The 57671-nt window shown below is 59.8% G+C and carries 47 protein-coding genes and 1 pseudogene (2 of these 48 cut by a window edge); 13 read left to right on the forward strand and 35 right to left on the reverse strand.

Features of this window, described 5'->3' with window-relative positions:
• The 11 genes in view from KIK84_RS10230 to KIK84_RS10280 are tightly spaced (at most 44 nt apart) and all read right to left on the reverse strand, a layout consistent with a single transcriptional unit that may run on beyond the window.
• Window positions 1-74: the beginning of a serine/threonine-protein kinase gene (locus tag KIK84_RS10230; protein ID WP_214122995.1), read on the reverse strand. It extends 736 nt beyond the left edge of the window; 74 of the gene's 810 nt are visible here — the first part of the coding sequence; the start codon lies at window positions 72-74; its stop codon lies off the left edge, out of view.
• 2 nt (window positions 75-76) lie between these two features.
• Window positions 77-1276 carry an electron transfer flavoprotein subunit alpha/FixB family protein gene (locus tag KIK84_RS10235; protein ID WP_214122996.1) on the reverse strand — a complete coding sequence of 400 codons (1200 nt, stop codon included), beginning with the start codon at window positions 1274-1276 and terminating at the stop codon, window positions 77-79.
• A complete protein-coding gene (locus KIK84_RS10240) occupies window positions 1273-3198 on the reverse strand; it encodes a (Fe-S)-binding protein (protein ID WP_214122997.1) in 1926 nt (641 codons plus the stop codon). Before KIK84_RS10240 ends, KIK84_RS10235 begins: the two co-directional genes overlap by 4 nt.
• A 2-nt stretch (window positions 3199-3200) precedes the next feature.
• A complete protein-coding gene (locus KIK84_RS10245) occupies window positions 3201-5261 on the reverse strand; it encodes an NADH:flavin oxidoreductase (protein ID WP_214122998.1) in 2061 nt (686 codons plus the stop codon).
• 8 nt (window positions 5262-5269) lie between these two features.
• Entirely contained in the window at window positions 5270-5827 is a 558-nt protein-coding gene (locus KIK84_RS10250; protein WP_214122999.1) for a DUF5943 domain-containing protein, read from the reverse strand.
• Window positions 5828-5831: 4 nt separating this feature from the next.
• A complete protein-coding gene (locus KIK84_RS10255; RefSeq protein ID WP_214123000.1) occupies window positions 5832-6815 on the reverse strand; it encodes a dipeptidase in 984 nt (327 codons plus the stop codon).
• A gap of 15 nt (window positions 6816-6830) precedes the next feature.
• Complete coding sequence (gene glyA, locus KIK84_RS10260) at window positions 6831-8105, reverse strand: serine hydroxymethyltransferase (protein WP_214123001.1); 1275 nt, start codon at window positions 8103-8105, stop codon at window positions 6831-6833.
• A 21-nt stretch (window positions 8106-8126) separates the two neighbouring features.
• The gene (locus KIK84_RS10265) at window positions 8127-8780 is read right to left on the reverse strand and encodes a sarcosine oxidase subunit gamma (protein ID WP_214123002.1); all 654 of its coding nucleotides are present in this window, start codon (window positions 8778-8780) and stop codon (window positions 8127-8129) included.
• Window positions 8773-11778: a sarcosine oxidase subunit alpha family protein gene (locus KIK84_RS10270; RefSeq protein WP_214123003.1), complete on the reverse strand. Its 3006-nt coding sequence runs from the start codon at window positions 11776-11778 to the stop codon at window positions 8773-8775. Before KIK84_RS10270 ends, KIK84_RS10265 begins: the two co-directional genes overlap by 8 nt.
• Window positions 11775-12122, reverse strand: coding sequence for a sarcosine oxidase subunit delta (locus KIK84_RS10275; protein WP_214123004.1), 348 nt, complete (start codon window positions 12120-12122; stop codon window positions 11775-11777). Before KIK84_RS10275 ends, KIK84_RS10270 begins: the two co-directional genes overlap by 4 nt.
• 44 nt (window positions 12123-12166) lie before the next feature.
• Complete coding sequence (locus KIK84_RS10280) at window positions 12167-13423, reverse strand: sarcosine oxidase subunit beta family protein (RefSeq protein ID WP_214123005.1); 1257 nt, start codon at window positions 13421-13423, stop codon at window positions 12167-12169.
• Between the two features lie 289 nt (window positions 13424-13712).
• Between KIK84_RS10280 and KIK84_RS10285 the strand changes: the two genes are divergently transcribed.
• Window positions 13713-14381, forward strand: coding sequence for a response regulator transcription factor (locus tag KIK84_RS10285; protein ID WP_214123006.1), 669 nt, complete (start codon window positions 13713-13715; stop codon window positions 14379-14381).
• Complete coding sequence (locus tag KIK84_RS10290) at window positions 14368-15789, forward strand: sensor histidine kinase (protein WP_214123007.1); 1422 nt, start codon at window positions 14368-14370, stop codon at window positions 15787-15789. Before KIK84_RS10285 ends, KIK84_RS10290 begins: the two co-directional genes overlap by 14 nt.
• A 43-nt stretch (window positions 15790-15832) precedes the next feature.
• Here KIK84_RS10290 and KIK84_RS10295 read toward each other — a convergent pair whose 3' ends face one another.
• From KIK84_RS10295 to KIK84_RS10390, 20 genes are all read right to left on the reverse strand, one after another.
• Entirely contained in the window at window positions 15833-16264 is a 432-nt protein-coding gene (locus KIK84_RS10295; protein ID WP_214123008.1) for a YbaN family protein, read from the reverse strand.
• Window positions 16265-16284: 20 nt separating this feature from the next.
• Window positions 16285-16875 (reverse strand): biliverdin-producing heme oxygenase, encoded by a 591-nt coding sequence (locus KIK84_RS10300; protein WP_214123009.1) that lies wholly within the window; start codon window positions 16873-16875, stop codon window positions 16285-16287.
• 157 nt (window positions 16876-17032) lie between these two features.
• A complete protein-coding gene (locus tag KIK84_RS10305; RefSeq protein WP_214123010.1) occupies window positions 17033-19243 on the reverse strand; it encodes an HlyD family efflux transporter periplasmic adaptor subunit in 2211 nt (736 codons plus the stop codon).
• A gap of 3 nt (window positions 19244-19246) precedes the next feature.
• A complete protein-coding gene (locus tag KIK84_RS10310) occupies window positions 19247-20602 on the reverse strand; it encodes an efflux RND transporter periplasmic adaptor subunit (RefSeq protein WP_214123011.1) in 1356 nt (451 codons plus the stop codon).
• A 17-nt stretch (window positions 20603-20619) separates the two neighbouring features.
• Complete coding sequence (locus KIK84_RS10315) at window positions 20620-21468, reverse strand: efflux RND transporter periplasmic adaptor subunit (protein WP_214123012.1); 849 nt, start codon at window positions 21466-21468, stop codon at window positions 20620-20622.
• A 28-nt stretch (window positions 21469-21496) separates the two neighbouring features.
• Window positions 21497-23302, reverse strand: coding sequence for a TolC family protein (locus KIK84_RS10320; RefSeq protein ID WP_214123013.1), 1806 nt, complete (start codon window positions 23300-23302; stop codon window positions 21497-21499).
• The gene (locus tag KIK84_RS10325) at window positions 23299-28281 is read right to left on the reverse strand and encodes a beta strand repeat-containing protein (RefSeq protein ID WP_214123014.1); all 4983 of its coding nucleotides are present in this window, start codon (window positions 28279-28281) and stop codon (window positions 23299-23301) included. The genes KIK84_RS10320 and KIK84_RS10325 overlap by 4 nt, the downstream gene beginning before the upstream one ends.
• Window positions 28282-28333: 52 nt before the next feature.
• Complete coding sequence (locus KIK84_RS10330) at window positions 28334-29911, reverse strand: hypothetical protein (RefSeq protein ID WP_214123015.1); 1578 nt, start codon at window positions 29909-29911, stop codon at window positions 28334-28336.
• Window positions 29908-30498 (reverse strand): pilus assembly protein TadG-related protein, encoded by a 591-nt coding sequence (locus KIK84_RS10335; RefSeq protein ID WP_214123016.1) that lies wholly within the window; start codon window positions 30496-30498, stop codon window positions 29908-29910. The genes KIK84_RS10330 and KIK84_RS10335 overlap by 4 nt, the downstream gene beginning before the upstream one ends.
• On the reverse strand, window positions 30495-31034 hold the full coding sequence (locus KIK84_RS10340) for a hypothetical protein (RefSeq protein ID WP_214123017.1): 540 nt from the start codon (window positions 31032-31034) through the stop codon (window positions 30495-30497). Before KIK84_RS10340 ends, KIK84_RS10335 begins: the two co-directional genes overlap by 4 nt.
• A complete protein-coding gene (locus KIK84_RS10345) occupies window positions 31031-32020 on the reverse strand; it encodes a tetratricopeptide repeat protein (protein ID WP_214123018.1) in 990 nt (329 codons plus the stop codon). The genes KIK84_RS10340 and KIK84_RS10345 overlap by 4 nt, the downstream gene beginning before the upstream one ends.
• Window positions 32017-32958 carry a type II secretion system F family protein gene (locus KIK84_RS10350; RefSeq protein ID WP_250207912.1) on the reverse strand — a complete coding sequence of 314 codons (942 nt, stop codon included), beginning with the start codon at window positions 32956-32958 and terminating at the stop codon, window positions 32017-32019. Before KIK84_RS10350 ends, KIK84_RS10345 begins: the two co-directional genes overlap by 4 nt.
• Before the next feature lie 10 nt (window positions 32959-32968).
• Entirely contained in the window at window positions 32969-33970 is a 1002-nt protein-coding gene (locus tag KIK84_RS10355) for a type II secretion system F family protein (protein ID WP_214123019.1), read from the reverse strand.
• On the reverse strand, window positions 33970-35475 hold the full coding sequence (locus KIK84_RS10360; RefSeq protein WP_250207913.1) for a TadA family conjugal transfer-associated ATPase: 1506 nt from the start codon (window positions 35473-35475) through the stop codon (window positions 33970-33972). The genes KIK84_RS10355 and KIK84_RS10360 overlap by 1 nt, the downstream gene beginning before the upstream one ends.
• The gene (locus KIK84_RS10365; RefSeq protein ID WP_214123020.1) at window positions 35476-36741 is read right to left on the reverse strand and encodes a CpaE/TadZ family protein; all 1266 of its coding nucleotides are present in this window, start codon (window positions 36739-36741) and stop codon (window positions 35476-35478) included.
• A gap of 1 nt (window position 36742) precedes the next feature.
• On the reverse strand, window positions 36743-37417 hold the full coding sequence (locus KIK84_RS10370) for a CpaD family pilus assembly lipoprotein (protein ID WP_214123021.1): 675 nt from the start codon (window positions 37415-37417) through the stop codon (window positions 36743-36745).
• A 16-nt stretch (window positions 37418-37433) separates the two neighbouring features.
• A complete protein-coding gene (locus KIK84_RS10375; protein WP_214123022.1) occupies window positions 37434-38912 on the reverse strand; it encodes a type II and III secretion system protein family protein in 1479 nt (492 codons plus the stop codon).
• A 36-nt stretch (window positions 38913-38948) separates the two neighbouring features.
• Window positions 38949-39890, reverse strand: a complete 942-nt coding sequence (cpaB, locus tag KIK84_RS10380) for a Flp pilus assembly protein CpaB (protein WP_214123023.1) — start codon at window positions 39888-39890, stop codon at window positions 38949-38951.
• 60 nt (window positions 39891-39950) lie between these two features.
• Window positions 39951-40493: an A24 family peptidase gene (locus tag KIK84_RS10385; protein ID WP_214123024.1), complete on the reverse strand. Its 543-nt coding sequence runs from the start codon at window positions 40491-40493 to the stop codon at window positions 39951-39953.
• A gap of 27 nt (window positions 40494-40520) precedes the next feature.
• The gene (locus KIK84_RS10390) at window positions 40521-40736 is read right to left on the reverse strand and encodes a Flp family type IVb pilin (RefSeq protein ID WP_214123025.1); all 216 of its coding nucleotides are present in this window, start codon (window positions 40734-40736) and stop codon (window positions 40521-40523) included.
• Between the two features lie 127 nt (window positions 40737-40863).
• Here KIK84_RS10390 and KIK84_RS16605 point away from each other — a divergent pair, with 127 nt between their 5' ends.
• A complete protein-coding gene (locus KIK84_RS16605) occupies window positions 40864-41115 on the forward strand; it encodes a hypothetical protein (RefSeq protein ID WP_502757555.1) in 252 nt (83 codons plus the stop codon).
• Window positions 41116-41135: 20 nt separating this feature from the next.
• Here the strand turns inward: KIK84_RS16605 and KIK84_RS10405 are convergent, their stop codons facing one another.
• A complete protein-coding gene (locus tag KIK84_RS10405; protein WP_214123026.1) occupies window positions 41136-42557 on the reverse strand; it encodes an aminotransferase-like domain-containing protein in 1422 nt (473 codons plus the stop codon).
• A gap of 149 nt (window positions 42558-42706) precedes the next feature.
• On the opposite strand from KIK84_RS10405, the gene gabT reads away from it, so the two are divergent.
• From gabT to KIK84_RS10450, 10 genes and pseudogenes are all read left to right on the forward strand, one after another.
• The gene (gene gabT / locus KIK84_RS10410; RefSeq protein WP_214123027.1) at window positions 42707-43999 is read left to right on the forward strand and encodes a 4-aminobutyrate--2-oxoglutarate transaminase; all 1293 of its coding nucleotides are present in this window, start codon (window positions 42707-42709) and stop codon (window positions 43997-43999) included.
• A 15-nt stretch (window positions 44000-44014) separates the two neighbouring features.
• The gene (locus KIK84_RS10415) at window positions 44015-45136 is read left to right on the forward strand and encodes an ABC transporter ATP-binding protein (protein WP_250207914.1); all 1122 of its coding nucleotides are present in this window, start codon (window positions 44015-44017) and stop codon (window positions 45134-45136) included.
• Between the two features lie 60 nt (window positions 45137-45196).
• Window positions 45197-46228: an ABC transporter substrate-binding protein gene (locus KIK84_RS10420; RefSeq protein ID WP_214123028.1), complete on the forward strand. Its 1032-nt coding sequence runs from the start codon at window positions 45197-45199 to the stop codon at window positions 46226-46228.
• A gap of 31 nt (window positions 46229-46259) precedes the next feature.
• Window positions 46260-47522 carry an ABC transporter permease gene (locus KIK84_RS10425; RefSeq protein WP_250207915.1) on the forward strand — a complete coding sequence of 421 codons (1263 nt, stop codon included), beginning with the start codon at window positions 46260-46262 and terminating at the stop codon, window positions 47520-47522.
• A gap of 13 nt (window positions 47523-47535) precedes the next feature.
• Window positions 47536-48354 carry an ABC transporter permease gene (locus tag KIK84_RS10430; RefSeq protein ID WP_214123029.1) on the forward strand — a complete coding sequence of 273 codons (819 nt, stop codon included), beginning with the start codon at window positions 47536-47538 and terminating at the stop codon, window positions 48352-48354.
• A gap of 28 nt (window positions 48355-48382) precedes the next feature.
• Entirely contained in the window at window positions 48383-49243 is an 861-nt protein-coding gene (locus KIK84_RS10435; RefSeq protein ID WP_214123030.1) for an isocitrate lyase/PEP mutase family protein, read from the forward strand.
• Between the two features lie 13 nt (window positions 49244-49256).
• Complete coding sequence (locus KIK84_RS10440) at window positions 49257-49541, forward strand: cupin domain-containing protein (RefSeq protein ID WP_214123031.1); 285 nt, start codon at window positions 49257-49259, stop codon at window positions 49539-49541.
• Between the two features lie 27 nt (window positions 49542-49568).
• A pseudogene (locus KIK84_RS16990) lies at window positions 49569-50165 on the forward strand (MCP four helix bundle domain-containing protein); the annotation flags it as partial.
• A 390-nt stretch (window positions 50166-50555) separates the two neighbouring features.
• Complete coding sequence (locus KIK84_RS16995) at window positions 50556-51218, forward strand: methyl-accepting chemotaxis protein (RefSeq protein WP_502757556.1); 663 nt, start codon at window positions 50556-50558, stop codon at window positions 51216-51218.
• 36 nt (window positions 51219-51254) lie between these two features.
• On the forward strand, window positions 51255-52739 hold the full coding sequence (locus KIK84_RS10450; protein WP_502757552.1) for an NAD-dependent succinate-semialdehyde dehydrogenase: 1485 nt from the start codon (window positions 51255-51257) through the stop codon (window positions 52737-52739).
• A 7-nt stretch (window positions 52740-52746) separates the two neighbouring features.
• Here the strand turns inward: KIK84_RS10450 and KIK84_RS10455 are convergent, their stop codons facing one another.
• The 3 genes in view from KIK84_RS10455 to KIK84_RS10465 are tightly spaced (at most 38 nt apart) and all read right to left on the reverse strand, a layout consistent with a single transcriptional unit that may run on beyond the window.
• A complete protein-coding gene (locus KIK84_RS10455) occupies window positions 52747-54141 on the reverse strand; it encodes a patatin-like phospholipase family protein (RefSeq protein ID WP_214123034.1) in 1395 nt (464 codons plus the stop codon).
• 38 nt (window positions 54142-54179) lie between these two features.
• Window positions 54180-56771: a DNA internalization-related competence protein ComEC/Rec2 gene (locus KIK84_RS10460; RefSeq protein ID WP_214123035.1), complete on the reverse strand. Its 2592-nt coding sequence runs from the start codon at window positions 56769-56771 to the stop codon at window positions 54180-54182.
• Between the two features lie 8 nt (window positions 56772-56779).
• Window positions 56780-57671: the 3' portion of an alkaline phosphatase D family protein gene (locus KIK84_RS10465; protein WP_214123036.1), read on the reverse strand. 809 nt of this gene lie beyond the right edge of the window; only the last 892 of its 1701 coding nucleotides appear in the window; the start codon falls outside the window, past its right edge; its stop codon occupies window positions 56780-56782.

Here is a 57671-nt window from a genome sequence, read left to right on the forward strand (position 1 = left end):
TCGGCTGGGTCGCGCACCCATTTGCCACTGACGGGGTGCAGCAGTTGCCGCACCAAGACAAAGATTTGCACCATGCTCACCCCTTCTGCTGCGCGTTAGCACCAGCACGCAGACCGCGCTTGGCTTGCACCAAGGCCAGCAAAGCGCGCATGAATTCAGACGACTCGGCCACGGCCAGCACGTTGGCGCGCTTGCCAATGGGCGCGGCGCTGTCGGTGTTAACCGCAATCACGTGGCGGCAGTCTTTGATGCCTTGCAAGTGCTGCACCGCACCCGAGATGCCAATGGCCACATAGGCACTGGCTTGCACCGTCTTGCCCGTTGCGCCGATTTGCTTGGCGCGGGGAAAGCGCCCATCGTCCACCGCCACGCGCGATGCGCCTGTGGCTGCGCCCAGGGCGTCGGCCAGCTCGTGGAACAAGGCCAAGTCCTGCACACCATTGCCTGCCGAAAGGATGAAGTCCGCCTCCTCCAGCGCCAGGGTTTGGGCTTGGCCTGCTTGCACGCCCATGTCTTGCAGACCGGGCATGCGGGCCAGTTCGGTGGGCCAGTTAGGCCACGCCGAGCTATCGCCTTGGCCCGCCACACTCACCACACCCAGACCCACAAAGGGCAACTCGGTCACGGCCACACCGCCAGCGAGCATGAGCACGCGAGCGCCTGTGCACAGCGCGTCGTGGCCTGCGCTGGCGCGCACACGGCAGCGCACATCGGCGGGGGTGCCTGCAGGCTGTATTTCCACCACCGGGCCTGCCAACGGCAGGCCTTGCTCCACGGCCAAGCGGCGACCTAGGTCGGCATCGGCATCGCGGTCGGGCAGCAGCACGTACAGGGGTTGTAGCTGCTGGTACAGCGCACCCAGCCAAACGCTGGCTTGGGTGGGCACGTGGGCATCGCGCAGGCCTTGGGGCACCAGCACGCAGCGGTCTGCGCCCAGCGCTGCCCAGTCTTCTTGGCAGGGGCCCAGCACGACCAGCACCACCTCGGTGTCGCTGCTGGCCAGTATGGCGGCAGCAGCCAGCGCTTGGCGAGCGCGTTCGTCCAGCACGCCTTTGTCGCTGTGGCTGACTACCAAGATGCAACGGGCAAAGGGACCACTGGCGCGCAGTGGTTTGCTGGCGCTGTGTTCGATGCCACGTGCGACACCATGTGCAGCGCCGGGTACACCAGCCTGTGCCGCACCAGCCACCGCGCCCAGCACGATGCGGCGCATGCCCGCTGGGGTGATGTAGGCCGGGCGGCGCGGATTGACGCGTTTCATAGTGCCTGTACTCATACTGCCTCCACCGCACGGGCGACCAGTTCGGCCACGTCCAGCACTTCGGGCTTGCTGCCCACCACGCCTTCGAGCATGGCGGTGCACTGCGGGCAGGCCACGGCCACCACGCGGGCACCGGCGTCTTGGGCGTCTTGCATGCGGATGTCGGGGATACGGCGCTCGCCCGCAATATCGGTCCACGGCGCACCGCCACCACCGCCACAGCAGCGGGCTTGGGCACCGTGGCGCTCCATCTCCACCACGCGGATGCCAATGGCCTGCAGGCTGCGGCGCGGGGCACTCACCTCGCGGTTGTAGCGGCCCAGGTAGCAAGGGTCGTGGTAGGTCACGGGTTCTTGGGTGGATGGCAAGGGCTTGGCCGTCGCTTGCAGGATGCCTTGCTGCAGCAAATCGTCCAGCAGTTGGGTGTGGTGCCACACCTCAAACGCGCCGCCCAGCGCGGGGTATTCGTTCTTGACCGTGTGCAGCACGTGCGGATCGGCAGTGACGATGCGCTGGAACTGGCGGTCTTGCAAGGTGCCAATGAGCTGCTTGGCCAAGCGCTCAAAGCCCAGCTCGTCGCCCAAGCGGCGCGCTAGGTCGCCGCAGTCGGTCTCGGCATCGCCCAGCAGGGCCACCTTGAGCCCGGCTTTGTGCAGGGTTTTGACCAAGGCGCGCAAGGTGCGTTGGTAGCGGGTGTCAAAACCGCCCTCACCCACCAGCAGCAGCCAGTCGGTTTGCTCACCCGTGGCGCGTGGCCCCAGCACAGGCAGGTTCAAATCCACCGCCCAGTGGTTGCGCGCTGCCAGCGGAAAGCCGCCAATGGTGTCGGTCTCGCGCAGGTTGTGCAGGGCATCGGCCCCTTTGTTGGGCACCACGCCTTGGTTGAGCGTGAGGCCACGGCGGATGTCCACCACCGCATCCACGTGCTCGATGAGCATGGGGCAGGCCTGCACACAAGCGCGGCAGGTGGTGCAGGACCACAGCGTGTCGGCCAGAAGCAAACCGGGCACCAAGGCAGACTGGGCACCGCCCTGCTGCTGGCCCACGGTTTGGCCGGGGTGGGGAGTGCCCGCGTAAGCCGCATCGCTGCCACCAGCCATGCCCACCACGAGGTCTTGCACCAGCTTTTTGGGGTTGAGTGGCTGGCCTGCGGCTTTGGCAGGGCAAGCGGCTTCGCATTTGCCGCACTGCACGCAGGCATCGAAGGAGAGCAAGCGGTTCCACTCAAAGTCAGTCGGTTGGGTCACGCCCCACTGGCCTGCTGCGGTGTTGAGGGGCTTGAGCGCGGTGGCGGGCACGGCGTCAGTGGTTTTGGTGCGGGCCACAAAGCGCTCTGGCCGGGGGTGCCAACCCAGGTGCAGCATGCCAGCGACGGCGTGCTTCATGGGGCCGCCTAGGCCAATGCCCAGCGCCAGCTCGGCAGCGCCCAGCGCAAAGCCTGCGCACACCAGCACCGCCAGCCAAGGGGCGGCTTGCGCCCCTGCCAACACCAAGACCAGCACCGAGGCGGCCAGCGCCAGCAAGCTGTAGGGCATGCGCTGCCATGGCCCGCGTGACAAGCGTTCAGGCGCTTGCAGGCGGCGGTAAGCGGCCATGCCCGAGCCCACCAGCATGAGCAAGGCGGTCGCCAGCAGCGCCCAATCGAGCGCGGTGCTGAAGAGACCCAAGCCATAGTTGATGCCCACCAGCACCAGCGTGGCCAAGCCACCGCCAGCAGCGGCCACGTGGGCGCGGGCGATGAAAGGCTCGCGCGCCACCACTTCGTGCAAGTCCACAAAGTAGCGCTTGGGGATGTGCAGCAGCCCCAGCAGCAACCGGGCGGTGCCCCAGTGCGCTGCTTGGCCTTGCCGCCACAGGGCTGCACGGCGCACCAAGCCCACCAGCAAAGCCAGTACCGCCAGCCAAAACAGGACGCGGATGAAGTGCGGCAAGCCCATGGTCAGAAGTCCTTGCACAGACGCAGCGCGTCAAAAATGGCGGCGTGGATGTTGTGCATCGAGATGCAGTCGCCCACGCGGTAGAGCAAAAACTGGCCGCTCTGCAGCGTTTGCTGCAAGGCCGGTTGCGGTTGGAAGGCGTACAGCGCATCGATGTCGATCTGCCCCTTGTTAACCGACTGGGGCTTGAGCGCCCAGTACAGGCTGTCGTTGGGCAGGGTGCCGTTTTCGACGATGACCTGATCGACCTCGCGCTCCTCTTGCGCTTCGGTGTACTCGTTGCGCAGCACGGCAATCAGCTTGTCGCCCTCGCGGTACACCTTGTCGAGCCAGAAGTTGGGCGTTTGGATCACGCCTTGGGCGTACATCTGGCGGTAAAAAATCGGGAAGGTGGTGCCGCCCACATCGTCGGACACCTTCACGTCGGGCGTGACGATCTCCACCAGCTTGCCGCGCTCGGCGGCGTAGTGCGCTACACCCGCCCCGGCATGGGTGCTGATGCTGTCGTACACCAGCACGTTGTCTTTGAGCGGCACTGCGCCGCTGAGCACGTCCCAGCTGCTGTGGACCAAGCCACTGGCTGCGCCCCAATCGGGCACTTGCTGCAGGTGGGGTGAACCGCCCGTGGCCAGCACCACGATGTCGGGCTGCTCGGCCAGGATCATGGCCTCATCCGCGGCCACACCCAAGCGGCGGTCTACGCCCAAGCGCTGGGTTTCCAGGTCAAACCAGCGCACGATGCCCGCCATCTGCTCGCGCTTGGGGGCTTTGGCAGCCAAGTTGATCTGCCCGCCCACAGCGGTGTTTTTCTCAAACAGCACCACGTCATGGCCGCGCTCGCGGGCGACGCGGGCCGCTTCCAGCCCGGCAGGGCCTGCGCCCACCACCACCACTTTGCGTTGGGGGCCGGTGCTGGGGCGGATGGTGTGCGAGAGCACGGTTTCGCGGCTGGTAGCGGCGTTTTGGATGCAGAGCACGTCCAAGCCGTTGTACTGGCGGTCGATGCAGTAGTTGGCCCCCACGCACTGCTTGATCTGGTCTTCGCGGCCATCGCGGATTTTGATGACCATGTGCGGATCGGCAATCTGCGCCCGTGTCATGCCCACCATGTCCACCATGCCCGTGGACAAAATGCGCTCGGCCTGCGAGGCATCGCGGATGCTTTGGGCGTGCATCACCGGCACTTTGCTGACCGATTTGATGCCCGCTGCCAAGTGCACAAAGGGCTCGGGCGGCAAGGCCATGGGCGGCATGCAGTTGGCCAGAGTGTTGTGCGTATCAGCGCCTGACCCCACCACGCTGATGTAGTCCACCAAGCCCGTTTCGCTCATGGCCTGGGCGATTTCTTTGGCGTGCTCGTGCGAAATGCCGTCCTCATGGAACTCGTCACCGCACATGCGCAGGCCGACGCAAAAGTCGCTGCCCACTTCGGCGCGGATGGCTTTGAGCACCTCGATGCCAAAGCGCAGGCGGTTTTCCAAGCTGCCGCCCCACTCGTCGGTGCGGTGGTTGACGCGCGGGCTCCAGAACTGGTCGATGAGCTGCTGGTGCGCCGCCGACACTTCCATGCCGTCCAGCCCGCCGTCTTTGACGCGGCGCGCAGCCTTGGCAAAGTCGCGGATGATGCGGTCAATCTCTTCCACCTCGATGGTCTTGGCGTTGCCACGGTGCACCGGCTCGCGGATGCCCGAGGGGCTGACCAAATGCGGCCAGTTCTCGCCATGCCAAGCATTGCGCCGCCCCATGTGGGTGGCTTGGATCATGATCTTCGCGCCATGCTGGTGCATGGCAGCCGCCAAGCGGGACAAGGGTTCCACCACCGCGTCGATGGACAGGTTGACCGAGTTCCACCACGACCAAGGGCTGTCCCGCGACACGGGACTGGAGCCACCGCAAATGGCCAAACCCACCCCGCCCTTGGCCTTTTCCTCGTAGTAGCGGATGTAGCGCTCGCCGGGCAAGCCGTTTTCGGCGTACACCTCGGCGTGGGCGGTGCTGACGATGCGGTTGCGGATCGTCAGCTTGTTGAGCTGGATGGGTTCAAACAGGTGCGGGTAGCGCATGGCGGTGCTCAGGCAGAGGGTGGCAGAGGCGTGACGGTGAAGATGCAGTAGTCGTGGTGGTGGTCCGCGTGCTCTGCAGCGCACTGGGTTTCGCGGCTCTCGGTGCGGTACTTGGCCCCCGTGTCGTCAGCCACCCAGTCCATGGCCCCAGCAAACCAACCTGCAAACAGGTAGCACAGCTTGTCTTTGTTCACAGGCACCCCGGCAATGCCTTGGGCCAGCACAAAGACCGAGTGGTCCAAGCGGATGCGGGCGTGGCCAGTGGCTGCGTCCACCGACTCAAAAGCGAACTGGCCCCAACCGCGCTGGGACAGGCGCTTGAGGTAATGCTCGTAGCAGGCCAAGCCTTGGAGGCCGTGCGTCTTGCTCTCCTGGCTGCACCAGAAGTAGGCCGAGCGGTAGCCGCCCTTGTACAACCCGGTGGCATAGGCTTCTTTGCCAATAGCGGCTTCGGCCTCGACGTGGTTGTTCACGAAGAAGTGCCGTGGCACATAGATCATGGGCAGACCGTCGGTGGTCCAAATACCCGTTTGCGGATCAACGTCGATTGGTAGTTGCGGTTGCATGCGTTTACTCTCCCCACACTTGGCGGAAAAATCCCATCCAGTTTTTGCCCAGTACTTTTTCGATGCGGCTGGCGCTCCAGCCTTGCTTTTGCATGGCTTGTGCCAGGTTGGGGAAGTCGCCAATGGTGCTGATGCCTTCGGGGTTGACCACCTTGCCAAAGTTGGTCAGACGACGCCAGCGGCCTTTGTCGTGCGTGAGCCATTCAAAGAACTCGTGGCCGTGGCCTTGGGTGAAGTCCGAGCCCAAACCCACGCAGTCTTCGCCTGCGACGTTGATCACGTAGTCGATGGCTTCCACGTAGTCGTAAATGGTCGATTCGGGGCCGCGCTTGAGGAAGGGCGAGAACATGGTCACGCCGATAAAGCCACCGTGGTCGGCGATGAATTTCAGCTCCGCATCGCTCTTGTTGCGGGGGTGGTCTTTCAGGCCCAGCGGCAAGCAGTGGGTGTAGGCCACGGGTTTTTTGGATTCCAAAATGGCCTCTTCCGAGGTCTTGCCGCCCACGTGGGACAAGTCCACCATGATGCCCACGCGGTTCATCTCGGCAATCACTTCGCGGCCGTAGCCGGACAAGCCACCGTCGCGCTCGTAGCAGCCTGTGCCGATGAGGTTTTGCGTGTTGTAGCAGAGCTGCACCACGCGCACGCCCATGTCGTGGAAGGCTTCGATGTAGCCCAGGTTGTCCTCAAAGGCGTAGCCGTTTTGGAAGCCCAAGATGATGCCGGTCTTGCCCTCGCGCTTGGCGCGTTCGATGTCGGCCACGTTTTTGGCCAGCATCACCAGGTCGCTGTTGTCGCGGATCAGGCGCTTGAGGTTGGCGATGTTGTCCACCGTCTTGGCAAAAGACTCCCACACCGAGACGGTGCAGTTGGCGGCGGTGAGCCCACCCTTGCGCATGTCTTCAAAGACGCTGCGGTCCAGGTTGGCGATGATGAGTCCATCGATGACGATGGACTGTTGGTGCAGTTGGGCGGCGTCAAAGCTCATGGTTGGCTCCTGCTGTCAGCGGTAAATGGGGTACTGGTGGGTCAGGGTTTTGACCTGCTCGCGCACGATGGCCTCCACCTCGGCGGTGTTCTCGGGGTCTTTGCGCAAGGCTTGCAACACATCCAGAATCAAGCGCCCGACTTCGCGGCAGGCTTCTTCGTCCAGCCCACGGCTGGTGATGGCCGCCGTACCCAAGCGCACGCCCGAGGTGATGGTGGGCTTTTCATCGTCAAACGGGATGCCGTTTTTGTTGCAGGTAATGCCTGCGCGCTCCAGCGCTTGCTCGGTCTGGTTGCCTTTGAGTCCCAGCGGGCGCAAGTCCACCAGCAGCAGGTGGTTGTCGGTGCCGCCCGTCACCAAATCGAGGCCTCCGGCCTTGAGCACTTCGCCCAAGGCTTGGGCGTTTTTCACCACCTGCTGGGCATAGGCTTTGAAGCTGGGCTGCAGCGCCTCGCCAAAGGCCACGGCCTTGGCAGCGATGACGTGCATGAGCGGCCCCCCTTGCGCGCCGGGAAAAACGGCGGAGTTGATCTTTTTGGCCAGCTCTTCGTCATGGGTCAATATGACGCCACCACGGGGGCCACGCAGCGTTTTGTGGGTGGTGCTGGTGGTCACATGGGCGTGTGGCACCGGACTGGGGTAGACGCCTACAGCCACCAAGCCGGCCACATGGGCCATGTCCACCATGAGGAAAGCGCCCACTTTGTCGGCGATGGCGCGAAAACGCGCCCAGTCCATCACCCGTGGATAGGCCGAGAAACCCGCGATGATGAGCTTGGGCTTGTGCTCCAAGGCCAAGCGCTCTACTTCGTCGTAGTCGATCAGACAGTCGCTTTGGCGCACGCCGTACTGCACGGCCTTGAACCACTTGCCCGACAGGGCAGGCTTGGCACCGTGCGTCAGGTGACCGCCAGCGGACAAGGCCATGCCCAGCACGGTGTCACCGGGTTGCAGCAGGGCCAGCATGACGGCCGTGTTGGCCTGTGCGCCCGAGTGGGGTTGCACATTGGCAAAGCGGGCACCAAAAAGCTGGCACAGGCGGTCTATGGCCAGTTGCTCCACCGCGTCGGCATGCTCGCAGCCACCGTAGTAGCGCTTGCCGGGATAGCCTTCCGCGTACTTGTTGGTAAAGACACTGCCTTGGGCATCGAGCACCGCTTGGGAGACGATGTTTTCCGAGGCAATGAGTTCAAGCTGGTCACTTTGGCGGCCCAACTCGTGCGCCAGCGCAGCAGCCACAGCAGGGTCGGCTTGCGCTACAGGGGTGTGAAAAAAGTCGTGCAATGACATGGTTTTCTGTGGCGTGAGGGTTCAGGGGTGCAGTGGGCTGACCACGGGGTCGGTGTTGGAGGCCAGCGGGCTGATGCACAGGCCGTAGGGCTTGCCCGTGCGGCTGAGCAAGCGCCACAGGTAGTCGGCAAAGCTGCGGCGAAACAGCAGCACCACGCCTTGGGAGTCAGTACGCAGCACGGTGACGTTGGCCTTGGCCATAACCGTGCCAATGGCTTGGCCCACTTGCAGGGTCTCAAAGTCGTACACCCCCATGTGGCGCAGCAGCAGCAGGTGCTTGGCACCGCTGATGCGCAGCGCGGTATGGCCGCCGCTGTTGTCCACCACCTGAGCAAACACGCCTTGCAGGGCCTGCGTGAGCTGGGCTACCAGCGCGTCTTTGCCAGCGCGGGGGGTGATCAGCCACCACTCATCGGGCGAGACCCAGTACACCACCCCGGCGGGGCACTGCACATAGCTGCTGGGCAGCGTGGGCAAGGCCGCGCCCAGCACTTGGCTGGTGGCTTGGGCAAACGCGCTGTCGCTGCTGTGGCCGCGCAGGATGATGTAGCCCAAGTTGGGGATTTCGCTCATGCACAAGCCGTCTTGGGCAGTGGCAGCACGCGTTTGGCTGGGGCGTGTGAAAGCCGCCAAGGGCGAGCGCAGGTTCATGGAAAGAGTCGAGGCGTTAGCCATGTTGGCGTTCTCCCTTGGGATCGACGAATACAGAGGACGACGCCACCTTGACCGGCATGACCTTGCCACGGGCGTAGGCGTACAGGGTTTGGTCGGTGCGCTGGCTGCCTGAGCGCACCACCGCCATGGCGATGGAGCGGCCCAAGAAAGCGCTGTAGTAGCTGGAGGTCACGTGGCCCAGCATGGTCGCGGGGGCCGTCCACTCGGGGCTTTCCTGCAACTGGGCCCCTTCGGGCAGCACCTGCTGCGGGTCTATCGGCAGCAAACCAACTAGCTGCTTGCGGTCGGCACGGGCCGTGTCGCTGCGCGACAGGGAGCGCTTGCCCAAGAAGCTGAAACTCTTTTTCATGGACACCGCCCAGGACATACCCAAGTCCAGTGGGGTCACCGAGCCGTCGGTGTCTTGGCCGACGATGATGAAGCCCTTCTCGGCGCGCAGCACGTGCATGGTTTCGGTGCCGTAGGGGGTGATATCAAACTCGGCCCCGGCAGCCATGACGGCTTCCCACAGGTCGTAGCCGTAGCCGCTTTCGACGTTGATTTCGTAGCTCACCTCACCCGAAAAGCTGACGCGGAACACGCGGCAGGGCACGCCCTGCACGGTGCTCTCGCGCCAATCCATGAACTTGAAGTTTTCGGGCGACAGGTCGAGGTCGGGGCACAGCTTGGCCAGCACCGCGCGGGCTTTGGGGCCGACCAAGGCCACCGTGCTCCAGTGGTCGGTGACGGTGCTCATCCACACCTTGAGCTCGGGCCACTCGGTCTGGTGCCAGCGCTCCAGCCACGTCAGCACCCGGGCTGCGCCACCGGTGGTGGTGGTCATGTAGAACTGGGTGTCGTGGATGCAGGCGGTCACGCCGTCGTCCATGACCATGCCGTTCTCGTCCAGCATCAGGCCGTAGCGGCACTTGCCGGGGGCCAGTTGGCTCCAGGCGTTGCTGTACACGCGGTTGAGGAACTCGCGGGCATCGGGGCCGTCGATCTGGATCTTGCCCAGCGTGGAGGCGTCCATCACGGCCACGCCATTGCGGGCGGCCAAGCATTCGCGGTTGACGGCGGCGTGGATGTCTTCACCGGGTTTGGGGAAGTACCAAGGACGCATCCACTGGCCCACAGGTTCCAACTCAGCGTGGCGGGCGACGTGGGAGGCGTGGCAGGCTGTGTAGCGGCTGGGCTCCAGCGTGTCGCCCTCCATGGTGCCTGCCAGCACGCCCAGGCTGACCGGGGTGTAGGCGGGGCGGTAGGTGGTGGTGCTGACCTCGGCCACAGGGCGACCCAAGGCCTTGGCGGCGATCACAAAACCGTTCACGTTGGAGAGCTTGCCTTGGTCGGTGCCAAAGCCCAGTGCGGTAAAGCGCTTGACGTGCTCGATGTGCTGCCAGTTCTCTCGGATGGACAGTTCGATGTCGGCTGCGGTGACGTCGTTTTGGTAGTCCACAAAGGCTTTGGCACCCTCGCCTTCTGGCAGCAAGTCGGGCAGGCGGTACATGGGGCGGGCAACGGCACGGCCGGGGGCTTTCACAGCCGGGGTGTGCAGTGCGCCGGGGCGGCCCAGCTCCGCCAACACGGCTTGCATGGCTTGGGTGGTCTGGGCCAAGCAGTCGACCCACTCAAAAGCGCCCGTGACTGCGCCCACGCAGGCCACGCCGGGGCGGCCTTCCCGTGGCACATGGAAAGCGGCCAGCGTTTCACTCCAAATGGGGCGGCGGCCATCGTGGCAGAACAAATGCACCGTGGGTGACAAGCCACCCGAGGTGAGCACCACGTCCGCGTCCACGGTTTTGCCTTCGCCAATGGCTTTGTCTTCGGTTTCGTGCAAACGGGTCAGCTGCACGCCTGTCACGGCGCGGCCACCCAGCACTTTGGCAATGCCATGGCCGGGCAGCACCTCGATGCCTGCGGGCAAGTCTGCTGGGCGGGCGTGGGCACGCACATCGGCCACCACCACCTTGGCCCCCGCTTGGTGCAAGGCCCGGGCGGCGTCATAAATCAGGTCGCTGGTACCGCACAGCAGCGCTTTTTGGCCCACCAGCACGCCATAGCGCTGCAGGTAGGTTTGGGCGGCAGACACGGTCATGACGCCGGGCACGTCGTTGTTGCCAAACACCAGGGGGCGCTCCAGCGCACCAGTGGCCAGCACCACGTGGTGGGCGCGGATTTTGTGCAGGCGCTGGCGGGGTTGGTCGGCATTGCGCTTGGCAATCGGCAGGTGGTCTTGCAGCAGCTCCACGGCCAAGGTCAGGTTTTGGTCGTACAGGCCAAAAGCGGTGGTGCGGGGCAGCAGCGTGACATGGGGCATGGCCTTGAGGGCTGCCACGGTTTGCTGCACAAAGGCAGCACCATCGCGCCCTTCGATTTGCACCCACGGGTCGGACAGGAGCCAGCCGCCCATTTCGGCTTGCTCATCCACCAGCACGGTTTTGAGGCCCGCCATGCCCGCTTGCAATGCGGCCAGCAAACCGGCTGCGCCCCCACCCACTACCAGCACGTCCACATGGTGGTGCAGGTGGTCGTAGCGCTCGGGGTCTTCCACCTCGGGGGCGCTGCCAAAGCCTGCGAACTTGCGGATTACCGCCTCGTATGTGGGCCACAGGGCTTGTGGCCACTTGAAGGTTTTGCTGTAAAAGCCTGCGGGCATGAAGCGCGAGGCTTGGCCTAAGATGCTCTTGATGTCAAAGCCCAAGCTGGGCCAGCCCGATGTGGAGCGGGCTTTCAGGCCTGCATACACCTCGGCCTGTGTAGCCTTGATGTTGGGCACGGTGTAGGCACCTGTTTCCATTTGCACCAGCGCGTTGGGCTCTTCAGCCCCCACACCCATGATGCCGCGTGGCCTGCCGTACTTGAAGCTGCGCGCCACCCACTGCTGGCCGTTGGCCAACAGGGCCGATGCCAAGGTGTCGCCGGGGTGGGCGGTGTAGCTGGTGCCGTTGTATTCGAACTGGATGGTTTTGCTGGTGTCGATGCGCGCACCGGCTACGGGAACACGGACTGCAGTCATGCGCTCACTCCCGTGTTGTGCAGGGCCAGTTGGGCCAAGCGCTGGGCTTGGGCATCGGGGTCGGCTTCGTACACGGCTTTGCCGTCGGCCAGCGTCCAGGTGCCTGCGATGGCGTAGCTGGCGGTGTTGCGCTTGACCACCAACACCTTGCGGCAGCCCGCACTGTGCTGCCACTGCTCCCAGTACCAGCCCTTGGTGTTGGCGCGTTTGAACAAATAGTCGCCCCAGACCTCGTCGTTCACCCCTTCTGGGTTGACGGGGCGCACCAAATAGGCGGGGCCTGCGTAGCTGAATTCCTCTTCATCGCGCAGCGCGGCGCAGTGAGGGCAGTGGAGTTGCAACATGGTTTTTGGTTTCCAAATAGCGGTATGGGGGGGCGATGTGGTGGTCAGTGCGCCACAGCGGCAGCGCCGTGCTCGTCGATCAGGTGGCCGCTGGCAAAGCGGTCCAGGCTGAAAGGCGCGGCCAACGGGTGCGGGTCGTCGTGGGCGATGGTGTGGGCGAACACATGGCCCGAACCGGGCGTGGCCTTGAAGCCGCCCGTGCCCCAGCCGCAGTTGAAGTACAGCCCTTCCACCGGGGTTTTGCTGATGATGGGACAGGCATCGGGCGACACATCCACAATGCCGCCCCACTGGCGGTTCATGCGCACGCGGGAGAACTGGGGGAATAGCTCGATGATGGCCGCTGCCGTGTGCTCGATGATGTGCGGGCTGCCGCGCTGGCCGTAGCCCAGGTAACTGTCGATGCCTGCGCCAATAACCAACTCGCCCTTGTCGGACTGGCTCAGGTAACCGTGCACGGCGTTGGACATGATGACCGTGTCGATCACGCGCTGCATGGACTCGGACACAAAGGCCTGCAGCGGGTGGCTCTCCAGCGGCAAACGCACGCCCGCCTTGGCCGCCAGCACCGAGGAGTGCCCCGCTGCCACACAGCCCACGCGGGATGTTTTCACATAGCCTTGGCTGGTTTGCAAACCTTTGACGCGACCGCCTTCGATGTCAAAGCCTGTCACTTCGCAGTTCTCAATCAACTCCACCCCCAAGCGGCTGGCAGCACGGGCAAAGCCACGCGCCACGGCATCGTGGTGGGCAATGCCTGCGCGGGGCTGCCAGCTGGCGCCCAGCACCGGCAAACGGCGGCTGCGGCTCACGTCCAGCTGGGGGATTCTTTCTTTCACCTCGGCAGCGTTGAGCACATGGGCGTCTATGCCTTGCAGGTGGTTGGCCGCCACGCGGCGCTCGATGTCGCGCATGTCCTGCAGCGTGTGGCCCAGGTTGAACACGCCGCGCTGGCTGAACAGCACGTTGAAGTTCAGGTCTTCGGTCAGTCCTTCCCACAGCTTCATGCCGTGTTCGTACAAAAGCGCGGCTTCATCCCACAGGTAGTTGGAGCGAACAATGGTCGTATTGCGACAGGTGTTGCCGCTGCCCAAGTGGCCCTTTTCCAGTACGGCAATGCGCCCTACCTTGTGGTTTTTGGCCAGGTAGTAAGCCGTGGCCAAACCATGGCCACCCCCACCGACGATGACCACGTCGTACTCAGACTGGAGGCTGGCGCGTGTCCACGCAGGCTCCCATGTTTTGTGGTGGTTCAGCCCGTGTTTGAACAGGCTCCAAACGGAATATTTCTGCTGCGGCATACCAATCCCAAACGCATTACCTTGATGAATGCATTGTGGAAACGGGGCCTGCTTTGACCTTGCTCTAGCAAGACACGCACTTGTCTAAAAACGACAAGGTGGAAAAAGACAAGTGGCGCTGGTGTGCTCCGAATAACCCCTCCGCCACGCACTGCCTTGACTCTGTGGGGATATTCTATTTGCGTATAATTCTCATTTGCAAAATCTTAAATTTGCGAACTGGTTTCATTTTTTAACACTGCCCACGGCAGTTTCCGTCCATTGGTGCGGCCTGTTCATCGGGGGATTTATGCGCGTACTCATTGTTGAAGACGATACCCAAGTTAGCCACTGGCTCAGCACCAAGCTACAACACAGCGGGCACAACTGTCGCCTGGTGGAGGATGGGGAAGGCGCGCTAGAGTTGATCAGCCATGAAGCATTCGACGCCATCGTGCTCGATCGCATGCTGCCCGGCATGAGTGGCATTGATGTCCTCCACGCGCTGCAGCACCGCCCTCACCCCCCCGCCATGATGCTGTCAGCAGTAGACCAACCCAGCGATCGCATTGAAGGACTGCGCGCTGGTGCCATTGACTATCTAGGAAAGCCCTTTAACTTCACAGAATTACTGCTGCGCCTAGAAGGCTTGGTCAAGCGCAATCCCCCCAACCGTAGTTCCACAGATGTACTGCAAATCGACGATTTGCGCATTGATCGCCAACTGCGCAAAGTGCAGCGCGGGGGAAAAGATATCGACTTGACGGAGAAGGAGTACGCGCTGTTGGATGTGCTGGCAGAACACCATGGCCGCACTGTCACCCGAGCCATGCTGCTAGAAAAAGTCTGGGGCTACCAATTCGACCCACAGACCAACTTGATTGACGTGCATGTATCCAAGCTGCGCGGCAAGATAGACCAAAAACCGAACCGGGCCATGTTGCGAACCATCCGTACAGTGGGCTATGTCTTGGGCTGAAAGATTGCTGCGACTGAGCGAAACCAGCACTTTTCGCCACGCATCGCTCACCGCTTTTGTCTTTTTGTTGATGGCCTTTGGCTCCATCTTGTTGAGCAACAGACAAATTGAAAACTTCCTCGTGGAGCACGTCCGCGACATGGTGCTGGCAGACCTGCATGGGCACGAACGCAAAGCAGCGCTGCAGAATTCCAGCACCATTTCGCAAGCACTCACGCTGTCAGCACCTCGCCAACAAGACGAGAGCATTGCTTTGGTTCTCTCCCCTAGGGGTGAACTGCTCTTTGGCGATAGCCACTTCATGAAAGCATTGCACATTGCCCCGCTACAACCTACACGCTGGCACGATGTTGTCATCCAAGACAACACGGGGCGGCCAGTGCGGATCTACGGCATGCAACTGCGTCTGCGTGATGGAGGCATTTTCTTCAGCGCTTTCAACATTTTGCCGATGCTCGAACGCGTGCGCGTCATTCCGATGGTGGCAGGTGCAGGCTTATTGGCCGTTTTGCTCAGCAGTTTGGCCATAGGCCTGTATTCCAGTGTGCGCAGCATGCGCCGGGTTGACCGCATTCGCTCAGCATTGCGCAGCTACATTGGCGGTGAGCGTGAAGCATCGGTTCCAGCGTCGTCCAATGGCGATGAATTGGACCTGCTGGGCATGGATATCAACAACGTACTGTCCCGCATCAATGGGCTCATGGATGAAGTCAAAAGTGTGAGTAGCCACTTAGCCCATGAGCTGCGCACACCGCTAACACGGCTGCACAATCGACTCGACTTGGTGGCAGAACGCTTGGATGGATCGCTGCGCCATGACGTTCTAGAAGCCGTCCAAGAGGCCGAGCGTATTCAACGCATGTTCAAAGCCGTACTGCGCATTGGAGAGATAGAGGCTGGTCGGTGCAACCACTCGTTTGAGTGGTTTGATGTGCGCGCACTGTTAGCCGATGTGATGGACTACTACCAGCCGCTGGCTGAAGCCCAATCCATCACTTTGCAGCTAGACAAAAGCACAGCAGGCAACCTGTTGGCAGACCGCGCCCTAGTCTTTCAAGCCCTCTCCAACATGCTGGAAAACGCTCTCAAATACGCTGGGGCCGGTGCTTCTATCACTTTGTTGGTACGTCTGCACACGGGTTATGTGGACATTGCCATCGCTGACGACGGGCCAGGCATTGCACCCGAACTGCGCGCCGAAGCCATGAAACGGTTTCGCCGCTTGCACGGCAGCGAGCACAGTGGCAGTGGCCTTGGGCTCGCACTGGTCAGCGCCATCGCCAAATTGCACTCTGGCGAACTGGTGCTACAAGACAACGAACCACGGGGGCTCATCGTGGCATTGCGTTTAGCGGCTAACCATTGGGCGACCGAGCGCACCACACTGAGCCATGCCTTGCGCAGCTGAAAGCCCTACACAAGGGATGGCAGCTAGCAACTGCTAGCTGCACTCAGTCAGACACAGCGCTAGTAGGCTCGGGGCGTCGCCACATCCACACTGCGCCAGCTGTCATGCACAGACCTGCCAGCACCACCAACCAACGGTGAGGCACCCACACAGCCATCAGCACAAAGCAGGCACTCATCATCAACGATGCGCTGAGCTTTGTTGTGCGTGCGATCAATTTGCCACTGTGCCAGTTGCGAATCATGGGGCCAAACACGCGATGCTGGCACAGCCATGCATGAAACCGCGGTGAGCTCTTGCTGGCTGCATAAGCAGACAAGAGCACAAACTCCGTTGTTGGCAATCCGGGAATCAGAATGGCGACCAATCCAATGGCCAAGCTCACCCACGCCAAAATCATCCACGCAATGCGCCAGCGTGTGGCCAGCACTGGCGCGGCCTCCATGTTCGGATTCAACGATGCCTTAGCGTCCATACAAAGTCCCGTGCCAGTCTTCAGCCCAAGTGAAAGTGCCGTTGCAGCAAATCACCAAAGCGGTCATAAGCGGCATTGGCCCCGGCAACAACGGCGTCATGCATATCCGGGGTGATAGTGTCACTGTCGAGATACGCCACAAAACGACGCCACACCACTGCGCGCCCCTCTGGATATGCAGCCAGATTGCGGGCACCGAAATCAGCAGAAAGCCCCAACTTGGCCTGCGCTTCTTTGAACAAGAAAGCGGCACCCAATGTAGAACCTTCGGACACATACAGCCAGCCCAATGCGGCCGGCATACTGACTTGCGCACTGGCAATAGCCTCTTGTGGCACAGGGGCGGCCAAATCGGTCAAATCATCGCGGGATGCTTGCTGACGACCGCGGCTATCCAAATCGGGCACCGCAGCGCGCACTGCAGGATCGGCAAAGAGGTGCTCAATATCGCGCTGAAAAACATACTGTGCAGCCACAAAGCTCGCGTAGGCTGCACGGCTGGAGAAGGGTTGCCCACGCTCCATCAAGCGGTGCATACGCTCGTGCTGCGCATGGGTCTCTTCTTTCAGGCGGGAAGACAAGCTGGCAATCGCCGTTGCAACATCGGTCATAGATGGTTTTCTTTCTCGTAAAAAATCACACAAAACACACACCCCCGACAGGAGGCCCAGCTGGGTTTTTATAGGAGCCGCCTCGGCCTGTCACGTTAAGTTCACTTCATATTCCAAGCATGCCGCTATGCTTTGGCACACCCGCAAAGGCAAGGGATCAAAACCCGCTTTCTCGCACCAGCACTGCAGCAGCGCGAGACCACAGCCGTACCAAGAAACTGCTGGCTGAACCATCGATAACGACCGTTCCGCGCAACACCTGTAGCCGTGGCAAAGCATGGTCCGCATCGGGCACTAAATGCACGCGATAAATGGCTTGCTCTGGCAGCCATGCCCGCCCATCCAAAGTCATTTCACCGGGCAATACAGGCGTTTGTGTGGCGGCAATCGCACCGCCATTGGGCGAAGCCAGTTCAGGGCTACTGGTGAGGCGTCGCGTGGCCGTGGCTGCAATCTCATGCACGCGCACAGGCATAGCCCCTACGCCGGTATCCTCAGCAAGAAAAATAGCCTTAGCCCCAAGGCTTAAACGCCCCAACTCCGCTTCCGCCACATACCCTTCCACCAGTACGGTCTGGGGCGCTGCCAGTGTGCCCAACCACTCGCCTGCAGGAACCCACTCACCGACGCTCAAAGGCTCCACCATGTCGGCCACCACGCCATCAAAAGGCGCTTGAATATGGAGTTGCTCCTTTTGTCGCTGCAATACAGCGTAGCGGGCTTGCGCCGCTTGCAACTCACTTTGCGCCACAGTCGCACTGGCTGCAGTGTGTGCCCGCAGGATAGAAAACGCACTTTTCCATTGCAACAATCGGATGTTTTGCTCCAAAGCCAGCAACTCATAGTCCAACGCAGGGGCCTCCAGAACCAGCAGACTGTCGCCTGCGCGAACGGCTTGGCCGGGCTGGATGGCAATGCGCGCAATGCGTGCACCCGCTGGGGCCATTAACTGCACTTGCTGCGCAGAGCGCATGAGCGCTGGCGCATCAATCCGTGTAGGCCACGGAATCAGCGCCAACACCACCCCACCGAATAACAAGCCCAACACCCAGCGGCTGCGCACAGTCCACGCTGCCGATCCCGTCTGTTTCAAATGGACAAACCAGACGCGCAACTCGGTATAGATGGGGCGGAGAACGAAAACCACGATCTCAACAGCGAAAAGCACAATGCCCAATACCTTGAATGCGACGTGGTAGACCAGCACGGCGATCCCCAGAAAAAGGAAGAAGCGATAAATCCACACGCACAAGGCATAGGCAATCAACGCACGCTCTCGCCACGGGGCGAAGTGCTCGGGCTTTGGCTTGCCAAAATCGAACAGCCATTCCCGCAAGCGCCACCGCCCCAGTGCGAATGCGCGTTGCTGCAAATTGGGAACATTGAGCGCATCAGAGAGCAAAAAATAGCCATCAAAACGCATGAAGGGATTCAGGTTTACTGCCAATGTGAGGAGCACCGTCGTCGTAGCCAACATGAAGGCTGCGCTGCGCAACATGCCATCGGGCAAAAAGCTCCATGCCAACACGGCCCACGCTGCGATACAGATCTCGGTCAACATGCCTGCAGCACCAATAGATAGTCGCGCGCGACGCCGCTGCAAACGCCATGCTCCAGAGGTATCGGTATACAAAACGGGCCACATCACCATGAAAGCCACCCCCATGGTGGCAACGCGGCATCCATGGTGACGCGCCGCGTAAGCGTGCCCCAACTCATGCAAAACCTTGGTGGCGCCCAAGGTCAACCCAGCCAGCATGGCCCCCTCTAGCGTGAAGAAATGCAAGAAGGTATGCCAAAAAGCATCCCACTGCCGGGCCACCAACCACAGACCCAGCCCCCCGACTCCCGCTGTGAGCCAAGCGAACTGGCGGTTAATGACAATACGCCTCACCCATGGCAAGGTAGCGCGCAAAAACGCATCGGGACGCACCAACGGAATGCGAAAAAACAAGTAGTGGTGCAAGACCCACTTCAGCCAATGCGTGCTGCGCTGGGCGCGGGCTATTTGTGCATACTGCTGCTGAACCTGTGGCCCACGCTCTTGGGTCAAATGGTTGGCCTGCAAAAAGCGAGCAAACTCCGTGACCTCCTGTGCCGACACATCCAAGGTGGTTTCTTGGCTGATAGCCTGCGCGATGCGCTGTGCGTCGCCCCAATCCCAGCGGGCCAGCATTTCTGCCTCTACCCATCCGATTTGAAAGAACAGGTTTCTACCCGGGTCTTCCAGCGTCCAGCCCGGAGCCCCATCGTGCTGGCGAGGCGCTTCGTGCAACAACAATTCTTCACGCAAAGCAGGCCATGCTGGCGCTTTGGTATCCGATGCAGGCTGCACACTGCCCTGCCCCATGATGCTCAGTCCATCCATGCACTAAAACCCCAACCACACACGTGCATGGGCCAAGGGGCGACGCAGCAAATAGGCCAGCAGCACAGTGCGATGACCATACAACTTGGCAGTCCCTTTGAGACCCAAACGCGCTGTGTCTCCAGCAGCAAAACGTGCACGCACGCGGTAGGCCAGCGTCCCATCGGATGTGGGGCTTGCGCGATAGCCTACGCGCAGCAAAGTAGCCGCCAATGGCGTTGCTGGCGCCGTATTCAAAAACATGCGCAAGGAGGCATCCTGCGGCAAGTCAATAGCGTCGGCCACCGGGAGCAACACTTCCAGCTCTATCTCCTGGGGGTCAGCAATTTGCATGATGCGCTCCCCCAAGGCTACGGGGCGACCAATCCAATCGCCCGCTTCATCCAGAACCACCGTCCCCGCTCGCTCAGCGCGCACTTGCGAGCGCTCCAACGACTGACTCAAATGATCCACCTCCATAAACGCTTGGTCGCGCCGACCTTGCAGCAAGGCCACGGAGGCTTTGCTGCGCTCATCGAACAAGGCCTGTTGCTGCCCTTGGCGCAACTCCGCCTCGGCCACTGCCAGCCCCTGGCGTGCGGTTTCAAGCCGCCCCTCAAGCTCACGCGCATCGAGCACGACCAGCAAGTCCCCCGCTTTGACAACTTGATTGGGAGTGACGGCAATGCGGTCTACCACGCCCGGCAAGGGTGCTCGAACCGCCACGGGATTGCGTGCCACCACCTCGGCTGGTGCTAGCACCGACTGACGCACCGGCAGGCATAAAAGCAGCAAAACCACCACCGCAGCGATGCACTGAAAGCGGCGTGTACGGCCATAGTGACGCACATAGGCCACAGCGCCAGCAAATGACCAAGGCGCACGGGGCTTGCGCAGTGCGCCCCAAGCATGGGCGCACGCATCGGCAAACAACTCCAACAGGTGCAGCTGTCCCCGAAGTCCTGCTGAACCCTCCCCTTGCTGCCACGGCTCCTCACGCAATAGCAACAGACCTGCCCCCACCGAAGGCAGTGGCACCCACCACGCATGGGCTGGTAAATGCTCGGCCCACATACCTGCGTCATCAGCCTCGGCAGGAATAGGAAATTCGCCTGCAATGCTGGTACTGGCAGCATGCTGGGCCAGCAAATTTGCCAGCCACACATTGAAGGGGGCATGGGCGTCGGGCACCGCCAAACCAGACAGTGCCACGATGCGCCCCCCCCCAGACTGGGCCTGCCACAAGACGGCCTGACGGTAAGGCACCAAGGCATACGCATCGTTGACCAGAAAAAAGGTCAATTCATCCTCACTGGCGCACGCGCGCGCACGCTGCTCCAGTTGCAGCAAAACCGCTAGCAACGCTTGCGGCGAAGACACAGGTACAGCCCCCCCTGTCATGGTTTGCTAGCAGATCGGGGGGAGACGGCGGCAGGCGGGCTAATGCGCACCACGCCACTCATGCCAGGCAGCAAAGCACCGTTATCGCGGCTGCCACGCTCATTTACCAAGCGTCCAATCACCTTGACCGACTGGCTCACAGGGTCCACCGTGCCTGCGATGCGAATCACTGTGGCGGTGTAGGTCTGACCTGTTTCTTCTACACCAACCTGCATGGGGTAACCTGGCTTGAGCCATTGCAACCAACGCGATGGCACGATGGTCTGCACCTCAAACGCGCTGTCGTCGTAGATGCTCATCAGCTCCTTGCCCTCTGCCACATGCTCGGCAGCACGGACATAGGTTTCCCCCACTCGCCCGGAAAACGGTGCGGACACCACACAGCGTCGTGACATGGCTCGCTCCACGCCACTTTCTGCTTGGGCTACGGCAACGGCCGCACGCGCCTGCTCTACATCGGCTTTGCTGATGGAGGCCAACTTGTCCAATTGCTCAGCCACTTCCATTTTTTTGCGTGCAGCCAACTCGGCTTGGGTGGCTCGGTCTTGCCGTGCCTTGTGCAGCGTGCAGTCAAACGACACCAAGGTATCCCCTTGGCGAAAGCGCTGCCCCTCGCGCAATGGCAAAGCACTGACCTTGCCAGCCAGCTCACTGGCAACTACTGCTTGTCGAATGGCGACCAACTGGGCTCGCACCCCCTCAGAAGCCGGAGCTGCCAGGGCGGCGGAAGGCGTGGTCTGCACCGTGGCCGATGCGGATGCTGCCGCAAAGGCCTGTGTACCCGCTACGCCCACAAGCGCCAGGCTACCCACCATGCCTACCAGCATCCGGCAGAGCACTACCATGCCGTTATGCATCGGCTTGCACACTGGCTTACTGCACATGAGCATCACTCCCGGCCAGCGACCCCAACGAGTCCCATGCACTGCCACTCACAGTACGCCATACAGGTGCGGTTGAACCACTCGATACCGTTGGGGCTACGGGTTGTGCAGATGCCGCAGGAAGAGACGCAGCAGGCAGCGCAGATGGCGCGGCGATCGCACCGGTCTTGACAGCTGTTGTAACGGGCACCACTTCGCTCTTGGCGGCGGGTAGCGACTGGGCAGCCAATGCCAGCGCCACCGGTTGCAACTGCGGCACACTGAGCTCGCCGCGCTCAATCTGCCGATTGGTTTGGGCAATTTCCTTGGCCAGCCCTGCCACGCTTTGGTCAGCTACTTGGTCAGGCAATGCATCGATACCCGCCGCTTGGTAGACCGTGCTTTGAGCATTGAGCAGATCGGCATACGCCATGTCTCGTGCGCGGGTGGAGAGCAAAGTTTCTACGCGGGCCCGCACCAGTTCCAGTGGTGTTTCCGACTGGCTTTTGGCTGCGTTTTCCACTTGCTCACGGATGCCGTCTTGCAGGTGACTCAACTCATTTGACCGAACAAACAGCGCCAGCGCACGCTCGCGCTCCAGCCAAGCCACATTCACCTGTGTCAGTACCGTCATGCGCAGCGCTTGGCGGCGCAGATCGGCCACTTGTTCACGCGTCTTGCCGCTCTTTTCAATGCCAGACCAAGAAAGCACATTGAGCAAATTCCAGCTCACTTGCATGCCTGCATCGGCCCAGTTTTGGTTACTCAGGTATTTGTTGCTGTCATAGTTCAATCCACCGAACAATGAAGCATTGGGCAGCAAGCGCAGTAAAGACATGCGTGTTTCCAGCGCGGCATTGCGCCCCATATAGCCTTCCTCCCGCAGCTCGGCACGGCGCACCATGGCCAACGCTTCCAAGTCAGTACGGGCATAGGCCAGCGTAGGCACCACCAGCGCATCGTCAGGCATACTGGCCAGCTCAAACTCGGTATTGGGGGCCACGTTCATCAAACTGGCTAAACGCGAGCGTGCCAAAGCCAAATCGGCATCCAAAGTTTCCAACTGACGTACCATGCCCAACAAGTCACGCTGGTAGCGCAATGCAGTCAAGGGCGGGACGAGGCGGCGCTGCGCTGTTTGGCGTGCAAAATCCAAACTCTGGCGCGTGTCTGTCAGTGTTTTTTCAACCTGCCCTTTCAAGCGCTGCGCAGTCACAGCGCTCCAGTACGCAATGCGGGTTTGCCGAACGATATCGGCTACCACGCGGCGGCGGCGCTCCTCTGCTGCCAAAGCCTTGTTACCCTGCGCTTTGGCGCCGAAATAGCTCAAGCCAAAATCCAGCACATTCCACGACATCTGCAAATCAGCATTGTGTCCAGAGCGCTCTTGGCTAGTTGTGGGGTCTTGCGACACCCGGCCAGTGCTCAATGTTTCGCTGACGGATGCATTGTCATTGCTGCGGGTACGCAGTCCAGCGCGCGCCGCCAGCTTGGGCAACATGCCTTGGTTCTGCACATTCACCAAGTTGTCTTCCAGCGCGCTCTCCATCAAGGCCAAGCGCTGCTGCAAGTTGTATTTGATGGCGCGGGCAATGGCCTCATCCAGGGTCACAGGTGCGGTAATAGGCTCTTGCGCACCAAACATCGCTTGGCGATCGGTTTGGTCTTGCTGGAGCAAGTCTTGCGCTGTGAATGCGGTTGGCGGCGTCACAGAACACCCAGTCAAAACCGCCGCAGCAACAAAGCTCAATGTCAAGCGTGACGGGATACGCGCAACGGTGCGCGAAGAGAAAAAGAACGATGGCATGCTATTCATTCGCTGTCTGTAGTAACGGTCTCTTTGGCTTCGACCTTGGTCTCGGTTGTCAACTGGGCCAGCAATGCTTGCGCTTTGGCAAAGAGATCACGCGAGGTTTTCTCACGCAGCGCAGCACTGAGGTCGGGTTTGGATGTAGGAGCCACTTCGCCACTTGGCTCCTGCGTCGAAGCATTGGTCTGCTCGCCTAATTCGATGGCACTGCTCTCTGTGCTCAGTTCTTGGGCACGGGCATTCATGGCATCCAACATGCTCCAAATCCCTTGCGCGGTATTGGGGGGGAAGTCAGATCTCGCATCCACATGCTGCGGTGTTAGCTGATTTTGTAGAGCACGATCCGCCATCAGCTCTACCGTAGTAGTAGTCGCTTTGCTAGTGCTCGGCTTTATGACCTCTACGGCTGCGTTGCCCCCAGCTTGTTCATTGATAGCAACGAACCACACAGGGGCTGACGGTATGGGATTGACCGTTGAATTCCCCTCCTGCAAAGTCTTACTCCCATCTCCAGGCGTAGTGGCTACAGGTGATGGAGTGGGCGTGGGGCTAGGGTCAGCACTGCTGGCCGTTCGCACACTCAAAGTCAGGCTGCGCTCTACGCTGGCACCCGAAGGATCGGTCACCGTAATCGTCAGCTGAATATCCCCGGCCTCCGAAGGCGTTCCCGAGATGGTGTGTGTCGTCGCATCAAAGCTCATCCCTGCAGGCAAGCCCTCCACACGCCAGGTCAACTTATCGCCGTTGCTATCGCTAAATAGTGTTTCTGGCAATTCAGCGCTGTAGCCTTGTCCGACCGTAGCAGCAGCCAAAGAATGGTCACCATCCCCAACTGTTGGCGCATGGTTGGCAACCACAGCCACCTTGGCTATAGCTACAGTGCTGCTGGCTACACCGTCATTGAGCGTCACACTGATGAATCGCACCCCCAACGTGCTGGATGTTGTGGAATAAGTGATTTGACTCAATATGGCATTGGCCTGCGCCTTGGTCACAGCGCCAGTGAAACTCAGGGTGGCCACGCCATTACTCTGCTCCAAGGTCGCTATCGTCTGGCCATTGGACTGAATGGCATTGCCATCCAAGGTATATCCATTGGCTGCAACAAAACCGAATACATCTTCTGCTGCCCCAGCAAAACGCACTGTCGCACCGGTGTAGTTGTTGGCAGCATCCAACTCCGCATCGCTCAGTGAGAAAGTCGATGCCAACTTCACGGCTTCACCACCCGACACATAGCTGGGATCAGCCACCTGAGGGGCAGTCAATACCTCTAAACCGTTACCCACGACGACGACACCACCATCTGCAGAAACGGCAATTTGCCCCGCTCCAGTCAAGCCACTTTGCGTCGAAATCAGCTCCAAAGTTGCTGTGGAGTAATAAGCCAAGGAGCCATCGGTCAATGTGACAAAAAGAGCCTTGCCATCGGTTGATAGCGCGATATCTTGAACCGTTTTGGTGCCAGCGATAGTGCCCACATGCTTCAAAGCCTTGGTACTTGCATCGAACTGGAAAGACACTACTTGTTGTGCATGGTTGGTAACGACCGTATTGCCAAACCAATCCGTCGTACTGCTGCTTCCATTGCCGATGAAAATAGTGTTTCCATCAGCACTGACTGCGATGTGCTTCACGTTGCTAAAGCTGACCGTTTTCCCCGTTGCGTCGGTACTTCCTGAACGCACGAATGTCAGCAAAGTCAGCGAGCCATCCGAACCACGCTGGTACACGATGACAGCGGCCCCATTGGTCGCATTGGTGGCAATAAAAACGTAGTCGCCCCGCACCACGATTTCTTGGGCTGCCCATAAGTAGGGCGCACTGGTCATGGAGCCGTTCAAAGTGCTGACATACGTCAGTGCACCAGTCTCGGTATTGCGGCTTACCGTGACCAAGGCTGTGCCGGTTGCTGCATAAAGATTTTTTCCATCTTCCGAGACAGAAATAGCACTGATGCCAGACAAGGCTCCCTTATCGGTGTTGTAGACACTCACGACGAGAGCAACATATGCAAGGCTGCCATCGGTGTTGACGCTGTACTGGCCAATGGCATTGCCATTGCTACGCAAGGCATAGAGACTTTTCCCATCCGATGACAGCACCATTTGCTTGATGCCAGTGAGGCCACTCACCGCCTTCTGTGTGCTGACATAAGTCAACTTGCCCGTGCTGGTATCGCGGCTAAACACAGCAATGGCACCATTGGTGTCTGCCAGGTAAACATGCGATCCATCACTCGAAAAGGTGCTGGAAGACAAGGTACCCAACCCTGCAATGTTTTTGAACTGCTCCAAGTAAGTCAAGTCCCCTAAGGACAATGTCGGATCCACAGCGACACTGGGGGTGTCGTTGACTGCCGTAATCACTATCGCGCTATCGAGCGCAGTCGAAGCCACGCCCAATTGATCGGCCAAAACGATGCTCACGGCTACGCTGCTTGAAGGCGCATCACTGCTGTTGGCATAGGTGATTTGTCGCAACGCATTTTGTACGTCTGCCGTGGTGGGAATGGTTCCGTTGGCGTCCGTAAAACGGATGGTCATTACCCCGCCAGAATTGCTGACCGTAGCAATCGTCACGCCATTTTTTTGCAATACGCCGTTCGTCAGTGTCAGGCCGTTACCACTGGTGAAGCCTAGGGTGTCAGAAGCGCTTTTTCCACTGCCTAAGGTAACCGTGAGAACTGCGCCGTCATAGTTTCCTTGTCCGCCATTGAAAGTGTCCATCTGCGCATCAGATACCGTGGCACTGGGTACTATCGACACAGGACTGCCTTGCTCTGTGTAAGAAGTATTCGTTCCCCCCCCTACGCTAGGTGCGGTATTGCTCACAGTGGCCGCCGCCAACGTCACGGATGTGGACAGCGCCACCACGGCATTGCCTGTGGAACTGTCGTCTGTCAACTCGGTAACACTCACACTGATAGTGCGCGATCCACTCAAGCTTTTAGACGTATTGCCATACGTCAAACTATCAATGACCTTGGCAGCATCACTGGCACTGGAGTTGAGGTAGAGCGTGACAATGGTTTTGCCATTCTTCACATCGACCCTGTACACCACCCCCGTTCCCGTTTCTTGGGTACCACTGGTGGCTTTGTCCAATACGATTTTTCCGCTGCCCACGCCGAGCACATCACCTGCATTTGCAGCATCCAAGGTAATAACGACTTGCCACACCGTTTGCCCTGACTCCACGGTGTCGATAACCGTGTTTTCAAACAGCTTGACGCGCTCACCACCGACCGAGTAAGTGGGCGATTGACCATCGGCCGTGATGGTGGGCGCATCGTTCACGTCCACCAAAGTGATGCTGGTTTCCTTTTGGGAGCTATTGCCCTGCCCGTCATCCAACTGCAGCGTAAAGGTCGCCGTACTGCCATTCTTGGTCGGGTCATCACTGGTGTTGGTGAAAGCAATCCGCTGCAACACCTTTTGGGCAACCGCTTTGCTGACCGAGCCGGTAAAAGTTACCGTGTAAGAAGACCCAGACTGGCTCACCGTGGCGATGTCTTGGCCATTGAGTTGGATCACCCCATTGGCGATCGTCAAGCCATCGCCTGCGGTAAAGCTAAAAACGTCGTGCGTGCTGTCTTTGCCAGTATCCGTGCGAGAAACCGTAATACTGGCACCCTTGTAGTCACCCGCTCCGCCATTGAGGGCATCCAAAACAGAGTCGCTAATCGTGCCATCGGGCAATACGGGCACAGCGTCGCCACCTTCGGTGTAAGTCGATGTGGCCGACTTCAAATTCAATACCAACAAGCCTTCTGTGAACATAAAGCTTCCCGATACGTACAACTGCGTTCCATCTGCGCTGAGCGTGGCTCCACGCAAGGCGGTGAAGGTCTTGCCATCAGCACTCTCCACTGTTGTGCTCAGGGTGAGCGTCCCATCGTCTGCACTCTTGTAGATGGTGATAGCTTTTTCGCTGATCACAAACACAGCAGCCCCATCATCCGAGACAATGACCTGCTTGGCAGCTGCCGTTAACTGCGTGCTCGACAAGGCGCTGAGCACCCCATCCGTCCCCACCGAGAAGGTATACAGGCGGTTGCTGGAGCCATCATTTTCTGCGACGTACAGCGTCTTACCATCGGCAGAGACCGTCAAGGCCGAGGCGTAATAAGCATCTGCTGTGACGGAGCCTTTCACATCTGCGAGGTGTGTCAGACCACCATCGCTGCCTACTTTGTAGGCACTGACCAAGGTACTTCCGCCGGAGGTTCCCACGTACAAATACTGCCCATCGGAGGAAAGTGACATCGCATTGAACTGGGCATCTGCCCCCGTTGCCGTGAATACACTTTTCTGTGTCCACGTATCCCCGCTGCGTTCAAAAATTAGCAAACTGGAACCCGATGTCACATACGCGAAATTACCCTGGGTTACTACATCGGCAATAGAGCCACCGTTGCTAAGCAAATCCGCCCCCAGCACCCCCAGCGATGTCAGCTCGCCACTGTCTGTGGCCACTTTGAAGAGCGCTACCCCTTTGCTGCCTGTGACATAGACCGTGCTTCCATCACTGGACACACTGACCTGCGCAGCATCCGCCAAGGAATCTGCACTGGCCGTGCTTATGCTCGTGAGCAACTCCAGCGAACCATCGCTGTTGCGCTCGAAAACATAGAGCGTGCTGACTGACTCATCTTTGGATGTTTCTGAGTTCCACTCAGTGGTTGTCCGCACTGCAAATACACGATTGCCAACGCTGGCAACATCGGTAATTCCCTCGTACGGACTGGGCCAATCATCAGAAGAGATAAGGCTTGCAAAATCCAACGCACCCGTTTTAGAGCCGATCTCCGCTGTCTTGTCTGCCGAGGTGCTTGCAACTTTGCTATCCAGCTGGTCTTGTGTATCGGTATCCACTTGCGACGCAATGTCCGTTGCCGTAAGGAGTGCAGCAGCATCCAAAAGAATGCGAGGCTCCAGAGCCAATACACGCTGAGAACGCAGTACGAAGGGGCTTTTTTTCATAGCAGTCTTTCAATACAAGGGGCCATTTACACGGAAGGTGATGCACACTGGTTCATTCAATGAGACGAATGAAATTGCTTGTTTGGCGGAGCTTTTCAACGATCTTGTCCATCTGGTTTTGGATGCGATCCTCAGAGGCGACAAAGTCAAAGGCGGTCATATACGTGTGATCCGAATCCTCTTGGGCACACGCTTGCAGTGCCGATCCGGCTATGCGCCTAAAGGCAGACGCCGCATTGATAGTTCCGCTGGAATTGAGGTCATCGTTTTCGATTTCATCTTTCCCCACCACCACCATGAACAGTCGAACCTTGTGCTTTTTGAAACTGTCGCAAAGACTGGAGAAGCGTTGCGACACGGTGCTGTTTTGGTTGCTGGAAGCGGGAAAGTCTTCCCCCCACGCGTTGTAGATATCGGTATCAAACCAGCGCTGCCCGGTTGAATTGACCAGCATCACAATGGCTTTGACGGTTTCACCATCCTCGTTGTCGAAGTCATGCGGCAACTCGGTACTCCCCCACCCCGAACTACCCCGGAAGGCGGGAGCCAATGCCATCGCACTCCACCCCAAGGCGATGGCGTAGTTCGCGTTAAAACGCGTGGACATTTGACTCAAACGCTCTTGCACTTTGTCCAAGTCGTTGGTCAAAGGTAACAAGGGTGCAGCAGGGCAGCCTCGGTCAGCCACCAGAAAACGCGTGTCAAGTGCGCCAGAGATCGATCCGAACGTTGGATCGGGTCCTATCCACGAAATAGGATCAGCACCAAGACTGCCGTTTTCCGGTAAATCATGTCGGTAGTAAACCCCAAATTGCGCACCAGGGGCTGAGTCCCAAAAATAGTTTTCCCCTTGGTGCAAGCCACGGAATAAGCACAGCAAGTTGGCACGCCTATCGGGCATCCGTGCATCACTCAAACCGCTGAAACCCGTGCGAAACAAGGCCTGCAGCCTCTGGGGTCGCAATGCATTGGCTGTTGTCCAGCTGCGCAAGCGCGCCAAATGGGCGGCACTGGGCCCACGGGGGGTGCGCGTGGTCGGATCGGTGAAATCTGGGGATACATTGACCGATTGGCTATATGGCACCAGCGCTATCCATGCATTGTTCCGATCGGCTACCAACTGATCGGCAAAGCGCATACCGAGACGGCGCAAGACCGCCAAATTGCTACTGGTTTCCGAAGTGGTATTGGGCAATGCCAAGGAAACTTCCACAGCCTTGTACAAGCCCACCGCGGCAGAAGAAACAGTCACATCGGCACTGCGCTCTAAGGCTGTAGCCTCGGTATGAAAAGTGGCACTGACACGAAAGCCCTGAGCATCATCTCGGGTCACGCGCTCTACAGACACCGACAGTTGGTTTTGCAGTTGCTGCGCATCCATGCCCAGATTGGTTCGCACATACTTTTCTGCCAAAGTCTGTACATCGGTCTTCTTGTCACTGGCGTAGGCTTGCGTCACAGCCATCGCAGCGGCGTCTGTCGCACGCTTGAGTTGGGCCGCATCCGTCTTCAGGCGTGTACCAGCTGTGGCATACACCAGCAAGGTCAACGTGGCCCCGGTCAGCAACAACAGCAGTGGCGCAATGCCCCCTTGCTGATAGCTAGTACGCGCTAATGGTGTGTGCGTCATGAGGATGACTTCATGGAAGAAAGACCGTTGGCTTGGCTTTCGCTTGTCAGCGCCTCATCCAACTCAATCGATTGCGCCACGGCACGGTGAATCACCCGAGCGCCCAGCACGCCTGGAAGCACCAGCCCGCCTGACAAGGTGATGTCCTCACTGCTGCGACACACCAGCACCACCACCATGGAAAGCGTACTATCCCCATCGTCCTCTGGTGGTTTTTCGGGCAGATCGCCTTGGTAGTCACGGCCATCGCTCAAGGGGGCGCACAACTGGCCTGCTTGCCCCCGCTGAAAACCCCAATTCACTTGGCCAGTCTGCAAAACGTTCAACACCACCACTTGGTAGTCCTGCGGACGCCCCATGGTGAGCACATCCACCACACCACTCAGGCCCGCCTTGGTGAGTTTGCTCTGGGCGGCCACCGTGATAGCTGCACTGCCAGCGGCTTGCTCAATCTGCGTGCGTTCAAGCCCGATGCGGTGCATATCCGTACCGACCAAACCAATGGCCAACAACAGCGGCAAGCCCAGTGCTGCTTCCACTGCAATAGCCCCAGTTTGGCGACAGCGCTGCACCAGTGTGGGCATCATTGATCGCTCTCCGCTGGCAAATAACCCAATAGCTGCTGATAGCGGTAATAAAACGTGGCGTTGTCCATGACCAGCAAGCGGGGAATTGGCGTGATGAAGTCCTTGCGCACATCCACCGTGATGCGCCATACCGGGACACTGCTTGAGCTACTTTGGCTGGAGGAGCTAGAAGAGCCAGATGAACTGGACGAATCTTCGTCCTCCTCATCGGCTTGGCCACCACCCATGGCATCCAAAGAGTTGAAACGCTCCACGCTGACGCTGGCAATATTGGCTTGCGACAGATAGCCGTGGGAAGCAGCCGCCATGTTCTGGCGAATCTGCTTTTCCATGCTATCGATATCACTGGTTTTGCTGCTGGAAGTGCGAAAGTCTTGAATGGCACGCTCAAGGGCTGTGTTGCCCATATCAATAGTCAGACCGATGTTGGCCAACTCCATGAACATCATCGCCCCTGCGATCACTACCGGCAGCACAAATGCCGCCTCCACTGCCAATGCGCCTTTTTGCCGATACGAAGGCATGTACTTGTTCATAAGGAGCCGCCTTCGCGCAAGGTCAACACCTCTTGGCTGGCGGCCAAGAATTCATCCCCCATAGAGGCCCCTGCTGCAATGCGCAGGCGCCGCTCATGCAGACCTTTCAAAGCTGCCGCAGCAAAGGTATCGGGCATCAGTTCCTGCAAGGTTTTTTGGGCTTGCTCGTCTTGGGCATCGAGCAAATAGGCCAATGCCAAGTTGAGCTTGATGGCAGGATTGCCGCCGACCACCGCCTGCTTTAACAAACGCACCGCATCGGCTTTATGGCCCAAGGCCAACTGCGACAAGGCCATGTTGTTGAGCACCTGAAAATTGGCTGGATCCAACTCCAAAGCACGGGTGAACTGCACTTTGGCTTGGGCATGCTGGCCCAAAGCATCCAAGGCCACGCCTTTGCTATTGAGGGCTGCAATATTGTCAGCATCCTGTCCCAGCACGCAGTCAAAATCGGCCAATGCTTCTTGGGCCTGTTTCAACGCCAAACGCGCACGCCCCATACCCGTGCACAGTGCCACTTGTGCTGCGCCATCCAAACTCCCCCCTTCACGCCGCAGCTCGCGACGAGCGCGACCAAACAAGGAAAGACTCTCTTGCGGCGTCGATACCACCGCCGCCGCATTGGCATACTCCAGCAGCTCCAAGGGCGTCAGTAGCTGGGCTTTGTCCAGCTGCGAATAGACCTCCAGCGCTGAAGTAAAACGGCCTTGATCTCGCAACAAACGGGCTAAGCGCAGACCTTCCTCATGGCGCTTTGCTTTAGCGCGATCTGTCTCTGGCGTGGCCGCAGCAGCTACCCGGGTGGAACTGGGAATACTGGAGGTACTTGCAGCGGTGCTCGTTGGAGTGGGCATCGTGCGGGTGCTCACATCCGGTGCATTGCGCACCGTGATCGTGCCGCAAGCCGTCAGAGCGAATACACACAGGGACAACAAAATGCCCGTACGGGCGAATCGCCCACCATGCAATGTTGCGAAGTTTTTCATGCAATCAACGATCGGATAACGCGCATCAGCGCGGGTGTAGCAACCAGTGCCACGACAGGCGGCAAGATCAAGGTCATCAGCGGCAGTGACAGCTGCGCGGGGAGTTTTCCCGCCTTCTCTTCCAAACTCAAAATCAAGGTAGTGCGGCTCTCTTCAGCAATAGTGCGCAACGCCTGCGCCAGAGGGGTGCCAAAGCGCTCGGCCTGCACCAAGGAGGCGACCATGCTTTCCACCGCCGCGACACGTGTACGTTCTGCCAAGTGGTGCAAGGCCACTGCACGGTCAGGCAGCATTTGCAGTTCGGCACTGGTGTAAGCCAACTCCTGGGCCATGGCAGGGGCACTCAAAGCCAGTTCCCGCGAGACAATCTTCAAAATGCGGGGAAAAGGAAGTCCTGCCTCAGCGCAAATGACCATCAAATCCAGCGCATCGGGCATGCTGCGGGACAAGCTTTCATGGCGCTGCGCTGCGCGCTTTTTCACCAGCAGTTCGGGCAGGGTCGTGCCTGCAAACAAGGCCAGCAGGCCCACCATCAAACCCGTGAGTCCAAAGCGGCTAGCAGGACTCACCCCACCCCACAGAGCCAACACCACCAACAACAAGCCCACCCCACACTTAGCAGCCATGAGTAAACCAATGGCCTCCTCCCGATGCCAACCGGCTGTAGCCAGCAGCTGCTGCAATGCCAAGCGATCTTTCTCAGCGCTGACCAAGGCCTTGCCCCACTGGGCCAGTTGTTGCTGCCATGCAGGCAAAGGCGCTTGCTCTTGGGCAATGGCATCGGCTGTTGGAGATGCGGGTTTGGCCAAAACAATGGGTGTCTTCAGGCGCTCATGCAGGGGGTTTTTGCTTTTTTCACGCCGCCACAGCATGGCCAGAACCAATACACCGGCCACACAGACACCAAACAAGGCAGGGAGTAGGACTTCGTTCATCATGGGAAATTCCTCATCCCACACGGCGTACCATGAGGTGCGTTATGAGCAAGCCAAAAGCCACGCTCACCAGCGCGTAGATCGTCACTTTTATGCCCGCCGGATCGCTGAACATAAAGCGAAAATCTGCAGGCGCATTGAGGTACATATACCCCAGCACGCCCGGAACCAGCAAAGCCACAATCTTGGTGGATGCACGTGCTTCCGATGTCTTGGCCATGACCTTCATCTTCAACTCTGCACGGGTGCGCAAAGTGGCAGAAAGCCGCTCCAACGTATCGCCCAAACGGCCACCAGACTCTTGGCTGATGATCAATATCACCGCAAAAAAGCGGTATTCGGCCAGTGGTACGCGCTGCGCTGATGCCTGCATCACTTGGCGCAACGACAAGCCCAAACGCAGCCACTGATCCACTTGGCGCAGTTCGTCGGTCAAGGGGCCTTGCATATTGTCCGCCGCGATGGCAAAGGCGCTGTGCAGTGGCACCCCGGCTCGGCAAATGCGGGTAATCGCATCAATACACTCAGGCAAATGGCGGGCGAGTGCTTGCAAATACTGATTCATGGCGGCCTGATACCCCAGCCACACAATAGCCACAAAGCACACCACGCCCGCGATACAACCTGTCAGCACAGGCGCTGCGGTCATACGGCCAAACAGCGCCCCCCCAAAACTAGCCACGGCAACCGTTAGCAGCAGGCGGCTGCGCAAACTAGGCAACCAACCTATGCGCTGCAAGCCCATGTGCAAGGCATCCACTTGCGCTGCAATGCTTGCATTGCGCTCTGCCCAGCGCTGCAAACGTGCAGGCAACCATGAGCGATCGGGCTGCAAGCCAATCGAATCATCGATGGGTTCAATCGCTGCTGGGCTGTCACGCAACAGTTCAGCCTTGATCTGCTCCAGCCGCTGGCTGATGGCCTCGTCGTGTCGTTGGCGGCCAAAGATTGCGCGCGCAGCAAAAAAACCGACCAATACCAGCAAGAAAACCAGCAGGGTGAACAAATCCAACATCACGCACCACCCTGCTCAAAAAGATGGGCTTTTTCGGTGTAGAAATTGGGCCGCAAACCGCTGCCTAGGTGCTCCCCAACCACATTGCCACTGGCGCTGATGCTGCGGGTGCGGAAGGCAAACAGCTCTTGCGTCTGGATCACCTCTTCCTCCATGCCGCACACTTCCACGATGGACACCAAACGACGCCCCCCATCGCGCATGCGCTCGATCTGCACAATCAAATCCACAGCGCTGGCAATCTGACGGCGAATAGCCGCCAACGGCAACTGCATATTGGCCATCATCACCATGTTCTCCAAGCGGGCCAAGGCATCGCGCGGGGTGTTGGCGTGCACGGTGCACAGCGATCCATCGTGCCCCGTATTCATGGCTTGGAGCATGTCAAAACACTCTCCACCACGCACTTCTCCCAAGATGATGCGATCTGGTCGCATGCGCAATGCGTTTCGGAGCAAATCTCGCTGATTCACCAAGCCTGTGCCTTCTGCACTCTCGGGCCTGGTTTCTAGACGTACCACGTGTACTTGCTGCAATTGCAATTCCGCAGCGTCTTCAATCGTGACGATGCGCTCTTGTGGGCTGATTCTTTGCGACATGGCATTGAGCAAGGTGGTCTTACCAGCCCCCGTCCCACCAGACACCACCACATTCAACCGCGCTTCCATGGCGCGGCGCAGCAGCAAGGCCATGTCCATCGACATGGCGCCGCGCTCGGCCAAGGACTCCAAGGAGAGGTCACGACGCATGAATTTGCGTATAGACATGGTCGTGCCATTGAGTGCCAGCGGATGGGTGATGACGTTGACACGACTGCCATCGGGCAATCGCGCATCGACCATGGGATTGGCCTCATCAATGCGACGCCCGATGCGCGCTGCAATCCGTTGGGCGGTGTTGAAAACGTGCTCTTCGTCAATGAAGCTGATCGAAGTCAACTCCAACTTCCCTGCCCGCTCAACAAAAACTTGGTGTGCACCATTGACCAAAATATCGTTCACGGTGTCGTCATGCAACAGCGGTTCGATAGGTCCGATTCCCACCATTTCATCGAGCATCTGCTGGCTAATGAGACGCTCCTCCTGCGCAGGCAATTGCAAACGCTGCTCATCGCAAATGCGGCGAATCAGCGCATCGACCTGCCCCTGCAGCTTGTCTCGCGGTGTAGTGGCTGCTTTCAGGGGATCAATTTGCTCAAACAAAGCCGTGCGAATCTGCTTGCGCTGCGCTTGGTATTCCGCGCTCACTGCAGTGCGCGCGGTTTGCTCGGTGCGATTGGCTACTGACTCGACCACTGGATCGCGCGGTGCTCCACCCACAGGAAGCGCCATAGCTGACGCCGCATTGCCCAACCTGCCAGCCGCCGCCATGGGGGCCATGGTCATCGGGGCTGCTGTGCTGGCTTGGCTTGCATGGACACTGGGCACCAGCTGCTGTGAGGCAGGACTGGGATTGGCATGAACACGTCCAGTGCTGTGCGGATGGGCCGATTTGCGAGGCAGCATTTATTTACCCCCTTGAAGCCAGACTGGCACCGCAGTGCCCAACAATTTCTGCAACCAATGCGCCGGAGCAGGGGCGCTCACCTGTGCTTTACGCCCCAGTATGCGGTCTGCCAACACCAACAAAGCTTGGGTAAAAGCGGGGTCCGCAGAGGGGTTAATGGCACCAGCCAGCACACTATTGGCCAGTCGCGCGCCTGCATAGGGCAAATTCACATCGATAGGTCGGCCCACGAACTCTTCAAATTGGGTTCGCGTGATGTGCCCGTGGCCTTGGCCAGTCGGGCGTGTGGGGTTGTGCACCAGCACCAAACTTTGCCCTGTGCGCTCATCGCCATAGCGCTGCACCAGACGATGTGCGTGGCGAGCGCTAGTCACATTCATTTCGCACAGCAAAACACGCACATCGGCGTGATCCAACACCTCGGCAACCCCCTCCGTATGGCAAGAAGGCATATCCCATAGAGCCACCGAAAACAGCTGGCTCAGTGCCCCGCCTAGCTCTAACACGCGCTCAGCATGCACCGCCACGTGGGCGCTGGGTTGCTGTGATAGCAGGTGCAAACGCTGGGGCACACCGCCGCTTTGCGCCGCAGGCAAAGTACGCAGGCTGCGGGCTAGCATGCGCGGATCAATGTCACTGGCCTCTAGCAGTGCGGCCAATCCCGCATCCGCATCGGTTCCCAACAGCAAAGGCAAGTCGCCTTTGCTACGGTCAAAGTCCACCAGCACACACGGTGTTTCTCGCTTGCCTGCAACCAGCTGCCCCAGCAAAGCGGTGACAGTGCTCACACCGGCACCGCCCGTTGCGCCAAACAGGGCCACCGTACGCCCCGCACGCAGCGGCGCTCCATGTCCCAATGGTTGGCCATGTTCTGCCCGCTCCAGCACGGAGGCGAGCAAATCCAAGCTCAGTGGTTTAACCAAGTAATCCAAAGCACCCGCTAGCAACAGCTGGCGGTACAAATTCACATCTTGGCGCTCCCCCAACACGATGATTTGCACTGCAGGCCCAAATGCCGCGGTGAGCTCTGTCATCGCTTGCAAGGGATAGCGTTCATGGCTGAAATCCACCACCAGCAATCTGGGCAATGCATTGCGCCCAGCCCATGCCAAGGCCTCTAGCGCTCCACCGGCTTCCAGCACACGGCATGGTTGCTGCAAACGGGTGAATAAATCGGCCACAGCAGGGCCATCGTTGGCCGACACAAATGCCACGATCCCTTCGGTGGCACCTTCGTGCGTATTCGATGTCAAGGTATCGTTCATGTTATTGGTCGAAGTCGATGTCTATGAGGTCACGGATATCCGCCTCTTGGTAGCGCTGCACGGCCAGCACCGCTGCGCTGCCATCGGCACCCGCCAATGCGCGTGGGCGTGCCAAATCGCGCGGATCACTGACCATTCGTGCCAAATTGGCGCGATTGGCACACCCCAATGGGCCGATGGCGGTGTACGGATTGACCATCCAGTCGTTCGCACGCGCCAAGCCGCACTCAGGCATGCTGATGACAAGCGCATCGGATTGCAGCTCCAGATCCCCTCCATGGCGCTTGGCGTCTTCCAAGCGAGTCGCATCGCTGGGAATAGCCAGCACTTGAGGCTCTTTTGCGCCACTGGCTACCAAGGCCTTGGCCAAGCGCTTAGCCAAGGTTTCTCCACGCGCATTGAAAGGGGTGATCGTCAAAGTCTGCGCTTGTAAGCGACCTTGTTGGCTGAGCATGGCATTGGCTTGCTTCAGCGACTCAGGTGTCAGTCCTTTTTCGTCGGCAGACGCATGCAATGGCAAGGCCAAAGCACGCGGCTGGACGGTCGGTGCTTGCACCGATTCAGCAGAAAAACGGGCAGCACGCACGTCGTTAAGAGGTGTCTGGCATGCGCTCAGGCAGACTGCACATACCAAAACAAGCAGGCGGCTGATCAGTGTGAAAGATGGTGGGTTCATTGCTCGTGCATCCAAATCAATACAAATAACCCGCAGCGGATTGCTTTGGCACTAGCGCGTCAATACTGCGCAGGCCTTGACCGGGGACTCGCAACTCACTCATGGAGACGGGATCCACCACATTGGCCGTGACCAAAATGACCAACTCCGTCTCTTGCGACTTGGTTGCTTCTCGCTCAAATAAGCGACCAATCAATGGAATGCTGGATAAACCCGGAACGCCGGAGACTTCTTGGGAGGACGTAGAGCGCAACATGCCAGCCAAGGCAAAACTCTGACCGCTGGCCAGCTCCACTGTCGTGTCTGCGCGGCGCACTTTGAAGGCTGGAATCGTGGTGCCACCACTGAGCGTGACAGCCCCTTCAGAGGACAACTCGCTCACTTCAGGGGCTATGTGCAGGCTAATGCGATTGGCCGATAAGAGGGTGGGTGTCATACGCAAAATGACCCCGAACGACTTGAAATCAATCTGCACGTTGTTGGCCGTGATGATGACGATAGGCACCTCACCACCCGCTGCGAAAGCTGCACTTTCACCGGACATGGCGGTCAGATTGGGTTCAGCCAAGACGGTCGCCATGCCTTGCGATGACAAGGCAGACAGCAATCCATTAGGGCCTGCAATGGCAGCACCACCAGTGACAGTAGATGGCATCAGGGTCGACATCGCGCCCCCAGCGGCATTGGCCGTGAAGATGCCAGATGCATTGCCCACGCCCAATGTGGAGCCGTTGAACACCCCGGCCCAACTGAAACCCAGCTCGTGCGACAAGGAGCGGGACACTTCCACCACCCGCACCTGAATATTGATCTGCGAGGACTGCTCAACCTTGAGTTGGTTGATAACCCCGCTATTTTTGGAGTTTGCCCCACCTGGAGCACCACCAGCACCCGAGGCACTGGCATCCAAAAAAGCCTGCACCTGGTCTACCACCTGCTTAGCTTCCAGAGGTGTTTTCACCGCACCGCGCACCAAGATGCGGTTATTGATAGCAGGCTCTAGCTCGATGCGCGCACCGGGTACGGAGCGCAATATCTGCTCACGCAGCGGGGCCAAATTGTGCTCTGCCACCACTTTGACGGCAGCGATGACAACGTCATTGGCATCCAGTACATACAAGGTCGTGCTACCCACACTGTCGGCAAAGACAAACAAACTGGTAGGCGATGGCATTTGGAAGCTGGCCACCTTGGGATCGGCCACCAACACCTTGGCTGCGGCCCGTGGCAGTTGCAGCAAATTGCCTTCGCGCACCCGCAATGTCATTTGGCTGCTTTCAGCCAATTGGCGCAGCGATGCTGGCAAGGCCGTTTGGCTGTTCATCACCTCAACAGAGGGGCCTGCCTTACCTGTATTGCTAGCCACGGCCGCCGCAGGGACAGGGGTGGCTGCAGAAGACATGCTGGGCAATGCAGCAGCAGCCACCATGGAGGCCCACACAAGGGGTGTAGGTTTGGCTTGCAGCACAGAAGACGATAAATGGGAAAACTTCATGACAACGACTGTTTGTATGGACGGTGGCCGCAGCACTCACGGCGCACGGTTAAAGCTCAGAGTGCCTTGCTGCGAGCCCTGAAAGGTTTTGACGGTGACCGTTGACGAGGAAGTACCCGAAGTACCTTTGAACATCGCCGTGGCGTCCCCAATGCGGGTGACTTGCCGTGCAGCCACAGGCTGGGCGTCGGTCGACTCTTCACTCACACTGCGCAGCGCTACTTGCAAAGTACCCACCTCCTTGGCAACTGCCAAGCGCTCTGCCGCTTCGGGAGTGACTTCCAAGGTCAAGGTTTCAAAGTGAGGGGCCTTTTGGCTGCGCGCTTTACTCTCTTTGGCACTGGCGTCTGCTGGCACAGGCACGATGCTTTCGACGTTGTTATTCAAGGCCAAAACGCGTACGCGCCTCAGGATGGTCTGTGCAGCCAAGGTCACCAAGGGATTGCGCGCCTCTGTACTGGTGCTGGCCTCTGTGCTGGAGCCGCGCTCCAAACTCAAAATCACATCTACCCAATCCCCGGCAGACACCAAGCCTGCGTTACTGGAAACAGCACTGGTAGGAATGGTGATAGCCCGCATACCAGGCGAGAGCACTGCGGCAATAAAACCCGGCTCTCCTGGCCGCACCAGCATGTCACGCATCAGCACATCACCCTGCACCAAGGGTTTGCGCAATGCAGCCCCCACTAGCTCGCGCACAGCATCTTGCGCGTCATCGGCAGCACCTACCGACAACTCACCAATACCCAACTCGCTGTCCAACTTTTCACGCCATTCGAATGCATCAGCCCCAACAAACAAACCCGATGGCAAGTCTTTGCGTGCCACCAAAACGCGGTGTTTGGGCGGCTTGGCCACCTCCACTTCCTTGATGATGGTCACCGGTGGGGGCGGACGCATCAGCACCCGAGCGACCCATGCCGCAGAACAGGCGAGCAAAACCACCCCTGCCAGCATCAGTACAGACTTACTCTTCACTATCCAACTCCATCCAGAAAATAAGTACAGGCTGCAGCAGCTACCGCACTGCAGGCCTCATCAAGGAACGCATAAAACGAAGGAGCCACCCAAGCCGATGGCTACTCCATAAGGAATGCCACGCATCGTGTGAGCGCCCAATGCCAAAGGGGGAGTGATGTGCCAACGCGGCCAGATCACGGACACCATCTGCGACGCACTGAAAACGGCCTGCGCCAAATACAGCTCCACCACCCGCAACAAGGGCAAGGCCAAAGCCAGCAAGCCCCCCACCAACGATGTAGCCAGCAAAAAAACCATGGCCTTTTCACCAAACCAAAGGCACAAAACCGCCATCAGCTTGACATCCCCTGCCCCCACCCAGCGTAAATAAAACAAGCCAAAGCCCACGACCAGTACAGCAGCCGCCACCAAGGCAGAGCGTCCTACACCCCACTCCAGCGCGGTGTCTGCGCTGTAAATAAAGCGACAGATAGCGCCCCCCATCCAGAGCACCAACAAAGCCACCACCACCTGATTGCTGATGCGCCGATACAGCAGATCGGACACCATGACCCACGCAAGGAATACCCCCACGACAGGAACAAATATGTCGGCAGTCATGACTGTTAGGACTTGTCCTACTCGGCTTTACTTACCTGTTTGCTTGATATCTTTTCCAGAGGCGGTGATATCGGAGGCAATGGAGTCGAACTTGTTGCGCAAAGCCGTAATGAATGCGCCATCCGAGCCAAAAATCACGCCCACAGCGGCAGCCATGGCGGCGGCCAAAATACCGTACTCAATCGCGGTCACGCCGCTTTCGTCACGCGCAAAAGACTTCAGTTGCTGAATCAACGTTTTCATGAGAATCCTTATCCTTGGTATGCAAAAAAGTTACTCGGCATAACTTCCAAACTGGATATTAATTAGGAATCATTCTCATCAAGAAGTCAACATTTCGAACATTAAGAGTTCTTAAAACAGCCTACTGATTCGATCGTCTGCGCGGCGACAGGAACTGGGTCAAAGTGGTGGATACGTGCAGCCAGACATCACCAAAAACGGGGAAAGCTATGTGGCGCTGATAGACGCCCAGCGGCTGGACTACTACCACCAGCTAGAGCGGGAGCACATCCATTTGCTGCTGTATGCACGCCTGCAGGGCACGGTCTACCTGCTGTCTATCCGCCACCAACGGCAACTGTCATTCGACTTTCAAGCGCTGTGGCCGGCTTCGCCGTGAAGGCAACCCTTGCAAGCGCGTCACTGATTGCGCTGCCTATGCAGCTCAATCGCCTGCCCCATGAACTGCCACAGGCGGTCATCTTGGCTGAAGGCGACGTTGAAGCGCAGCCAGCCGGTGGGGCGGGGTTCTACCAAGAACAGTTGGCCGGGGCCCAGCATGATGCCCGCCGCTGCGGCTTCTTGGGACAAGGTGGAGCTGTCCAGTATGTCGGGGTGGCGCGCCCACAGGTACATGCCAGCGCCGGGCTCGTGAAACAGCTCAAAGCCCAAACCGTCGAGCTTGCGGCCCACGTCGCGGTGGGCTTCGCCCAAACGGTCGCGCAGGGCTTTGAGGTGTTTGCGCCAGCGGCCATCGGTCACGGCACCAAAGGTGATGCGCTCGGTTACATCCGACGAGGTGAGGCCCGACACCATCTTGAGCTGCACCAGCGCATCCAAGCGGTCGCGCTGCGCCACCAAATAGCCGGTGCGCAAATTGGGCGAGATGGTTTTGGAAAAGCTGCCCAGGTAAATCACGCGGCGCAGTTCGTCCAAACTGGCCAGCGAGGGGCGCTGGCTGCTGTCCATGTCGGCATAAATATCGTTTTCCACCAGCAGCATGTCGTGCAACTCGGCCAACTGCAGCAGGCGGTGCAAATGCGCCAGCGAGGCGGTGGAGCACGTGGGGCTTTGCAGGCGTGGTTGGGTAAAAAAGACCTTGGGCTTGTACTGCACCAGCAGGGCTTCGAGCGCTTGCAGGTCGTAGCCCTGCGCGGTGCGCGGCACGCCCACCACCGTAGCGCCAGCAAAGCGCAGCATGAACATCAGGTTGGGGTAACCGGGGTCGTCCACCAGCACCACATCACCGGGGCGCACAAAGCTGCGGGCCACCAAGTCCAGTGCTTGGCTGGAGCCGTGGGTCAACACGATCTGATCGGCATCGACGGCGATTTGGTGCTCGACCAAGCTCTCGGCCAACACCATGCGCAGGGCCATGTGGCCATGCGGCAGGCCGTAGCCATCTAGCTCAGGCCCATCGGTGGAGAGTTGGCGCATGCTGCGGCGCACAGCATCGCCAAAGAGCCAGTCGTGGGGCAGCCAACCGCAGCCGGGTTTGAGCGGCAAATTGCGGTTTTCAAAAATTTGTTTGAGGTACCAGCGCGCATCAAACTGGGGGCGTGGCCGCTCTACCAATGCACCAGAAGGGTGAACGGGGGGCTCATCGCCACGGCGTTTGACGAAAAAGCCCGCATGCGCTTTGGAGACCAACCAACCTTGGGCTACCAAGCGGTCGTAGGCCTCGACCACGGTAAACACACTGACCCCATGGGCGGCAGCAAAGGCCCGTATAGAGGGAAGTTTGGTACCAGGCTTGAGGATTTGGGCCGCAATCTGGCTACGCAGGCCATCCACGATCTGGGTCACCAGGGGCGTGGACAGATCAGGACTGAGCTGCAACATGCACTGTTTCGGGGGGCATTAGGGAATCTGTGTATTGGATTCTAAACCTGCACAGTACGCCAAAAAATCGCACTGTCTGTACATGGACGCTGTGTGACAGGACTTCCAGAATCCGCTTCCATTCATCAACCACCTATTGGATTTTGGTCATGCAACACGAAGCCCAACTCACCAACGCCGCCCTGATGGGCCGTCGCCACGCTGCAGTGGCCCGCGGGGTAGGACAAGCCCACGAAATCTTTGTGCAGCGCGCGCTCAACGCCGAGCTGTGGGACGTTCAAGGCCGCCGCTACATCGACTTTGCAGGCGGCATTGCGGTGCTCAACACCGGCCACTTGCACCCCGAGGTGATCAAGGCCGTGCAAGCCCAGTTGGAGCTGTACACGCACACCTGCTTCCAAGTGGTGGCGTACGAGCCCTATGTGGCCGTGTGCGAACGCCTCAACGCCATGGCACCGGGCGCGTTTGCCAAGAAGAGTTTGCTGCTGTCCTCGGGTGCCGAGGCGGTGGAAAACGCCATCAAAGTGGCACGAGCCTACACAGGCCGCCCCGGCGTGATTGCTTTCACCGGCGGCTACCATGGCCGCACCATCGCCACCTTGGGGCTGACCGGCAAGGTCGCGCCCTACAAGCTGGGTTTTGGCCCCTTCCCCGGTGAGACATTCCACGCCCTGTTCCCCAACGAACTGCATGGCGTGAGCATTGACGACGCCATCGACTCGGTGGAGTTGATTTTCAAGAACGACATCGAAGCCAAGCGCGTGGCGGCATTCATCGTCGAGCCCGTGCAAGGCGAAGGCGGCTTCTACGTTGCACCGCCCGAGTTCATCCGCCGCCTCAAGGCGCTGGCCGACCAGCACGGCATCTTGCTGATTGCCGACGAAGTGCAAACCGGCGCAGGCCGCACCGGCACCTGGTTTGCCTGCGAGCAGTGGCCTGTGGCCCCGGACCTGATCACCACCGCCAAGTCGCTGGCGGGTGGCTTCCCACTCTCTGGCGTGGTGGGCCGCGCCGACGTGATCGACGCCCCCGGCCCCGGTGGCTTGGGCGGCACCTATGCCGGTAGCCCCATTGGCTGTGCTGCTGCGCTGGCCGTGATGGATGCGTTCGAGAAAGAAAAGCTGCTGCAACGCAGCCAAGAAATGGGCACCTACCTGATTGGCAAGCTGCAAGGCATTGCCGCGCAACACAAGAGCATTGGCGACGTGCGCGGCTTGGGTGCCATGGTGGCCATTGAGCTGTTTGAAGGCGGTGACGTGCACAAGCCCGCTGCCGACTTGACCAAAAAGATCGTCACCGAAGCGGCCAAGCGCGGACTCATCTTGCTTTCGTGCGGCACCTACGGCAACGTGATCCGCATCTTGGTGCCGCTGACCGCTTCCAACGCCCTGCTGGACGAAGGCCTGCAGATTTTGGCCGACAGCTTTGCTGCCTGCGCATAAACCACTAGCCTCCGCATGAACACCCAGATGACCCCCGCAGTGGCTAGCGAACCTTTGGTGCGCTTTAGCGGCGTACAAAAAACCTACGACGGAGAACACTTGGTCGTGCGTTCGCTCGACCTGGATATCCAACGCGGTGAATTTTTGAGCTTGCTGGGCCCTTCGGGCTCGGGCAAAACCACCACACTGATGATGCTCGCTGGCTTTGAGTCGCCCACCGCGGGCGACATCATGCTGGACGGCAAGCAAATCACCACCACACCACCGCACAAGCGCAACTTTGGCATGGTGTTCCAAAACTACGCGCTGTTCCCCCACATGACAGTGGCGCAGAACGTGGCCTACCCCCTGACCGTGCGCAAGGTGCCCAAGGCCGAGCAAGCGGTGCGGGTGAAAAAAGCGTTGGACATGGTGCGCCTGTCGGGCATGGGTGATCGCTTGCCCACCCGCTTGTCAGGCGGCCAGCAGCAGCGTGTGGCCTTGGCCCGTGCCTTGGTGTTTGAGCCCCAACTGGTGCTGATGGACGAACCGCTGGGCGCGCTGGACAAGCAACTGCGCGAGCACATGCAGCTCGAACTCAAAGAACTGCACCGCCAACTGGGTGTGACCTTTGTGTACGTGACGCACGACCAAGGCGAAGCGCTGACCATGAGCGACCGCGTGGCGGTGTTCAACGAAGGCGTGATCCAGCAACTGGCTGCCCCGCAAGCGCTGTACGAAACGCCCAGCAACCGCTTCGTGGCGGGATTTGTGGGCGACAGCACGGTGCTGCACGGCACGCTGCAAACCGATGGCAACGGCCAGGCCAGTGTGGCACTGGCGGGGCTCAATGCCAGCTTGCAAGGTCTGAACGTGAACCAAGTCAGCGTGGGCGCGCCCGTAGAAGCCTGCGTGCGCCCCGAGCGCATTGCCCTGCACACCGCACTGCCCGCTGCTCACAACGTGCTGGCCGCGCAAGTGGCAGGCATCGTGTACTACGGCGACCACGTGCGCCTGCAATGCGCTTTGGGCGCAGAGCAAGCGCAGGCCATCGTCAAACTGCCCCTGAGTCATCCCAGCGCACTGCAAGCCCCTGCTATGGGCAGCACGGTGTACCTGGAGTTTGAGCCCCAGCACACGCGCCTGTACGCGCTGTGATGGTTTGTTTTTCTTGTTTTCCCCTGTCCTTCAACCAACCCAAGCAAAGGAGCTTGTTCCATGAAAAAAAGCCTGATCGCCCTGGCATCCCTGTCGGCCTGCATGGCCCTGACAGCCCATGCCGAAGACGCCATTACCGTGGTGAACTTTGGTGGTGCCAATGCCAATGCCCAAAAGGTGGCCTACTACGAACCCATCGCCAAAGAAGGCGTGAAAGTCACCGCCGTGGAATACAACGGTGAGCAAGCCAAAGTCAAAGCCATGGTGGAAACCAAGAACGTGACTTGGGACGTGGTGGAAGTCGAATCCCCCGACGTGGCACGTGGTTGCGATGAAGGCCTGTTTGAAAAACTGGACTACAGCAAGATTGCCCCCAAAGCAGACCTGCTGCCTGCAGCGGTGAGCGAGTGCGGTGTGGGTGTGTTCGTGTGGTCTACCGTGATGGCGTACAACGGCGACAAGCTCAAGACAGCCCCCACCAGCTGGGCCGACTTCTTTGACACCAAGAAAATCCCTGGCAAGCGCGGCATGCGCAAGGGTGCACGCTACAACCTCGAGTTCGCTCTGATGGCCGACGGTGTGAAACCCGCCGACGTGTACAAAGTGCTGGCCACCAAAGACGGTGCCGACCGCGCATTCAAGAAGCTGACCGCACTCAAGCCCAGCATCCAATGGTGGGAAGCCGGTGCCCAAGCGCCCCAAATCTTGGTCGCTGGTGACGTGGTGCTGACCACGGTTTACAACGGCCGCATTGACGCTGCCAACCGCGAAGGCCGCAACCTGCAAATCTTCTGGCCCGGTGGCATCTACGACTTGGACTACTGGGTCATCCCCAAGGGCACTGCCAAGAAGGACGCTGCGTACAAGTTCATCAACTTCGCTATGAAGCCTGAGAACCAAGCTGTGTACGCCCAAAACATCGCCTACGGCCCTACCAACAAGAAGGCATTGGCCAAGTTGGACAAAAAGGTGTTGGACAACCTGCCTACTTCTGAAAAGAACGCCAAGGAAGCACTGCAATTCAACATCAGCTTCTGGGCTGACCAAGGCGAAGCCCTGGAAAAACGCTTTGCAGCCTGGGCTACCCAATAAAGCATAGAGACGACAGACAGGAACACCGCTTATGACCGCACCCCAGAGCCTTACGAGCCCCAGCATGGCTGCCACCCCGCATGGCAGCGATCTGCGCCAGGCCCTTGCACGCGCAGAGGCCCGCCGCAAATGGCGCGCGTTTGGCCTGACGGTGCCACTGCTGGTGTTCCTGCTGTTTACCTTGCTGATTCCTATTGCCGCCCTGCTCATGCGGGCGGTGGAAAACCCCGAAGTCGTCAAAGCCCTGCCCTACACGGTAGCGGCCTTGGACGGCTGGGACACACAATCGGCCCCAGCGCCTGCTGCCTATGCAGCGCTGGTGCAAGACCTGTCACACCTGCCTGACTCGTCCGACGCAGGGGCTTTGGCGCGCCGCCTCAACACCGAGGCTCCGGGTGCCCGCTCGCTCATCATGGGTGCCTACCGAGCCCTGCCGCTGGAGGGCGATGCCGACAGCATTCGCCAACAGTTGCTGGACAAAGACGAGCGCTGGGGCGACCCGGTGTACTGGCAAGCCATTGCCAAAAATGGCTCGCGCTGGACGGGGGACTATTTGCTGGCCTCGTTGGACTTGCGCCGCGATGCCCAAGGCCACATAGAACGCATGCCCGAAGAGTTGCGCGCTTACAGCGGCATCTTGCTGCGCACTTTCCACATCAGCTTCGTCGTCACGGTACTGTGCTTGGTGCTGGCTTACCCCTTGGCCTACTGGCTCTCTACCCTGCCTGAGCGCAAGGCCAACGTGCTGATGATTGTGGTGCTAGTGCCGTTTTGGACGTCCATCTTGGTACGCGTAGCGGCTTGGATTGTGTTGCTGCAATCCGAAGGGCTGGTCAACAGCGCCATCATGGGTCTGGGCCTGACCGACAAGCCGCTGGAGCTGCTGTTCAACCGCACGGGCGTCATCATTTCCATGGTGCACATCTTGTTGCCCTTCATGATTTTGCCGCTCTACAGCGTCATGAAAAGCGTGCCCCCCACCTATGTGCGGGCCGCCGTGTCGCTGGGCAGTGCCCCGCTGGCCGCCTTTGCGCGGGTGTATGTGCCACAAACCTTCCCCGGCATTGGCGCGGGGGCTTTGCTGGTGTTCATTCTGTCCATTGGCTACTACATCACCCCCGCGCTGCTGGGTGGCGCGGACGACCAGATGCTGAGCTACTACATCGCCCGTTACACCAACGTGGAAATCAACTGGGGCATGGCCTGCGCCTTGGGTGCGCTGCTGCTGGTGACCACACTGGTGCTCTACGGCATTTACCGCCGCGTGGGCAAGACCGACTTGGCTTTGGCATAAGGAAAAACACACCATGTTCAAACTGCCCGAATTTCCGCTCTACGCCACCCCACTGGACAAGGCTGGCTGGTGGCTGCTGCGCATCGTTTGCGTGGCCGTGCTCATCTACTTGCTGGCCCCTATTTTGGCCATCATCCCGCTGTCATTCTCCAGCAGTTCCTTCCTGAGCTACCCCATGCCGGGCTGGTCGCTCAAGTGGTACCAAAACCTCTTTAGCGCGCCTGAGTGGAGCAACGCCACGCGCAACAGCTTCATCGTGGCACCTGCTGCCACGGTCATCGCCACCGTGCTGGGCACGCTGGCGGCAGTAGGCTTGTCGCGCACTGAATTTCGCTTCAAAGGCCTCATCATGGCCGTGCTGATTGCCCCCATGGTGGTGCCCATCATCGTGGTGGGTGTAGCCACGTACCTGTACTTTGCGCCTCTGGGCCTGAGTGACAGCTATGTGGGCCTGATTGCCGTGCACGCCGCTTTGGGCGCGCCCTTTGTGCTGACTACTGTGCTGGCTACGCTGTCCAACTTCAACCACAACTTGGTGCGCGCCTCGCTCAGCTTGGGCGAAACCCCGTTTCGCACCTTCATGCGCGTCACCTTGCCGGTGATTGCACCGGGCGTTATCTCCGGCGGCTTGTTTGCGTTTGCCACCTCGTTTGACGAAGTGGTGGTCACCCTCTTCTTGGCCGGTGCCGAGCAAACCACCCTGCCGCGCCAGATGTTCACGGGCATTCGCGAAAACATTTCCCCCACCATCGCCGCTGTGGCCACGCTGCTGATTTTGTTCACCACCAGCTTGCTGCTGGTGCTCGAATGGCTGCGTGGACGCCGCCAGTGATCGTCCAAGGTCAAAGACTGGATGCCCTATGCAGCCGCAATTCGCAGCATTTCCATCTGAATCACTACTTTCGCGTGGTCAAACACTGCGTGATTTGCATCGCCAAGGCACATGGGTAATGCCCAACGCATGGGATGCTGGAAGTGCTCGTTTGCTGGAAGCTGAAGGTTTCCCTGCGCTGGGAACCACCAGTGCGGGAATCGCTTTTTCCATGGGATGCCCAGATGGCGCTGACGCTGTTAATCGAAACACCATGCTGGATGCTATTTACCGCATTGCACGTGCAGTGCGAATTCCCGTCAATGCGGACTTGGAGTCAGGCTATGGACAGGATGCAGCGGGTGTTGCCGACACAATTCGCCTGGTCATACAAGCTGGGGCATCTGGAGCCAATATTGAAGATGCAACAGGCATCACCGCTGCACCATTGTTTGCATTACCTGATTCGGTTGAACGAATTGCTGCTGCGCGCCAAGCTGCTGACGCTACAGGCATTCCATTCACACTCACTGCGCGGTGCGATGCATTTTTATGCAAACGCCCTGATGCTTTGCATGAAAGCATCGAACGCTGCCGTGCATACCGTGCTGCAGGAGCTGATTGTCTCTTTGTTCCGGGACTCAACGATGAAACCAGCATCACGGCATTGGTAAAGGCTGTGCAACATCCAGTCAATGTCGTGATGGGACTAACGGATTCGACCTTGACAGTGCAACAACTCACGCAGTGGGGTGTTCGTCGCATTAGCACGGGAGGCAGTCTGGCCCGTGCCTGCTTGGGCCTGCTTCGGCGTGCTGGGCAAGAAATTCAGCAGAAAGGCAGTTTTTCGTATGCCCAACAGCAAATACCGGATGCAGAACTTAGTGCCTTTTTTGCCCAATCCATCTGAAAGTTCAATGTCCATGCATCGCCCACAAGCTGTACCCACCATCCAAATCTCCAACGACCGAGTAATCGTCACTGAATGGCGTTTCGCGCCGGGCGCTGAAACTGGTTGGCATCGGCATGCGCATGACTACGTTGTGGTGCCCATGACAGACGGAGAGTTGCTGCTGGAAACAGCGGACGGCGAGCGCAGAGCCCCGCTCGTACCCGGCCAGTCTTACACCCGCAATGTGGGGGTAGAACACAACGTCATCAACCCCACCGAGCACGAGGTCGTGTTCATTGAAATTGAGATGCGCTGACCGCGATTGACACTGCCTACCTGTACTATGAGATTTCCCCTTGTTGCACCTTGGCGTGCTCTTACCCAACGACGCACTGCATTGACTCTGCGCAGCCGCTTGCTACTGGCTTTTGGGTTGTTGCTGTTTTTCTTGCTGGGCGTCTCGCTCATCTCTGCCAGCCAGATTCGGGGCATGCATGAGTCCTTGGACTTTTATGCCACGACCACGACCCCGGCTTTGGAAAAAGTGCGCAACTGGCAAACAGAACTGGCTTCCATCCGCATGCTGCAAGGACAGCATCTGATGACGGTATCCGAAGAAGAAATGGGAGAGTTGGAAAAAACCATTGCTACGCATTTCGATCAGCTGCAGCGCGGTGTGGCGCAGGACGAATCGCAATTGCGCGATGAGCAAGAACGGGCTTTGTGGCAGGCCGTGAGCGAGAGTTTGGCCCTGAGCGCCAGCAACTGGGAAAAACTGCGCACACTCACCCGCGAAAGCCTGCAATCCCCGGAGCAAGGGGAAGCCGCACGCCGCCTTTTCACGAGCAAGACTGAGCGCATTTACACCACGGCAACGAAAAACATCAACGCCTACTGGCAGTACACGACCGAGCAGGCCAGTGGTCTGGCCCAGCAAGGGGCCAAGACTTACCAACTGTCTCTGTCCATTTTGGTGGGCAGTTTTTTACTGGCTACAGCCTTGGGCATAGCGGCAGCATGGGCGGTGGTGCGTTCGGTAGTACGCCAAGTAGGGGGAGAGCCTGCCCAAGGGGTTGAGCTGGCCTTGGCCATTGCGCAAGGCCGTTTGGCAGCGCATGAACAAGCGGCCAATGTGCCCGCAAACAGCATCATGGCGGCTATGCTGACCATGCGTGAACGCTTGGCCAGCTTGGTACGCGATGTGCGCAACACCAGCGACAGCGTAGCCACAGGCACAGCCGAGATTGCCGCTGGCAATGCCGACCTGAGCCAACGCACCGAACTGCAAGCGCGTGATTTGCAAGAAGCCGTAGCGTCCATGGAGCGGCTGATGCACACCGTCAAGAACACCGCCGACAACGCGCAGCAAGCCAGCACCTTGGCCTCACAAGCGGCCAAAGCGGCCAACGATGGCGGGCGCAGCGTGACCGAAGTCATGAGTGCCATGCAGGATTTGGCCACCGCCTCTGCCACCATCAGTGACATCACCGCGGTGATTGATGGCATTGCTTTTCAGACCAACATCTTGGCCCTGAACGCTGCGGTAGAGGCCGCACGGGCCGGCGAACAAGGCCGTGGCTTTGCCGTGGTGGCCAGCGAAGTACGGGCCTTGGCCCAACGTTCTAGCCAAGCAGCCAAGGAAATTCGCACCCTGCTCGACAGCAATGTGCACAAAGTGCAAGCCACATCGACCAAAGTGCAAACTGCTGGCGCGGCCATCACCCACATCGTGGGCCAAGTAGATCAGGTCAATGCGCTGGTTGTCAGCATCCGCAGCGCTACCGGCACCCAGTACGAGGGCATCAGCCAAGTCGGCCAAGCGGTAGCACGCATTGACCAATCGACCCAGCAAAACGCTGCTTTGGTGGAACAAATCAGCGCCGCTGCAGAGAGCCTGCGCGTGCAAACCCAACAACTCAGCCAAGCGATTGCCTTTTTCCGCATGGAGGCTGCGCCCACCCTGGGCGGCACAGCAATGCCTGCGTTAAGCTGACCTATACCTTAAGCAACTCTAGAAACCGAGGCCATGATGACCACCTCCCCCCTCTCCCAACTCAAAGACCCCTGCCTGCTCAAGACCGATGCCTTCATCAACGGCCAATGGGTGGCTGGCAGCAGCCGCTTTGACGTGACCGACCCCGCCACGGGTGCCAAGCTGGCCGATGTGCCCAACCTGGGCCCAGCCGATGCCGAGGCGGCCATTGCTGCGGCCAACGCAGCCTGGCCCGCATGGCGCAGCAAAACGGCCAAAGAGCGCAGCATCATCCTGCGCAAGTGGTACGACTTGCTGATGGCCAACCAAGACGACTTGGGCCGCATCATGACCGCCGAGCAAGGCAAACCTTTGGCCGAAGCCAAGGGCGAAGTGGCTTACGGTGCCAGCTTTGTGGAGTGGTTTGCCGAAGAGGCCAAGCGCGTCAACGGTGAAATCCTGCCGCAGTTCGACAACAACCGCCGCTTGCTGATCATGAAACAGCCCATTGGCGTGTGCGCAGCCATCACGCCGTGGAACTTCCCACTGGCCATGATCACCCGCAAGGTAGCGCCCGCCTTAGCGGCTGGCTGCCCAGTGGTCATCAAGCCCGCCGAGCTAACGCCCCTGACCGCCTTGGCCGCTGCCGAGTTGGCCGTGCGTGCGGGCATTCCAGCGGGTGTGCTCAACATCCTGACCGCTGACAGCCGCAACAGCATTGCCGTGGGCAAGGTCATTTGCGCCAGCGACGTAGTGCGCCACCTGAGCTTTACCGGCTCTACCGAAGTGGGCCGCATCCTCATGGCGCAGTGCGCCCCCACCGTGAAGAAGCTGGCCTTGGAGCTGGGCGGCAACGCCCCCTTCATAGTGTTTGACGATGCCGACATCGACAGCGCCGTAGAAGGCGCTTTTGCCAGCAAATACCGCAACGCAGGCCAAACCTGCGTGTGCTCCAACCGCATATATGTACAGGCGGGTGTGTACGACCAGTTCGTGGCCAAGTTTGCCGCCAAAGTGGCCAGCGCCAAGGTGGGCAACGGCTTTGAAGACGGTGTGAGCCAAGGCCCACTGATTGAAGAAGCCGCGCTGGAAAAAGTGCAGCGCCACGTGGACGACGCGGTGGCCAAGGGTGGCCGTGTGGTGACTGGCGGCAAGCGCCTGACCGCGCTGGGTTCGGGCCAGTTCTTCGAGCCCACCGTGGTGGCCGATGCCACGGCCGACATGCTCTGCGCGCGCGAAGAAACCTTTGGCCCCTTTGCCCCGGTGTTCAAGTTCAACACCGAGCAAGAAGCCATTGACGCAGCCAACGCTACCGAGTTTGGCCTGGCCAGCTACTTCTACACCCGCGACATGGGCCGCCTGTTCCGCGTCAGCGAGGCGCTGGAGTACGGCATGGTGGGTGCCAACGTGGGCATTTTGGCCACCGAGCACGTGCCCTTTGGCGGTGTGAAGCAGTCCGGCCTGGGCCGCGAAGGCTCGCACCTGGGCATGGACGAGTACGTGGAAGTGAAATACGTCTGCGTAGGGGATGTACTGAAGTAAGACCTCGCTACTCCCCGACATCCTGCAAAAACTGTCGGTACTGCGGATTGGATTGCAGTAAATCTTTCGCAGCACCGATCAAGGTATCCACCTGCTCTTTGTCCAGTGCCAAGGTGGTGGGGATTTGGTTGATGTATTGGCGGCGCTTGTCGTCCAAGTCTTTGAACTTGAGGTGAATGAAGTAGGTATTCACCGGGTGCTCGGGCGTAGCCAAATCCGTTTTCCATTGCTCCAGCGTCACACGTGCTTTGTCCAGTGTTTCTTCGTTGTAGCGGTGCAGTTGCACATCGGTCACGGCATCGAGGGTTTGCTCTATCGTGGGAGCCTTGGCTGTCTTATCCAAGCCTTGGTTGTTCTCGGTCGATGCATCCACCACGATGACCAGCAAATGCTTGGGCGGTGGCACTTGCTGAATGCCCACGATATTGGCAAAGGCCTTCATGCCGCCTGCGACATCCACAAAATCGTTGATAGCACGCACGCCCAAGTTGTCGGTCAAGCCACCATCGACCAAGTGGATGTAGGGGCGTTCGGTTTTGTCGGCATAGGAGCGCAAGCTCTCGGCCTTGAAACGCAAGGACTGCTTGGGCGTGAGGTGCATCACGGTTTGCAAGTAGGAATCCACGTCCTCACGCGAACAACCAGAATAATTGCGCAGCACCACGGGGCTGAACATCACTGGCACCGCCGAAGAGGCCGTCACCGCCCGGGCTACTGGAAAGGAGCTTAAATCCGAGCACAGCAAATCGAAATACTCTTGCAAAAATGCAAAATTGCTGCCTTGGGAGAGGTCGGTTGCATTGATCACCACCAATGGGCCACCAGCACGCAACATGTCGGCGTAGGTGGCGTTTTGGAAAATGGTGTCGGCATAAATGCGCTCGGCCACATCGGTGCGCCCGGTAGAAGAAAACAACTGCAATGGGCTAAAGACCGCGCTCACCAGTTCGCTGCGTACATTGCGGCGCAAGAACTTTTTCTCAAAATCATCAAAGCCCTTTTCACCGTACAAACCGTAGTAGGCCGCCGTGAAGCTGCCCCCTGACACGGAGGAAATCACCTCCACGCGCTTGAGCAAGCTTCCACCACCAACTGAGGCGGGTATTTCTTGCTGCTGCAAACCACGCAGCACCCCATACGACATGGCAGACGCCCGGGTTCCTCCGCCCGAGAAAGCCAACAAGATACGCACCGGCGAGGGTTTGGAGCGCTGGGCAGACTCCATGAGGGAGTAGCGGTTTTTCAACTCCGTGGGCTTGGTGCTGGCCTCTTGCGCGGGAGCGCTCTCCTCTGGCAACGACTTGTTTTGCACCACAGGGACTGCACTGCAGCCTGCCAATAACGCGACACACAGTGCCACTGCCGTAAGCACCGTTCCACGCTGCAGAGAGAAATTCACCATGGTTTGCACTCCAAAGAAAATTAGTAACCGACGGGTCATTAATGTACATGATGCAACCAATATCGCCTAGCCCCCTCGCGGCTGCACACCGTGCTCTGCGCTAGGGATAACGCGTTGGACTGCCACTGCATGGCTCCACAGGTGGGTGACACCAAGAGCGCGCTGCCCAACTCGGCATAGCGCTGCACAACGGGCGCGGCAGGGTGGCCATAGCGGTTGCGGTAACCCGCTTGCACCCACGCCCAGACTGGCTGCACGGCCTGTAGCCAGTCTGGCGTGCTGGAGGTTTTGCTGCCGTGGTGCGGCACCAGCAGCACATCGGCACGCAAATGGTCTGGCGGGTAGCGCTGCAGCAGCGCTTGCTCTTGCGCCGCTTCGATATCACCCACCAAAAGAGCCACTGCCCCGCCCTCATTGCGCGTGGCAGGGCCAGCCTCGATGCGCAGCACGCACGAGAGGGTGTTGGGGCGCTGCTTGGTGGCGCTGTTGCTCTGCGCATAGTCCTGCTCGGTGGGGTGCAGCACGCTAAAGCGCACGCCATCCCACTCCCACTGCTGGCCTGCTAGGCAAGGCTGGGCAGCGGGGTGACCATCGCGGCCCGTGGCTTGTACCAGCGGGTGATCGGGTGCCAAACTGCTAAGGAGCCGCGCCTGTGGCTGGCTTTGCAGCACCGTGGCGGCACCGCCCACGTGGTCGGTGTCGCGGTGGCTGAGCAGCAGCACATCCAGCCGCACGCCCAGGGCTTGCAATAGCGGGTTGATGACGCGGTTGCCCGCATCGCTGTCCTCGCTGTAGCGCGGGCCCGCGTCGTACAGCAGGCTGTGGTGAGCGGTTTGCACCAGCACGGCGTTGCCCTGCCCTATGTCGGGCGCGAGCAGGGCAAACTGCCCCGGCTCAGGCCGCGCAGGTTGCCACAGCAGCAGGGCCAAGAGCGCAGGCAGCCCCAGCAAACGCATGCGCCACGGCATAGGCCACGCCAGCCACAGCGCCCCCACCAAGCCCAACACCACCAGCGGCCACGGCGGCACAGGCCAGTGCACGCTGGCCCACGGCCACGCCACCAGATAGCTGGCCACCGCATGAAAACCCTGCGCCGCCCACTGCGCCAGCCCCCACAGCGGCGGCACTAGCACGCCCAGCAGGGACAGCGGCGTGAGCACCAGCGTCACCCACGGTATGGCCAGCAAATTGGCCACCAGCCCCACCAAGGACAACTGCCCAAACAAGCCAATGGACAAGGGTGCCAAGGCCAGCGTGATAACGCCCTGCTGGTACAGCAAAGCACGCACATGGCGCCACAGAATTCTCCAGCCAAATATTCCTGCAGAGCTTGCTGCATAAGCTGAAGCAGCTCCTAAATCTGTAGCAAACAACACCGCCACCGCGACAAAACTGAGCCAAAAACCCGGCTGCAGCAGCGCCCACGGGTCCAGCAGCGTGACCGCCACCGCGCTGCTCAGCCACACCACCTGCCATGGCCAACGCACCCCCGCTTGGCGCACCAGCACCGCCACGGCCAGCATGCACAGCGTGCGCTGGGCTGGCACGCCCCAACCCGCCAGCGCGGCATAGGCAGCAGCCAGCAGCAAACCACCCAGAGCAGCCGCCTGCGGCGCAGGCCAGCGCGCGCACAGCCACGCCGACTGTCGCCACAGCCAGCCCAGCAGGCGCACGGCCAGCCAAGCAAACAAGGTGATGTGCAAGCCCGAGATGCTGATGAGGTGGCTCAAGCCCGCGCTGCGGTACACGTCCCAGTCCGGCGCGTCGATGGCGGCTTGATCGCCCAGCACCAGCGCCGCCATGAGCCCGGCGCTGTGCGGGTCATCCACCTGCTGGCTGATGCGCTCGCGCAGCACCGTGCGCAGCCACGCCACCGGGGCCCGCCAGGGCGCTGCGTCCAGCCGCTGCGGCACTGGGTCTTTGGCACTGGTGCGCACATAGCCCGTGGCTTGCACGCCCTGCTCCCACAGATACAGCTCGTAGTCAAACCCATGCGGGTTGTGCTGGCCGTGCGGGGCTTTGAGGCGCAGCGTCATGGCCCAGCGTTCGCCGGGCAGCAGCGCCACCGGGGCGCGCTGCAGGCTCCAAGTACTGGCATCGGCATCGCTGCCCGGGCTGGCTCCTGCTCCTGCTCCTGCTCCTGCTTCTGCTCCAGCGCCTGCCGCCGTCCAATTTGTCGCACCGTAGCGCGGCGCGTACCAGCCCACATCCAGCAGCGGGGGCAATTGCACCGGCTGCCCGCGCAGCGTGGCGCTGTGCACCGCCAGCCGAAAGCGCGTGCCCGTGGGGTGCAGGCGCGGCATGTCATCCACCACGCCCACCACGGCAATGTCTTGCCCCTCCAGCGCGGGGGCTAGGCGCTGCGCATCGAACACCGCAGCACGCCACCCGGTGCTGCCCCAACCCAGCACGGCGGCTGCGAGCAGCATCCCCAACGGCAGCGCCAAGCGCCTGCACGGAGTGTGTGCCTGCCAGCGGGCACAAAGCCACAGCAGGAGCAACGCCGCCGCACAGCTCCCGGCATAAAACCCTGCCGCATACAACTGGGCTTGCTGCAACTGCAGCGCCACCCCCAGCAGCCACGCCAAGGCAGCGGTGCTGATGCGCAGTGGTGGCAAAGTCCGGCGCATGCTGCCGCTTAGGCCTGCTGCACCCGATTGCTGCCCGCCTCCACCGCCAAGCGGGCCAGTGTGCGCACGCCGCTATCGGGCTGGGTCACGTCATCCAGCACGCGCAAGGTGGTGGTGAGCTGCTTGGCACCGAACTCCACCACGCCGTAGCCGCGCAAACTGCCCTCACCCAGCACCCAGTGCGGGTTGTCGGCCACCTGCTGGGGCACGTGGGCCGCGCCACCGTAGTTGGAGCTGATGCTGGTGCCCGTGAACTCCACCGCCAGTGCGGGGTTGCGCGGCCCCATGGGCTGGCGGTAGTCGGCCAGCGCGTGGCCCACCCAGTTGGAGTGCACATCGCCGCCCAGCAGCACGGGGTTGGGGGCGCGGCTGTCTTGCAGGGTTTGCAGCAGGCGCTGGCGGGCGGCGGGGTAGCCGTCCCAGTTGTCGTTGCTCACGCTGGTATGCGGGGTGACCCCGCCCATGGCGTTGGGGCCAAAGCGGGTGGTTTGCACCAGCACCGTCCAGCGCGCACCGCTTTTCTGACTTTGCTGCAGGCCTTGGGCCAGCCACTGCTCCTGCGCCGTGCCCAGCAGGCTGCGGCTGGGGTCGGTCAGTTCGGCGCAGGCGCTGGCCTTGGTGCTGCCTTTCTTGCCATCGGGCCCACTGCATGCGGGGGCGGCTCGGTACTGGCGGGTGTCCAGCACATGCCAGTCCAGCAGCGCACCGCAGCGCTGGCGCTGGTAGAGCTGCAGGCCCTTGCCTGCGCCCAGCCAACTGCTCAGCGGCAAGGGCTGGTTTTCGTAATACGCCTGGTAAGCCGCTTGGCGCTGCGCTGCAAAGGCTTGTGCAGCCGCTGGGTCTAGCTTGCCGGGGGCAAAGTCGGCGGCGTAGTTGTTCAGCACCTCGTGGTCATCCCAC

Origin of the sequence: Curvibacter sp. CHRR-16 (genome assembly GCF_018474005.1) — a bacterium.
Classification (GTDB): Bacteria; Pseudomonadota; Gammaproteobacteria; order Burkholderiales; family Burkholderiaceae_C; genus Allorhodoferax.

Bases quoted from the DNA above. Each gene is read 5' to 3' on its own strand.
- KIK84_RS10235 (WP_214122996.1), bottom strand. From the start codon at position 1,276: ATGAGTACAGGCACTATGAAACGCGTCAATCCGCGCCGCCCGGCCTAC.
- KIK84_RS10240 (WP_214122997.1), bottom strand. From the start codon at position 3,198: ATGGGCTTGCCGCACTTCATCCGCGTCCTGTTTTGGCTGGCGGTACTG.
- KIK84_RS10245 (WP_214122998.1), bottom strand. From the start codon at position 5,261: ATGCGCTACCCGCACCTGTTTGAACCCATCCAGCTCAACAAGCTGACG.
- KIK84_RS10250 (WP_214122999.1), bottom strand. From the start codon at position 5,827: ATGCAACCGCAACTACCAATCGACGTTGATCCGCAAACGGGTATTTGG.
- KIK84_RS10255 (WP_214123000.1), bottom strand. From the start codon at position 6,815: ATGAGCTTTGACGCCGCCCAACTGCACCAACAGTCCATCGTCATCGAT.
- glyA (WP_214123001.1), bottom strand. From the start codon at position 8,105: ATGTCATTGCACGACTTTTTTCACACCCCTGTAGCGCAAGCCGACCCT.
- KIK84_RS10265 (WP_214123002.1), bottom strand. From the start codon at position 8,780: ATGGCTAACGCCTCGACTCTTTCCATGAACCTGCGCTCGCCCTTGGCG.
- KIK84_RS10270 (WP_214123003.1), bottom strand. From the start codon at position 11,778: ATGACTGCAGTCCGTGTTCCCGTAGCCGGTGCGCGCATCGACACCAGC.
- KIK84_RS10275 (WP_214123004.1), bottom strand. From the start codon at position 12,122: ATGTTGCAACTCCACTGCCCTCACTGCGCCGCGCTGCGCGATGAAGAG.
- KIK84_RS10280 (WP_214123005.1), bottom strand. From the start codon at position 13,423: ATGCCGCAGCAGAAATATTCCGTTTGGAGCCTGTTCAAACACGGGCTG.
- KIK84_RS10285 (WP_214123006.1), top strand. From the start codon at position 13,713: ATGCGCGTACTCATTGTTGAAGACGATACCCAAGTTAGCCACTGGCTC.
- KIK84_RS10290 (WP_214123007.1), top strand. From the start codon at position 14,368: ATGTCTTGGGCTGAAAGATTGCTGCGACTGAGCGAAACCAGCACTTTT.
- KIK84_RS10295 (WP_214123008.1), bottom strand. From the start codon at position 16,264: ATGGACGCTAAGGCATCGTTGAATCCGAACATGGAGGCCGCGCCAGTG.
- KIK84_RS10300 (WP_214123009.1), bottom strand. From the start codon at position 16,875: ATGACCGATGTTGCAACGGCGATTGCCAGCTTGTCTTCCCGCCTGAAA.
- KIK84_RS10305 (WP_214123010.1), bottom strand. From the start codon at position 19,243: ATGGATGGACTGAGCATCATGGGGCAGGGCAGTGTGCAGCCTGCATCG.
- KIK84_RS10315 (WP_214123012.1), bottom strand. From the start codon at position 21,468: ATGGTAGTGCTCTGCCGGATGCTGGTAGGCATGGTGGGTAGCCTGGCG.
- KIK84_RS10320 (WP_214123013.1), bottom strand. From the start codon at position 23,302: ATGAATAGCATGCCATCGTTCTTTTTCTCTTCGCGCACCGTTGCGCGT.
- KIK84_RS10325 (WP_214123014.1), bottom strand. From the start codon at position 28,281: ATGAAAAAAAGCCCCTTCGTACTGCGTTCTCAGCGTGTATTGGCTCTG.
- KIK84_RS10330 (WP_214123015.1), bottom strand. From the start codon at position 29,911: ATGACGCACACACCATTAGCGCGTACTAGCTATCAGCAAGGGGGCATT.
- KIK84_RS10335 (WP_214123016.1), bottom strand. From the start codon at position 30,498: ATGATGCCCACACTGGTGCAGCGCTGTCGCCAAACTGGGGCTATTGCA.
- KIK84_RS10340 (WP_214123017.1), bottom strand. From the start codon at position 31,034: ATGAACAAGTACATGCCTTCGTATCGGCAAAAAGGCGCATTGGCAGTG.
- KIK84_RS10345 (WP_214123018.1), bottom strand. From the start codon at position 32,020: ATGAAAAACTTCGCAACATTGCATGGTGGGCGATTCGCCCGTACGGGC.
- KIK84_RS10350 (WP_250207912.1), bottom strand. From the start codon at position 32,958: ATGATGAACGAAGTCCTACTCCCTGCCTTGTTTGGTGTCTGTGTGGCC.
- KIK84_RS10355 (WP_214123019.1), bottom strand. From the start codon at position 33,970: ATGTTGGATTTGTTCACCCTGCTGGTTTTCTTGCTGGTATTGGTCGGT.
- KIK84_RS10360 (WP_250207913.1), bottom strand. From the start codon at position 35,475: ATGCTGCCTCGCAAATCGGCCCATCCGCACAGCACTGGACGTGTTCAT.
- KIK84_RS10365 (WP_214123020.1), bottom strand. From the start codon at position 36,741: ATGAACGATACCTTGACATCGAATACGCACGAAGGTGCCACCGAAGGG.
- KIK84_RS10370 (WP_214123021.1), bottom strand. From the start codon at position 37,417: ATGAACCCACCATCTTTCACACTGATCAGCCGCCTGCTTGTTTTGGTA.
- KIK84_RS10375 (WP_214123022.1), bottom strand. From the start codon at position 38,912: ATGAAGTTTTCCCATTTATCGTCTTCTGTGCTGCAAGCCAAACCTACA.
- KIK84_RS10385 (WP_214123024.1), bottom strand. From the start codon at position 40,493: ATGACTGCCGACATATTTGTTCCTGTCGTGGGGGTATTCCTTGCGTGG.
- KIK84_RS10390 (WP_214123025.1), bottom strand. From the start codon at position 40,736: ATGAAAACGTTGATTCAGCAACTGAAGTCTTTTGCGCGTGACGAAAGC.
- KIK84_RS10405 (WP_214123026.1), bottom strand. From the start codon at position 42,557: ATGTTGCAGCTCAGTCCTGATCTGTCCACGCCCCTGGTGACCCAGATC.
- gabT (WP_214123027.1), top strand. From the start codon at position 42,707: ATGCAACACGAAGCCCAACTCACCAACGCCGCCCTGATGGGCCGTCGC.
- KIK84_RS10415 (WP_250207914.1), top strand. From the start codon at position 44,015: ATGAACACCCAGATGACCCCCGCAGTGGCTAGCGAACCTTTGGTGCGC.
- KIK84_RS10420 (WP_214123028.1), top strand. From the start codon at position 45,197: ATGAAAAAAAGCCTGATCGCCCTGGCATCCCTGTCGGCCTGCATGGCC.
- KIK84_RS10425 (WP_250207915.1), top strand. From the start codon at position 46,260: ATGACCGCACCCCAGAGCCTTACGAGCCCCAGCATGGCTGCCACCCCG.
- KIK84_RS10430 (WP_214123029.1), top strand. From the start codon at position 47,536: ATGTTCAAACTGCCCGAATTTCCGCTCTACGCCACCCCACTGGACAAG.
- KIK84_RS10435 (WP_214123030.1), top strand. From the start codon at position 48,383: ATGCAGCCGCAATTCGCAGCATTTCCATCTGAATCACTACTTTCGCGT.
- KIK84_RS10440 (WP_214123031.1), top strand. From the start codon at position 49,257: ATGCATCGCCCACAAGCTGTACCCACCATCCAAATCTCCAACGACCGA.
- KIK84_RS16995 (WP_502757556.1), top strand. From the start codon at position 50,556: ATGCACACCGTCAAGAACACCGCCGACAACGCGCAGCAAGCCAGCACC.
- KIK84_RS10450 (WP_502757552.1), top strand. From the start codon at position 51,255: ATGACCACCTCCCCCCTCTCCCAACTCAAAGACCCCTGCCTGCTCAAG.
- KIK84_RS10455 (WP_214123034.1), bottom strand. From the start codon at position 54,141: ATGGTGAATTTCTCTCTGCAGCGTGGAACGGTGCTTACGGCAGTGGCA.
- KIK84_RS10460 (WP_214123035.1), bottom strand. From the start codon at position 56,771: ATGCGCCGGACTTTGCCACCACTGCGCATCAGCACCGCTGCCTTGGCG.